The 53,315-nt window shown below is 40.6% G+C and carries 54 protein-coding genes; 22 read left to right on the forward strand and 32 right to left on the reverse strand.

The genetic code is table 11. From position 1 onward, the window contains the following. Positions 1-324: transposase (locus BLQ57_RS15740; RefSeq protein WP_139162762.1), on the forward strand; the 324-nt coding region annotated here is incomplete at its 5' end. Between the two features lie 217 nt (positions 325-541). Beyond that, positions 542-2,389, forward strand: a complete 1,848-nt coding sequence (locus BLQ57_RS15745) for a M1 family metallopeptidase (protein ID WP_394331275.1) — start codon at positions 542-544, stop codon at positions 2,387-2,389. A gap of 74 nt (positions 2,390-2,463) precedes the next feature. Here the strand turns inward: BLQ57_RS15745 and BLQ57_RS15750 are convergent, their stop codons facing one another. Next, positions 2,464-2,643 (reverse strand): histone H1, encoded by a 180-nt coding sequence (locus BLQ57_RS15750; RefSeq protein ID WP_087940567.1) that lies wholly within the window; start codon positions 2,641-2,643, stop codon positions 2,464-2,466. A 102-nt stretch (positions 2,644-2,745) separates the two neighbouring features. Next, a complete protein-coding gene (locus BLQ57_RS15755) occupies positions 2,746-3,996 on the reverse strand; it encodes an aminotransferase class I/II-fold pyridoxal phosphate-dependent enzyme (RefSeq protein WP_087940566.1) in 1,251 nt (416 codons plus the stop codon). Between the two features lie 178 nt (positions 3,997-4,174). Here BLQ57_RS15755 and accC point away from each other — a divergent pair, with 178 nt between their 5' ends. The 3 genes from accC to BLQ57_RS15770 are packed head-to-tail and all read left to right on the forward strand — an operon-like array spanning position 4,175 to position 7,544. Continuing rightward, positions 4,175-5,674, forward strand: a complete 1,500-nt coding sequence (gene accC / locus BLQ57_RS15760; protein ID WP_087940565.1) for an acetyl-CoA carboxylase biotin carboxylase subunit — start codon at positions 4,175-4,177, stop codon at positions 5,672-5,674. A gap of 3 nt (positions 5,675-5,677) precedes the next feature. Next, entirely contained in the window at positions 5,678-6,976 is a 1,299-nt protein-coding gene (locus BLQ57_RS15765; protein ID WP_087940564.1) for a DUF1015 domain-containing protein, read from the forward strand. Further along, positions 6,957-7,544, forward strand: a complete 588-nt coding sequence (locus BLQ57_RS15770; RefSeq protein ID WP_087940563.1) for a Maf family nucleotide pyrophosphatase — start codon at positions 6,957-6,959, stop codon at positions 7,542-7,544. The genes BLQ57_RS15765 and BLQ57_RS15770 overlap by 20 nt, the downstream gene beginning before the upstream one ends. A 2-nt stretch (positions 7,545-7,546) precedes the next feature. Here the strand turns inward: BLQ57_RS15770 and BLQ57_RS15775 are convergent, their stop codons facing one another. The 7 genes from BLQ57_RS15775 to BLQ57_RS15805 form a co-directional block, all read right to left on the reverse strand. Beyond that, positions 7,547-8,005, reverse strand: coding sequence for a response regulator (locus BLQ57_RS15775; RefSeq protein ID WP_087940562.1), 459 nt, complete (start codon positions 8,003-8,005; stop codon positions 7,547-7,549). A gap of 148 nt (positions 8,006-8,153) precedes the next feature. Then, positions 8,154-8,945, reverse strand: a complete 792-nt coding sequence (locus BLQ57_RS15780) for a cation efflux transmembrane domain-containing protein (protein ID WP_087940561.1) — start codon at positions 8,943-8,945, stop codon at positions 8,154-8,156. Positions 8,946-8,952: 7 nt separating this feature from the next. After that, positions 8,953-9,972: a hypothetical protein gene (locus tag BLQ57_RS15785; RefSeq protein ID WP_087940560.1), complete on the reverse strand. Its 1,020-nt coding sequence runs from the start codon at positions 9,970-9,972 to the stop codon at positions 8,953-8,955. After that, positions 9,973-10,290 carry a DUF3817 domain-containing protein gene (locus BLQ57_RS15790; RefSeq protein WP_087940559.1) on the reverse strand — a complete coding sequence of 106 codons (318 nt, stop codon included), beginning with the start codon at positions 10,288-10,290 and terminating at the stop codon, positions 9,973-9,975. It abuts the gene before it with no gap. A gap of 9 nt (positions 10,291-10,299) precedes the next feature. After that, positions 10,300-10,869: a hypothetical protein gene (locus tag BLQ57_RS15795; protein ID WP_087940558.1), complete on the reverse strand. Its 570-nt coding sequence runs from the start codon at positions 10,867-10,869 to the stop codon at positions 10,300-10,302. 68 nt (positions 10,870-10,937) lie between these two features. After that, a complete protein-coding gene (locus BLQ57_RS15800; protein ID WP_087940557.1) occupies positions 10,938-11,465 on the reverse strand; it encodes an acyl-CoA thioesterase in 528 nt (175 codons plus the stop codon). 90 nt (positions 11,466-11,555) lie between these two features. After that, positions 11,556-12,218, reverse strand: coding sequence for a protein-L-isoaspartate(D-aspartate) O-methyltransferase (locus tag BLQ57_RS15805; RefSeq protein WP_087940556.1), 663 nt, complete (start codon positions 12,216-12,218; stop codon positions 11,556-11,558). 104 nt (positions 12,219-12,322) lie between these two features. Between BLQ57_RS15805 and BLQ57_RS15810 the strand changes: the two genes are divergently transcribed. Then, positions 12,323-12,913 (forward strand): riboflavin synthase, encoded by a 591-nt coding sequence (locus tag BLQ57_RS15810; protein ID WP_087940555.1) that lies wholly within the window; start codon positions 12,323-12,325, stop codon positions 12,911-12,913. Positions 12,914-12,942: 29 nt separating this feature from the next. Here the strand turns inward: BLQ57_RS15810 and BLQ57_RS15815 are convergent, their stop codons facing one another. Together BLQ57_RS15815 and BLQ57_RS15820 are read right to left on the reverse strand one after the other, a co-directional pair. Further along, entirely contained in the window at positions 12,943-14,055 is a 1,113-nt protein-coding gene (locus BLQ57_RS15815) for a formylglycine-generating enzyme family protein (protein WP_087940554.1), read from the reverse strand. 145 nt (positions 14,056-14,200) lie between these two features. Then, on the reverse strand, positions 14,201-14,749 hold the full coding sequence (locus tag BLQ57_RS15820; protein ID WP_087940553.1) for a ferritin: 549 nt from the start codon (positions 14,747-14,749) through the stop codon (positions 14,201-14,203). A 322-nt stretch (positions 14,750-15,071) separates the two neighbouring features. Between BLQ57_RS15820 and BLQ57_RS15830 the strand changes: the two genes are divergently transcribed. From BLQ57_RS15830 to BLQ57_RS15845, 4 genes are all read left to right on the forward strand, one after another. Further along, the gene (locus tag BLQ57_RS15830) at positions 15,072-15,587 is read left to right on the forward strand and encodes a DinB family protein (protein WP_087940551.1); all 516 of its coding nucleotides are present in this window, start codon (positions 15,072-15,074) and stop codon (positions 15,585-15,587) included. Positions 15,588-15,590: 3 nt separating this feature from the next. Beyond that, positions 15,591-16,382: a PhzF family phenazine biosynthesis protein gene (locus BLQ57_RS15835; RefSeq protein ID WP_087940550.1), complete on the forward strand. Its 792-nt coding sequence runs from the start codon at positions 15,591-15,593 to the stop codon at positions 16,380-16,382. Continuing rightward, a complete protein-coding gene (locus BLQ57_RS15840; RefSeq protein ID WP_087940549.1) occupies positions 16,379-17,092 on the forward strand; it encodes a potassium channel family protein in 714 nt (237 codons plus the stop codon). Before BLQ57_RS15835 ends, BLQ57_RS15840 begins: the two co-directional genes overlap by 4 nt. 67 nt (positions 17,093-17,159) lie before the next feature. Further along, positions 17,160-18,641, forward strand: a complete 1,482-nt coding sequence (locus BLQ57_RS15845; RefSeq protein ID WP_087940548.1) for a S10 family peptidase — start codon at positions 17,160-17,162, stop codon at positions 18,639-18,641. Between the two features lie 36 nt (positions 18,642-18,677). Here BLQ57_RS15845 and BLQ57_RS15850 read toward each other — a convergent pair whose 3' ends face one another. Further along, the gene (locus BLQ57_RS15850) at positions 18,678-19,556 is read right to left on the reverse strand and encodes a glutamate--tRNA ligase family protein (protein WP_087940547.1); all 879 of its coding nucleotides are present in this window, start codon (positions 19,554-19,556) and stop codon (positions 18,678-18,680) included. Between the two features lie 32 nt (positions 19,557-19,588). Between BLQ57_RS15850 and BLQ57_RS15855 the strand changes: the two genes are divergently transcribed. After that, positions 19,589-20,263, forward strand: coding sequence for a DUF6503 family protein (locus BLQ57_RS15855; protein WP_087940546.1), 675 nt, complete (start codon positions 19,589-19,591; stop codon positions 20,261-20,263). Positions 20,264-20,318: 55 nt separating this feature from the next. Beyond that, entirely contained in the window at positions 20,319-21,062 is a 744-nt protein-coding gene (locus BLQ57_RS15860; RefSeq protein ID WP_087940545.1) for a carboxypeptidase-like regulatory domain-containing protein, read from the forward strand. Here BLQ57_RS15860 and BLQ57_RS15865 read toward each other — a convergent pair. Beyond that, the gene (locus tag BLQ57_RS15865) at positions 21,059-21,544 is read right to left on the reverse strand and encodes a DUF4442 domain-containing protein (protein ID WP_087940544.1); all 486 of its coding nucleotides are present in this window, start codon (positions 21,542-21,544) and stop codon (positions 21,059-21,061) included. The two genes, BLQ57_RS15860 and BLQ57_RS15865, sit on opposite strands and share 4 nt — an antisense overlap. Positions 21,545-21,685: 141 nt before the next feature. Here BLQ57_RS15865 and BLQ57_RS15870 point away from each other — a divergent pair, with 141 nt between their 5' ends. Beyond that, positions 21,686-22,483, forward strand: a complete 798-nt coding sequence (locus BLQ57_RS15870) for a M48 family metallopeptidase (protein WP_449353811.1) — start codon at positions 21,686-21,688, stop codon at positions 22,481-22,483. 44 nt (positions 22,484-22,527) lie between these two features. Here BLQ57_RS15870 and BLQ57_RS15875 read toward each other — a convergent pair whose 3' ends face one another. Next, the gene (locus BLQ57_RS15875; RefSeq protein ID WP_087940542.1) at positions 22,528-23,334 is read right to left on the reverse strand and encodes a 3'-5' exonuclease; all 807 of its coding nucleotides are present in this window, start codon (positions 23,332-23,334) and stop codon (positions 22,528-22,530) included. A gap of 1 nt (position 23,335) precedes the next feature. Further along, a complete protein-coding gene (locus tag BLQ57_RS15880) occupies positions 23,336-24,691 on the reverse strand; it encodes a UDP-N-acetylmuramate--L-alanine ligase (protein ID WP_087940541.1) in 1,356 nt (451 codons plus the stop codon). Positions 24,692-24,875: 184 nt separating this feature from the next. Here BLQ57_RS15880 and BLQ57_RS15885 point away from each other — a divergent pair, with 184 nt between their 5' ends. The 3 genes from BLQ57_RS15885 to BLQ57_RS15895 all read left to right on the forward strand — a co-directional run bounded on the left by BLQ57_RS15885 (position 24,876) and on the right by BLQ57_RS15895 (position 28,230). Then, positions 24,876-25,568, forward strand: coding sequence for a lycopene cyclase domain-containing protein (locus BLQ57_RS15885; RefSeq protein ID WP_087940540.1), 693 nt, complete (start codon positions 24,876-24,878; stop codon positions 25,566-25,568). 81 nt (positions 25,569-25,649) lie between these two features. Beyond that, positions 25,650-27,227 carry a replicative DNA helicase gene (gene dnaB / locus BLQ57_RS15890; RefSeq protein ID WP_087940539.1) on the forward strand — a complete coding sequence of 526 codons (1,578 nt, stop codon included), beginning with the start codon at positions 25,650-25,652 and terminating at the stop codon, positions 27,225-27,227. 4 nt (positions 27,228-27,231) lie between these two features. After that, positions 27,232-28,230, forward strand: a complete 999-nt coding sequence (locus BLQ57_RS15895) for a quinone oxidoreductase family protein (protein ID WP_087940538.1) — start codon at positions 27,232-27,234, stop codon at positions 28,228-28,230. On the opposite strand, the gene BLQ57_RS15900 is transcribed toward BLQ57_RS15895, so the two are convergent. Next, complete coding sequence (locus tag BLQ57_RS15900; protein ID WP_087940537.1) at positions 28,227-28,715, reverse strand: hypothetical protein; 489 nt, start codon at positions 28,713-28,715, stop codon at positions 28,227-28,229. The genes BLQ57_RS15895 and BLQ57_RS15900 overlap by 4 nt on opposite strands. A gap of 411 nt (positions 28,716-29,126) precedes the next feature. Next, complete coding sequence (locus BLQ57_RS15905) at positions 29,127-29,462, reverse strand: tetratricopeptide repeat protein (protein ID WP_087940536.1); 336 nt, start codon at positions 29,460-29,462, stop codon at positions 29,127-29,129. A gap of 74 nt (positions 29,463-29,536) precedes the next feature. Here BLQ57_RS15905 and BLQ57_RS15910 point away from each other — a divergent pair, with 74 nt between their 5' ends. The 4 genes from BLQ57_RS15910 (at position 29,537) to BLQ57_RS15925 (ending at position 33,251) form a co-directional block, all read left to right on the forward strand. Further along, positions 29,537-30,274, forward strand: coding sequence for an electron transfer flavoprotein subunit beta/FixA family protein (locus tag BLQ57_RS15910; protein ID WP_087940535.1), 738 nt, complete (start codon positions 29,537-29,539; stop codon positions 30,272-30,274). 35 nt (positions 30,275-30,309) lie between these two features. Continuing rightward, a complete protein-coding gene (locus BLQ57_RS15915) occupies positions 30,310-31,278 on the forward strand; it encodes an electron transfer flavoprotein subunit alpha/FixB family protein (RefSeq protein ID WP_087940534.1) in 969 nt (322 codons plus the stop codon). Between the two features lie 6 nt (positions 31,279-31,284). Next, positions 31,285-31,881, forward strand: a complete 597-nt coding sequence (locus tag BLQ57_RS15920) for a bifunctional nuclease family protein (protein WP_087940533.1) — start codon at positions 31,285-31,287, stop codon at positions 31,879-31,881. Positions 31,882-31,967: 86 nt separating this feature from the next. After that, positions 31,968-33,251, forward strand: a complete 1,284-nt coding sequence (locus tag BLQ57_RS15925) for a NupC/NupG family nucleoside CNT transporter (RefSeq protein ID WP_087940532.1) — start codon at positions 31,968-31,970, stop codon at positions 33,249-33,251. Positions 33,252-33,333: 82 nt separating this feature from the next. On the opposite strand, the gene BLQ57_RS15930 is transcribed toward BLQ57_RS15925, so the two are convergent. From BLQ57_RS15930 to mnmA, 3 genes are all read right to left on the reverse strand, one after another. Further along, on the reverse strand, positions 33,334-34,809 hold the full coding sequence (locus BLQ57_RS15930; RefSeq protein ID WP_087940531.1) for a M28 family peptidase: 1,476 nt from the start codon (positions 34,807-34,809) through the stop codon (positions 33,334-33,336). A gap of 160 nt (positions 34,810-34,969) precedes the next feature. Continuing rightward, complete coding sequence (locus BLQ57_RS15935) at positions 34,970-35,677, reverse strand: pseudouridine synthase (RefSeq protein ID WP_087940530.1); 708 nt, start codon at positions 35,675-35,677, stop codon at positions 34,970-34,972. 29 nt (positions 35,678-35,706) lie between these two features. Further along, positions 35,707-36,918, reverse strand: coding sequence for a tRNA 2-thiouridine(34) synthase MnmA (gene mnmA / locus BLQ57_RS15940; protein WP_087940529.1), 1,212 nt, complete (start codon positions 36,916-36,918; stop codon positions 35,707-35,709). A 195-nt stretch (positions 36,919-37,113) separates the two neighbouring features. Here mnmA and BLQ57_RS15945 point away from each other — a divergent pair, with 195 nt between their 5' ends. After that, positions 37,114-38,493, forward strand: a complete 1,380-nt coding sequence (locus BLQ57_RS15945) for an MATE family efflux transporter (RefSeq protein ID WP_087940569.1) — start codon at positions 37,114-37,116, stop codon at positions 38,491-38,493. A 12-nt stretch (positions 38,494-38,505) separates the two neighbouring features. Here the strand turns inward: BLQ57_RS15945 and BLQ57_RS15950 are convergent, their stop codons facing one another. The 12 genes from BLQ57_RS15950 to BLQ57_RS16010 form a co-directional block, all read right to left on the reverse strand. After that, positions 38,506-39,573, reverse strand: a complete 1,068-nt coding sequence (locus BLQ57_RS15950; protein ID WP_087940568.1) for an MBL fold metallo-hydrolase — start codon at positions 39,571-39,573, stop codon at positions 38,506-38,508. Positions 39,574-39,902: 329 nt separating this feature from the next. Then, the gene (locus BLQ57_RS15955) at positions 39,903-40,658 is read right to left on the reverse strand and encodes a hypothetical protein (protein ID WP_087940528.1); all 756 of its coding nucleotides are present in this window, start codon (positions 40,656-40,658) and stop codon (positions 39,903-39,905) included. An 87-nt stretch (positions 40,659-40,745) separates the two neighbouring features. Beyond that, positions 40,746-41,426 (reverse strand): CAP domain-containing protein, encoded by a 681-nt coding sequence (locus BLQ57_RS15960; RefSeq protein WP_087940527.1) that lies wholly within the window; start codon positions 41,424-41,426, stop codon positions 40,746-40,748. Positions 41,427-41,488: 62 nt separating this feature from the next. Further along, entirely contained in the window at positions 41,489-41,737 is a 249-nt protein-coding gene (locus BLQ57_RS15965) for an acyl carrier protein (protein ID WP_087940526.1), read from the reverse strand. 175 nt (positions 41,738-41,912) lie between these two features. Beyond that, positions 41,913-43,058 (reverse strand): glycoside hydrolase family 26 protein, encoded by a 1,146-nt coding sequence (locus tag BLQ57_RS15970; protein WP_087940525.1) that lies wholly within the window; start codon positions 43,056-43,058, stop codon positions 41,913-41,915. A gap of 11 nt (positions 43,059-43,069) precedes the next feature. Then, the gene (locus BLQ57_RS15975) at positions 43,070-44,653 is read right to left on the reverse strand and encodes a glycosyltransferase family 2 protein (RefSeq protein WP_087940524.1); all 1,584 of its coding nucleotides are present in this window, start codon (positions 44,651-44,653) and stop codon (positions 43,070-43,072) included. 2 nt (positions 44,654-44,655) lie between these two features. Then, the gene (locus BLQ57_RS15980) at positions 44,656-46,197 is read right to left on the reverse strand and encodes a tetratricopeptide repeat protein (protein WP_087940523.1); all 1,542 of its coding nucleotides are present in this window, start codon (positions 46,195-46,197) and stop codon (positions 44,656-44,658) included. Between the two features lie 108 nt (positions 46,198-46,305). Next, on the reverse strand, positions 46,306-48,180 hold the full coding sequence (locus tag BLQ57_RS15985) for a monovalent cation:proton antiporter-2 (CPA2) family protein (RefSeq protein WP_087940522.1): 1,875 nt from the start codon (positions 48,178-48,180) through the stop codon (positions 46,306-46,308). Further along, positions 48,177-48,782 carry a glutathione-regulated potassium-efflux system oxidoreductase KefF gene (kefF, locus tag BLQ57_RS15990; protein ID WP_240507848.1) on the reverse strand — a complete coding sequence of 202 codons (606 nt, stop codon included), beginning with the start codon at positions 48,780-48,782 and terminating at the stop codon, positions 48,177-48,179. Before kefF ends, BLQ57_RS15985 begins: the two co-directional genes overlap by 4 nt. Then, positions 48,748-49,170 carry a (4Fe-4S)-binding protein gene (locus BLQ57_RS15995; RefSeq protein WP_087940520.1) on the reverse strand — a complete coding sequence of 141 codons (423 nt, stop codon included), beginning with the start codon at positions 49,168-49,170 and terminating at the stop codon, positions 48,748-48,750. The genes kefF and BLQ57_RS15995 overlap by 35 nt, the downstream gene beginning before the upstream one ends. Positions 49,171-49,348: 178 nt before the next feature. After that, a complete protein-coding gene (locus BLQ57_RS16000; protein WP_087940519.1) occupies positions 49,349-49,840 on the reverse strand; it encodes a hypothetical protein in 492 nt (163 codons plus the stop codon). Positions 49,841-50,315: 475 nt separating this feature from the next. Then, positions 50,316-51,794, reverse strand: a complete 1,479-nt coding sequence (locus BLQ57_RS16010) for a glycoside hydrolase family 32 protein (RefSeq protein WP_087940517.1) — start codon at positions 51,792-51,794, stop codon at positions 50,316-50,318. A gap of 190 nt (positions 51,795-51,984) precedes the next feature. Between BLQ57_RS16010 and rfbA the strand changes: the two genes are divergently transcribed. Beyond that, positions 51,985-52,845 carry a glucose-1-phosphate thymidylyltransferase RfbA gene (rfbA, locus tag BLQ57_RS16015; protein ID WP_087940516.1) on the forward strand — a complete coding sequence of 287 codons (861 nt, stop codon included), beginning with the start codon at positions 51,985-51,987 and terminating at the stop codon, positions 52,843-52,845. Positions 52,846-53,315 lie beyond the last annotated feature (470 nt).

The raw sequence follows: 53,315 nt of genomic DNA on the forward strand, positions 1-53,315 counted from the left end.
CATTTAATCAAGGATTACATTGATTCAAACGCTGTGCTTCAAACAGATAAAAGTACCACCTTCTCAGACCTGAGTGATTGTATTGATGTTCATGTCAGAGAAATCTCTGGTACACAAGAAGGCAATTTTAACCTCAAATGGGTTCATATTGCCATCAGTAACTTAAAGAAACACCTGCAGACATACCATATGATCAGCGAACGAATGATGCAGAACTATCTGGATGAGTTTTGTTACAAGCTAAACAGAAGATACTTCGGTCAAAAACTCTTTGACAGACTCATTATTGCTTCAATTTACCCATACTGGCATGATTGCGGATAATCATAATAAATAAAAAGAGATTGATACTTCAGCATCTTTTACGTCAGTGGAAATTTATAAACTTGAGTGTAATAATGATACCCAAAATTTGATTGGTGGTTTGGGCTATGTTTCCTTTTTCATTTTCTTTATCAAAAAATTTAAGTCGAGCGAATTTGAGCTAGTGTATCGGCCAAATTAGATTTCAAAAATCAATTGAAAAACAAATTATAATCATATGAAATATAAGTTTCCGAAGCCTTTAGCGGGGCTTCTTCTTTGTTTAGTGGGCAGTTGGCAGGTGATGGGGCAGACGGGCCGGTTTCAGCAAGCGGTGGATTACAAAATGGAGGTTTCCATGGATGTAGAGACCAATCAATACACTGGAACCCAAGAATTACTGTATACCAATAATTCCCCGGACACCCTTACGCACGTTTTTTATCATTTGTATTACAATGCTTTCCAGCCGGGTAGTATGATGGACGTTAGATCTAGGACCATCGCTGACCCCGATCGTAGAGTGGGAGATAGAATTTCCAAATTGAGTCCGGAAGAAATTGGCTATCTCCATATTAAAAATCTAAAAGTTAATGGAAAGGAAGCCCAATCCGAAGAGGTAGGAACCATCTTAGAAGTTAAGCTTCCCGAACCTATTTTGCCTAATTCTCAGGTCACGTTGACACTAGAATTTGATGGTCAGGTACCTGTACAGATCCGAAGATCCGGAAGAGATTCTGATGAAGGTGTACGCTACTCCATGTCTCAGTGGTATCCTAAATTGGCCAATTATGATGAGCAAGGATGGCATGCCAACCCCTACATAGGCAGAGAGTTTTATGGTATATGGGGTGATTTTGATGTGAAAATCACAATTGATAAAAATTATACCATCGGGGGTACAGGTTACCTTCAGAATCCCAATGAGATTGGACATGGCTATGAAGATGCTGGTGTGACGGTTCCAAATCCTGTAGGTGAAACATTAACATGGCACTTCAAAGCACCTATGGTTCACGACTTTATGTGGGGCGCAGATGACAAGTATCAGCATGATAGGGTAGAAATGGAAAATGGAATCACTGTTCACCACTTCTTTATTCCAGGTGAAAAGACCTCTGAAAACTGGGAGAAATTAAAAGAATATACTCCTAAAGCCATTGCCTATATGTCAGAGCATTTTGGTCAGTATCCATACAAGCAGTACTCTGTAGTACAAGGTGGAGATGGAGGAATGGAATATGCTATGTCTACTTTAATTACCGGTGAAAGAAGCCTTCCGAGTTTGGTGGGAGTGATGGTGCATGAATTAGCTCATAGCTGGTATCATGGTGTCTTGGCGACCAATGAATCACTTTACCCATGGATGGATGAAGGATTTACAAGCTATGCTTCTAATCTAACAATGAGTGCTATCATGGGAAGAGGAAACGGGAATAATGTTCACGCTGGATCTTATAGAGGATATTATAGCTTGGCTAAATCAGGTGTGGAAGAGCCCATGACTACACATTCGGATCATTATCATACTAATCGTGCCTATGGCTCCGCTGCTTATTCTAAAGGCGCTGTATTTATGGAGCAGTTGGGTTATGTAATAGGGGCCGAAGTGAGGGATAGGGGTTTGCTCCGGTATTTTAATACTTGGAAATTCAAGCATCCTAATGTCAATGATCTCATTCGCATCATGGAGAAGGAGAGTGGTTTAGAGTTGGATTGGTATAAGGAATATTTCGTAAACTCAACCAAAACGATTGATTACGGAATTAAAGAAGTGAAAGCTGATGGATCGGGTACATCCATTACTTTAGAGCGTATAGGATTAATGCCTATGCCTCTCGATGTGGTGGTGACTTATAAGGATGGTAGTCAGGAGCAAATTTATTTGCCTTTGGTGATTATGAGAGGGGAAAAGAACAATGAAAGTGGAATGCCTGAACGATTGCTTACAGAAGATTGGCCTTGGACCAATTTGAGCAAAACCTTCACTGTTTCTAAAAGTTTTGACACGATTAAGTCTGTGGAAATAGATCCTAGTGGACGTATGGCAGACCTTGAGCGTGAAAATAATAAAGTGGAGTTTTAGACTCCACTTTATTTCCTTGATTGATATTCAAATAAAAAAGGTGGCTTTTGGCCACCTTTTATTTTTGTGATAGATCAACCGGCTGCATTTTTCATGTCCTGAACTTCCTTACGGATGTCCTGCGCCATGTTTTTCAAGTCTTGCATTCCTTTTCTTACTCGGGTACCTGCAGCTTGATTGCCTTTTTCGTAGAATTTTTCGAAATCGGCCTCTAAGCCCATTACAAGATCTTTGACTTCACTAAATTTGCTCATAGTAAAAGTGTGTTTTTAAGGTTGATGATAAGTTTATTTGAATCCAATATAGCCTAAATACTTGCTAATTCAATCCTGAGGGCCTTTTTTTTGAAAAATTTTTTATTCTCCAAAAGAAACAGCGATCTCAGAATTTCTATACTCTCCATTTGTTAACTTCTCTTTGATAGCAGCAAAAGCGTCCAAAGTTTCTTTGACATCTTCTAGCGTATGTACTGCTGTAGGTATTAACCTCAAGATAATCATGCCTTTAGGGACTACAGGATAGATGACCACTGAGCAGAAAATATTATAATTCTCTCTCAAATCATAAGAAAGTGCTGCTGCTTCTCCTACGGTTCCATTTAAAACTACTGGGGTCACCGGTGAATTTGATTGTCCGGTGCTAAATCCATTTTCATGTAGGCCATTTCGAAGCGCATTGACGATTTTCCAGAGATTTGCCTTCAATTCAGGTTGTGTTTTCAGAAGCTCCAATCGCTTCCTAGCTCCTTCTACCAGTAGCATTGGAAGTGACTTGGCAAAAATCTGAGAACGCATGTTGAATCGGAGATAATGAATTACTTTTTCTTCTCCTGCTACAAATGCTCCGATGGAAGCCATGGATTTGGCAAAAGTGGAGAAGTAAAGATCCACTTCTTCGATGACGTTTTGCTCTTCATGTGTACCGGCACCGGTTTTACCTAAGGTTCCAAAGCCATGCGCATCGTCTACTAAAAGCCTGAATTCGAATTTTTTCTTGAGTTCGGAGATTTCTTTGAGCTTTCCTTGGTCTCCGGTCATTCCGAATACTCCTTCGGTAATCACCAAAATACCACCTCCAGTTTCAGCTGCAAGTTTGGTTGCTCGTTCTAATTGTTTCTCGCAGTTTTCGATATCATTGTGGGGAAACACATAGCGCTTACCTATGTGCATGCGAAGTGCATCTATAATACACGCATGGCATTCTGAGTCATAGACGACTACATCCTTTCTGTCAAGTAATGCATCGATGACCGACATGATGCCCTGATACCCGTAGTTGAGGAGATAAGCTTTCTCTTTGCCTACAAATTCAGCAAGTTCGTCTTCCAACTGCTCGTGAAGACTTGTTTGTCCTGACATCATTCTGGCACCCATAGGATATGCTGCACCCCATTTGGCAGCAGCTTCAGCGTCTGTTTTTCGGACTTCGGGATGATTGGCTAGTCCCAAATAATTATTGAGAGACCAAGTAAGTACTTCTCTACCCTGAAACTTCATCCGTGGGGCGATTTCACCTTCGAGTTTCGGGAACATGTAATAGCCATCAGAAAACTGAGAATGTTTTCCGAGTGGGCCCATGTTGGTTTTTAATTTTGCAAATAGATCCAAAGCGTATCGATTTAAGTTTAATTTCTAATGAATTAACCATTAAAATTCGCCAAAAATAAAACTAATATACCTACCAAGCAAAAATCCCAGCCTGAGAGGGCCTTTTCTTAACATTCCTCAAAATATTTTCCTTACTTCGCTACTGTCTTTATAAAAGCCCAAATAATAAGAGGAGAATATGCCTAAAATTAAAAAACTTTTGGTCGCTAATCGAGGAGAAATAGCTCTTAGAATTATGCGTTCAGCCCGGGAAATGGGCATCAAGACCGTAGCGGTTTATTCGGAAGCAGATCGTTTATCTCCACATGTCAAGTATGCGGATGAAGCAGTTTGCCTTGGACCACCTCCATCAAATCAATCCTATTTATTGGGAGAAAAAATTATTCAGACTTGCAAGGATTTGGCAGTAGATGCTATCCATCCCGGCTATGGATTTTTGTCTGAAAATGCGGATTTTGCTAGAAAGGTCTCTGATGCAGGAATTATATTTGTAGGGCCTTCACCTGAGTCTATTGAAGTCATGGGGAGTAAGCTTGCTGCCAAGCAGGCAGTTTCCAAATACGATATTCCTATGGTGCCGGGTATGGAAAAAGCCATCACAGACATTGCCTTTGCAAAGGAAAAGGCTGCAGAAATCGGATATCCCATATTGATCAAGGCCAGTGCAGGGGGAGGAGGAAAAGGGATGCGAATAGTAGAATCAGAAGTGGATTTTGAAGAGCAAATGCAGCGTGCTGTTAGTGAAGCAGAATCTGCCTTCGGAGATGGAGCAGTTTTTATTGAAAAATTTATTACATCCCCACGCCATATTGAGATTCAGATTTTAGGAGATCAGCAAGGCAATACTGTTTATTTATTTGAGCGAGAATGTTCTATTCAGAGAAGGCATCAAAAAGTTATTGAAGAAGCGCCGTCTGCTGTAGTTACTCCCGAACTTAGAGAAGCAATGGGAAATGCTGCGGTGGGGGTAGCTAAGGCCTGCAATTATTATGGGGCTGGTACAGTGGAGTTTATTGTTGACGAGAAGCTCAATTTTTACTTTCTCGAAATGAACACTAGACTTCAGGTAGAACATCCGGTTACAGAGATGATCACGGGTAAAGATCTGGTAAAAGAGCAAATTAGGGTAGCTGAGGGACAATCTCTTGATTTCAAGCAGGAGGACTTAAAGATTCAAGGTCACTCGGTGGAAGTTCGGGTCTATGCAGAAGATCCTCGTAACAACTTTCTTCCAGATATCGGTAAGTTAAGCACCTATGTCAGACCACAGGGTCCGGGAATTAGGGTAGATGACGGATTTGAGGAAGGTATGGATATCCCGATCTATTATGATCCCATGATCTCCAAACTGATCACTTATGCCGAAACTCGCCAAGAAGCTATCGATAGAATGATCCGGGCAATAGATGAATATAAAATCACTGGTATTCAGACTACATTGGGATTCTGCAAGTTTGCTTTAGGCCATGAAGCCTTTAAATCAGGGCAGTTTGACACTAAATTTGTAGAGCGATATTTTAAGCCCGAACTCTTAGATGATGGACTCTCTGAAGAAGAAGAGCAATTGATGGTGGCTTTGGCTGTTGAGTTTTTCCAAAAAGATACTGCTGTGTCAGTCAAGGAAAACATTCAGCCTGAAATCACCACAAAAGGAAATTGGAGAAGTCGGTTAAAATAGGATATGGCTGAGATTTTACCTTTGAAAGCATGGAGGTATGCGGATAATTATAAAGAAAATATAGAGGCACTTACCGCTCCTTTATTTGATGTGGTTTCCTCCCAGCAGCGGGAAGAGCTTTACAAAAACTCGCTCAATGCCATTCATCTATCCGTTCCCAAAGGCCCTGATCCCATTGAAAATGCAAAAAATACACTGATCGAATGGAAGGGAAAGGGAATTATAAAGCAAGACTTGATACCGGGTATTTATGTTTATTACCAATATTTCCGACTTCCCGGAGAGGAGAAAGAACGCTGTAGAAAAGGATTTATAGCACAAATTAAAGCCTACAATTGGGAGGAAGGAGAAATTTTGAGGCATGAAAATACCATTGTATCGGCGGTAACCGATCGGGTAGATTTATTAGCTGCTACTAAAATTCAAGCAAGCCCAACTCATGGTCTATATGAAGATGAAGATTTTCAATTGGAGCAGTATATGGATGCTTCAATGGCTTCTCCAATCTATGAAGTAGAAGATTATCAGGGAGTAAGAGAAGTACTTTCTGTGATACACGATGCCAAGGTCATTCGAAAATTTCTGATGGTGATCGCTCGAAAGCAAATAATTTTGGCAGATGGTCATCATAGGATCGAAGGTGCCATAGCCTACCGTAAGCGTATGCGAGGGCAGTTTGAAGATAAAAGATGGAAAGCACATGAATATCATTTAATGTATTTGACTAATGCAGCTTCAGATGATTTAAAAATTCTCCCTACGCATCGCTTATTTTATGGACTTCAGCTGAGTCAAGCCCAGCTTTTTGAAAAATTAAGGCAGTGGTTTGAAATTAAGCCTTTTTCGGACCCAGAAGAATTGGGAACTTATACTTTTAGAAGAGTGCGAAAATTTGGTTTATTAATAGGAGAGGAGGGATATTTGATCGAGCTGAAGCAGGAATTGTATGACTCTATCAATAGAGACATGCCAGAAGCATTGCGAAAGCTCGATTTGGTGCTTTTACATGAAGTGCTCTTTCACCAAATTTTAGAAATTCCTATCAAAGAGCAGCGAAGCAAAGAGAATTTGGTGTATGAACGAAATTTCTCTAAATGTCTCAGAGAGGTCCAATCAGGGAAAGCGAGTTTCGCCATTATCACTCGAGAACTTGAAATGTCTCAAGTTTTGGATGTTTGTAAATCCGGCCTACTTATGCCTCAAAAATCAACTTATTTCTATCCCAAAGCACTCAGCGGACTAGTTTTTGCAAGTATTGATCAAGAGGAATTTGAATATAATTATGACGCATTTTTTGAATAAACTAAAATCAAAAAAAATTATTTTAGCATCTAATTCACCCAGGAGAAGGGAATTGCTTAAAGGTCTTGAGATTGATTTTGAGGTTCGCGTGCATTCTATTGATGAAGCTTTTCCAAGTGACTTACAGGTAGAATACATAGCCGCTTATCTCTCTAAACTAAAAGCAGAATCTTTCCCAGACCCCTTGGCAGACGATGAGATTTTGATCACTTCCGATACGGTAGTAATTCAAAATGGACATGCATTGGGCAAGCCTAATTCTGAACAGGAGGCCTTTGACATGATCAAGAGCCTCTCAGGAACTACACACAAAGTGATGACTGCTGTCACGCTGATGAGTAATGACAAGAGAACTACCTTGGAGGATGAAGTAGAGGTAACCTTTCGCTTTTTAGAAGAGGATGAAATCTGGCATTACATCAAAAAATATCAACCTTTTGATAAAGCTGGTGCTTACGGGGTACAAGAATGGATTGGATACATAGGTGTCTCAAAAATAGAAGGTTCTTACTTTACCGTGATGGGACTTCCGCTGCACCTCGTTTATCAAGAATTGAAAAAATGGTAGTATCAGTCTTCCACTAATCCATGCTCTTTGAGAAAATCAGACATGTATTTAGGAGAGATAGGCTTTTGAATGTAATCCTTTACATCTGAATAGGAGAGTGCTTGATCCTTGTCTTGTGGGCTTATGGAACTCGTGATAATTGCAATGAAAAATTTCTCTCGAACTTCCTCGGGGAGCTGACTGAATTCCTCCAGAAATCCCCAGGAATCCATTACGGGCATGTTAATGTCCAACAAAAGAAGGATGGGTTGATCAATTGATTTGATATCCATAGCTTCAGTTCTTTCACGGATTTCATCCAAAGCTTCTTTTCCATTTCCAAATTGTGAAATGGGGCCATCGTAACCAATATTTTTCAGAATTTTTACACCTACCATTTTTACAATGGCATCATCATCTACAAATACGATCTCGCTGAGTTTATACACGGTTAAGGTTTCTTTAAAGAATTGCTTTTGCAAAAATATATGTTTTAAACTATTTAAAATTGGAATTTACCAATTTTTATTCGTCTCTGTATTTATTATTTTTTTCTAAATATTATCTCCTACTATTTGTATTTGAATGACATTATTATAGTGACAAAAGTAAAATATAGAAATATCAAATTTATTTGGACAGCCTTAGTATCCTTATTGCTCCCTGAAGGACTAGTCCAAATACAATTGCACCGATAATAAGGTCGGGTAATGAGGAGTCTAGCCATAAGACCAAAAGTCCAGCCAAGATTACTCCACAGTTGATAATGATGTCATTTGAAGTAAAAATCATACTTGCCTTCATGTGCGCAGCTTGACTTTTGGATTTTTGGAGAAGGTATAGGCAAAGGGCATTGGCAAGAAGAGCAAAAATAGAAACTGTAATCATGAGCTGATAATCTGGTGATTCATCCATTTCTATAAAACGTCTGACTACTTCAAAAAAGCCCAGTATAGCCAATGTTAATTGGAAAATCCCTGCTATTCCCGCTACTTTTTTTTGCCTGCTGACCGCTGCCCCGACGGCAAGTAGGCTGATTCCATACACAAAGGAATCGGCCAGCATGTCCAAGCTATCCGCTATGAGCCCCATAGACCCAGATATCCAGCCAAAAATCATTTCTATGACAAAGAATAAAAAGTTGATAAACAAAACAGTCCATAATAATTTCCTTTGGAGGCCTTGTTCTTCTTCAGGGGCATGTGAAACAGCCTCCGTTTTGACGTGTTGACTACCAAGCTGCAATGATTGGAGTACTTTTTCTATTTCTGGATTTAGTTGTTCTTGGTAAACATGGAGTTCTCTTTTATCCAGATCAAAATCCAAGCCTTTAATATCAGTATACCCCTGAAGCTTCACTCTGATCAGATTTTCCTCTGAGGGACAATCCATTTTTGAGATATGAAAGGTTGACTTTTTCATTTTAATATTACCGTAGCACCTGCTCTAAACTTACCCTCAAAATATTCCCCATATTTTGACAATGCTGAAATTTGTTTAGACCATAATGTTTGGAAAGCTCCTCTCTAAGGCTGATGATATTTGACATTGGAGCGATCTCGTCCTTTTCCATTGCCTGAAGGACGTCCTCTATTTCTGTATGTGAGGATTTGACCCTAGTGGCTATCAAAGCTCGCTCCTCATGTTGATATTGTTTCATGGATTCAGGAGTGATGTATTTCATCCCCAAATGGATCAAAACATTGTTTTCCTTGAAATACTGAGGCAAATAAATTGATTTTTTTCCTTCGTAAGACTGCTGATCAAAATCTATGGCTCTGATTCTATAGTGTGTCTCTTCAAAATCCGGAGTCACATCTATGACAAAGTTTGAAGAATGCATATCACCCAATAGCCTTACAAAACAGCGCTCATTAAATTTGACAAACTCCTTGGCCAATCGGATGGGGTTAATATGAGGATCCTCCATGTGTAGCCGCATGAATTTATCCCCCGGTATGCCCGCAATATGCTCTTCGATCAGGGTGTTTTGATGGACTAGGTAGCTGATTCGGTTAGGAGAGAGCAAGTGCTCTAGTTCCAAGCCGTAGACGCGGGAAGCATCAGCATTTTTGATGTAGAAGTAATCGAAATTATCATTGATTCGGTTTACAATTCTGACTCTGAATGGCTGAGTATTGCCATAGATGCAAAGGTCTATTCTATCCACGTAGAGATGGTCCATGACAGACATATCACCCCCAGCTTTTAGCAAAGCATAAATTTTTTTGACATTGAGATGGATTTCCTCTCTATCAGATTGCTCATAAAAAACAGTCTCCCAAAGGGTGTCTTGTTCTTTGGAGTCATACAAAGCAATAGAGCTCGAATACCGCAACAACTCATGATAATGAATAGGAATATCCACTTCTCTGGAATAATGGATAAGATATTCTCTGAGAACATTACTGATGGGATAGACGCGCTTCTTTTTGCTGATGAGTGCCATTTAGAAATCCACTTTCTGGCTTTTTTTGAGATTGCGGTGAAAGATAAACGGCCCAAATGGAAGTACTGAGGCTATTAGGGCAAATAGGGTTCGGCTAAAGTTCCACTTCAGTGTAGAAGCCGTCGGAAAGACTACATAAATGTAAATGACAAAGAGTAAACCATGGGCCCATCCTACATAAGTCACCGCAAGAGGCAGGTCATACATATATTTTAAGGGCATCGCAATAAATAGTAATATCAAGAAGGAGAGCCCTTCGATCAAACTGATCCACTTGAATCGTTGTGCCCAGGTAATTTGTTCTGAGGTAAGTGACATAAAGCAGGGTTAAGCTATATTAAATAGCGTTTTTAGATTGGTCCAGAGTTTTACTTTGAGTTCTTTATCTTCTGCGATGATGCTCAGTGCATCTGCAAAAAGATATTCAGTTTCTTCCTCCGTGTGGATCTGATAATTATGAATAGGAAGTGAATTGATAGGATGTTTAATTCTTCCAAATTTCAAGACGGTATGAGCATTGATGGTTTTAAAATCCTCCAGGCTTTTTCCGTCTAATTCAACACTGGAAAGCATGCCTACAGAAGTCATTGAGTGACCTACGGCTTGCAGGATTTTGACCAGCATTTCCATTACTTCCTCGCTTAGGGTTTCTTCTTCATGCAAGATAAGGATTCCCTTTTCGAATTGTCCGCGAACTTTGATAGGATCGGGTAGAATAACCTCTTCTACTTCTGCCGATAGTTTGTCGTTATCTTTCTTTTGATTACTATCCTGTAATTCAGATAATTGTGGGCTATTGGATCGGGATTCATTAGCGAGCTGCGACAGGTCTTCCTCCAAAAGAAAGATTGTTTCGGGAAGTATATATTGAAGTTGACCTAGGGTACTTTTTTCCATAGCTGAAAATTGCTTAAAAATTTGCCTCAAGCCAAAAAAAGGGAAGATTTTATGTCTTCCCTTTTGGTTTATTTGGTGATTTCCAGATTGAAAATGGATTTGAGTTCTTTGGCGTCTTCTGGTTTCATTCGCTTAGCCAAAACAAGACGAAGTTGTCTTCTTCTTAAGGCTCCGTCAAACAGCTCAAGTTCTTCTTCAGTTTCTGGCACTACTTCGGGTACTTCTATAGGTTTGCCATTTTGGTCTACTGCCACAAAGGTGAAAAACGCACGGTGCGTTATGGTCTTCTTACTTGCTGGAATATCTTCTGCGGAAACCTCTATATATACCTCCATAGAGGAGTTAAAAGCGCGGGTTACCTTTGCGACAAGCGTCACCACATTTCCCAAACTAATGGGCTGCTTGAAAGAAATGCTATCTGCCGCCGCCGTAACCACGATTCTATTAGAATGCTTCTGAGCTGCAATCGCCGCCACAATATCCATCCAATGCATCAATCGCCCCCCCATCAAGTTATTGAGTGTATTGGTATCATTGGGGAGGACCATTTCGGTCATGATCGTAGCAGACTCTTTTGCAAATTTCTTTTTAGACATACGATTGTTTTTTTGCAAAAATAAGAATAAAATTTCTCTCTAGTGGCTTTAGGGAATTTATATCAAAATATAATTTTGATCAATTCGGCTCTACCTCCAGCCTTCTTTGCCTAAAAGAGGCACAAAAGCAAATCCGTCAAACTCCTCCCTAGAAGTAGAGCTAGTGGAAGTTTTGGTGATGCGCACCATGGACTGTCTGATTCTGTCACCTACCGGAATGACTAGAATGCCTCCAACTTTTAACTGTTTTATAAGAGCATCAGGCACTACAGGCGCACCTGCTGTGACGATGATTTTGTCATAGGGAGCATATTGGGCTAATCCCTCCGTACCATCGCCAAAGAATAGATTCATTTGAATTCCTAATCGATTCAGAAATTTCTGGGTAGTTTCAAAAAGCTTCTTTTGGTATTCGATGGTATAGACCTCTGCTCCTAGGAGGTGAAGGATACTTGCTTGATATCCTGAACCCGTGCCTATCTCCAAAACTTTATCATCGGGCTTGATATCCAACAGTTCGGTTTGAAAAGCCACTGTATAGGGCTGAGAAATCGTTTGACCTTCTCCGATCGGAAATGCCTTATCCTCATAAGCATGGGAAATCAAAGCAGAATCAAAGAAAAAATGCCTTGGAAGGGTATTGATGGCATGGAGTACCCGCTCGCTTTTTATTCCTTTATGTCTCAGTTCAGCGACTAGCGCTTTTCTTTTTCCTTTATGTAGATAGGTGTCTTCGAGTTTCAATAAGGGCATTTCATGTACAATTTCTGTCGAAGATAACCGATTATTTGACGTTATTTGAAACCTAAAGCGGCAATTTTTGCTTACTCATTGAAAGCCAGAATACAAGTAAAATCATGTTTACAGGAATCATAGAATCTTTTGCAAGTGTCAGTAAAATAAACCAAGAAGGCAGTAATGTTCACTTTACACTATCCTCTCGATTGGCCTCAGAGTTAAAGATAGATCAATCGCTTGCACACGATGGTGTCTGCCTGACTGTAGTGAAAACTACTCCCGAAGACTATGTAGTCACGGCGATTGATGAGACCATCAAAAAAACAAATCTTTCCCAGTGGAAAGTGGGAAAAAAGGTGAATTTAGAGCGTTGCATGTCTGCTAATGGCCGCTTTGATGGACATATCGTACAAGGGCACGTAGATCAGGTAGGCAAAGTAGTCGGGATTTCGGACGAGGACGGTTCTTGGGTTTTTGACATCGAATATGATCAAAAACAAGGTAATGTTACCGTAGAGAAAGGTTCCATCACCATCAATGGTACTAGCTTAACCTGTTTCAATTCCAAGCCAGGAGCTTTCTCTGTAGCCATCATTCCTTATACCTACGAGCATACCAATTTTCATCAACTCAAAGTAGGGGATTTGGTCAATTTAGAATTTGACATCGTAGGAAAGTATATTCAGCGGATTACCAAAGGCTATTTGTAGCCTACACCTTTTCCAATAGTTGTTTTTGTCTACTCAGAGTCGGCTAAACTTAAAGCCTTTGGACTTGGATCTTTAACGAGCCTAAACCCTACATTAGAAGTTCCAGAGTCGAAAGCTTGCCCTTGTCTGGCACTGGGCCTGTAGTTGACACAGTAATTTTCCGCACATAAATAAGAGCCGCCTTTAATCACACGCTCTCGGGCATAAGGATTTTCAGGATTGTAGCAGGGGTTCATACCTGCATCGAGTTTGGGTGCTTCCCCAGCTAGTCTAGCCAGTTTCAAAGCATCATACCAATCGCTAGTCAATTCCCATACATTGCCAATCATGTCGTATAATCCATACGTATTGGGTGGATAGGTCTTGACAGGGGAGGTTCCTTCAAAACCGTCAGAAACTTTGTTTTCGTGAGGAAAAGTTCCTTGAAAGGTATTTGCTAGATAGGTCCCATTCGGAGTCAATTCATCTCCCCAAGCGAAACGTTTACCCTTGACTCCACCTCGGGCAGCAAATTCCCATTCCAGTTCAGAAGGTAATCTTTTTCCAGCCCATTCTGCATAGGCTACTGCGTCTGCATAGGCAATGTGTACTACAGGATGATTTTCTCTACCTTCTATATTGCTCTCAGGGCCTTCAGGATGTTTCCATGAAGCACCCTCGACCCATGACCACCAGAGGGTGATATCTTGAGTGGGTACAGGAAATGAAGGAGGGGTGAAAACCATAGATCCGGGCACCAAGACGGAATCATCCGGTTTTGGAGTGCCTGGAGGCACCTGTTTTTTAAGGTCTTCCCAGTCGGGTTTTTGTTCAGCTATTGTGATATAGCCTGTTTCTTCGACAAATTTTTGAAATTCTGAATTGGTTACTTCATGCGTATCCATCCAAAAACCTGAAACTTGGACATTCACTGCTGGTTTTTCGGCAGGATAGGCGTCTTTTTCATCCGTTCCCATAATAAATTCTCCACCGGGAATCCAGACCATTCCTTCGGGAGATTCCTCTGTGGGCTGTGGTGTCGAAGATGATTTAAAAGTCGGTTCTTCTTTTAGAGATTGGGTTTTTTCTTGGCAACTCTGGGTGATGAATAATATTAATAGGGGGAGAAGATTATATAAAGAATTATTTCGTTGTTTTTTCATAGGTCTGGAAATTACGAATATTCTCTGAAATGGAGATATTATCCAAGTATTGGGATTTTAAAACTATGCGTATTTCTTTTTTTAAATGCAAAAGGCAACCCATATCATTGATTTGGGTTGCCTTTCTTCAGGTCCGGGAAACTACTTAAGCTCCATCAGCAGCGTGTGCGGCGGCATGAAGTTTACCTAATTCTTGATCTATTGTCCAAAGTCCAATTCCTTCTTCTCCAATGATATCAAAAAGCTCTAAAGCTCTTCTTGACATGGTTTCCTCCTCTCGCTGCTCGGTCACATACCATTGCATGAAGCTAAAGGTGGCAAAATCTTTTGCAGAAAATGCATGATCCACGATGCTATTGATGGATTTGGTGACTTTGATTTCATGCTCTAGAATCAGCTCAAATATTTCACGAAGTGAATTGAAGTGATTTCTGATGCCAGTGATCTCTGGTTGAATCGCGTGTCCACCAGCTTCATTTACGTATTGAAATATTTTCATCATATGCATCCGCTCTTCGTCCGCATGGGTGTAGAGGTATTTGGCTGCATTTTCATAACCCATCATGTGGCACCAAGAGGCCATGGATAAATAGTAAGCGGAAGATTTGCCTTCCATCTCGATTTGCTTGTTCAGTAGTGCTTCTGTGTCATGCAGTAAAGATCGCTGCAAAGTGACTATTTCTTTTTGTTTCATTTTTCAATCCGTTTAGAATACACAAGTTAACTACTATTACGCTTTATAGTCTCCTTTGATTCGAAGCAACTCAAAATTTAGAATTGATTTAATTAAGAAGCCATAACTAGAGGGAATGAAGAAAGGCTTTTGTGACCTACCCAACTTAAAAATAGGATAGTGAAGAAATGCTTTCTTTGGAGTATTGGAGATGTTTTGAGGAAGGCAAGCTTTGATCTGATGCAAAATAACACAACAAATTAAATTTTAAGCAGAATAAGGTTCGTTTGATGCTAAATCTTAAATTTATCCCTGTACTAATAAATTGCTTTAAGAGTTTTATATGATTGACTTCTACCCACCTCAGAAAGGTGAATATTCTCCATATTTCGATTCTTACCTTTCACTTAACCCAAATAAAAATTTCAGTGAACTTATTCAAAGTCAAGTAGAGGAGTTTCGACTTTTCTTTGAGCAAAAACCGGAAGCTTGGGCAGATACTCCTTATCAGCCGGGAAAGTGGACACCCAAAGAGGTGTTAGGACATATTATAGATACAGAACGGATCATGACTTTTCGAGCACTTTGCTTTTCTAGAGGTGATCAAAACTCTCTTCCCGGCTTTGATCAGGATCCTTATGTTTTAAATGCAAAATTTGGAGCCGTTTCTTTAGCGCTTCTATTAGAGGATTTTGAAGCTCAGAGAAAGGCTCTTTTGACCTTTATCCAAACGCTTCCTAAGGAGTCCTTAGACCACTTAGGAACTGCCAATGGCAGCAAGATTACTCCTCGGGCTCTCTTTTGGATCATTCCGGGTCACTTTATTCATCATTTTACTATTTTAAAAAACCGATATTAATCCATGGAATTACCTATTGCTATAGTAGACGCATTTACAGATCGACCTTTTGGTGGCAATCCCGCAGCCGTTTGTTTGTTAGAAAGCGAAATTGACTCCAAGTTGATGCAATCAATAGCCACGGAGATGAACTTAAGCGAAACGGCTTTTGTGCTCCCTAAGGAAAATCCTGGACATTTCCATTTGCGCTGGTTTACACCCACTTTAGAAATAGATCTTTGTGGTCACGCTACATTGGCGAGTTCGTATTGGATGCTAAAGAAAGGTTGGACTAAGGAGGGAGAAAAGATCCATTTTCATACGCTAAGTGGAGAATTGATTGTCACAGTGGGGAAAGAGCTGATCCAAATGGATTTTCCTTTGCTATCCACTGAGGAGGACCGGCATCCATTTTTCAAGGAGGAGCTTTTTGGAACAAAAATCGTGAGAGCTGCTAGATTGAAGCGCAATTGGATTTTTGAATTGGAAAGTGAAGAGGCGGTCAAAAATCTGATTCCGGATTTTATGGCGATAGCTAAGCATAGTGAGGAAGGATTCATTGTCACTGCAGCTGGGAAAGAATTTGATAGCGTATCTCGGTTTTTTGGTCCCAATGTGGGCGTTCCGGAGGATCCCGTGACAGGGTTTGCACACTGCGCATTGATGGATTACTGGAATCAGCGTAACGGAAAGTCCAAATTGAAAGCCTATCAAGCCAGTAAAAGAGGAGGTTCACTTGAGGTAGAAAAAATGGGTAATCGGGTCTTGCTTAAGGGTAAAGCAATAGGAGTAATGGAAGGATTGATCAGCATATGATGGAAGAGAAAAGTAAAAATCCTCAAAAAGCCTTGCGTCTGATTAGACACTTTAGAAACTACTGGCTAACTGATATCAGTTTTAGCCTTCTTTTGATTGTCTTGCTATTTACTGTTTTTGTTTTGCCCATTTTGATTGACTACGGGCACGTGGATATGATCTTTTCCAATTTGGTTTTTTTGTTTCTGTATTTTACTGGAATTTGGTCATCTAGAAATCGTATTCTGATTTTTATCACCACAGGTTTATTTTTTACCCAGTTGGGCTTAAGAATTTTGAGATTTAGTGAGCTTCCTATTGAGTTTTATCTTTTGGAGCGTATTGTGGGTATAGTCAATATGTCAGTGTTTATCCTGCTTAACTTTAGGCTTCTATTTAGAGATAGAGAGGTGAATTTTTATAGAGTAATCGGAGCGGTCAATGTGTATCTATCACTTGCGATTCTAGGTGCTTTCGTATTTGAGATCATCAATCTTACCATTGGAAGCAGTATAGGGGGAGATGTAGAGCTTGAGGGGATTGATGATGATTATGCCAATTACATTTATTTCAGTTTGGTCTCTCTGACTACAGTCGGTTTTGGCGACTTATTTCCTGTCAATGTAATGTCCAAAATGCTTTCTACCTTTCTTTCTACGATAGGCATTTTGTATCCGGCGGTAGTCATTGCCAAACTGGTGAGTGAAAGTAAGAGTGGAAGCAATTATTGATTCCGTTAGTATAAAATCGGGTTGAAATTTAAATTTGACCAGTTAGTTTTCATCAAATTCAAAACCTATGCGAAAAATAACATTACCCTTTCTATTGTTTTTCTGTTTCTCTATGGCTTGGGCCCAAGAAATTAGAAAACTACCTGTGGAAACAAAGGTGGAAAAAAATCATGAAGTAAGTATCAAAGGAAAGCGTGTTCCTTACAAATCTACAGCAGGTACTCAACCGGTTTGGGATGACAAAGGTGATCCCATTGCTTCACTTTTTTATACGTATTATGAGCGAACTGATGTGAGCGATAAAAGCAAGCGACCTTTGGTGATCTCCTTTAATGGAGGACCGGGTTCAGCTTCGATTTGGATGCACTTAGCATATACAGGGCCAGTGATTTTGAAAATAGATGATGAAGGTTACCCTTTGCAACCTTATGGCACCAGCTCCAATCCTCATTCTATATTGGATGTGGCGGACATTGTCTATGTGGATCCTGTCAACACTGGGTACTCTCGAATTCTCGATGAAGAAACTCCACGATCTACTTTCTTTGGAATCAATGCTGATATCAAATATCTCGCTGACTGGGTCAATACATTTGTCACCCGTCAGAACCGATGGGCTTCGCCAAAATATTTGATCGGTGAAAGCTATGGTACTACACGTGTAGCGGGCTTGGTTTCCCAACTTCAAAATGCGCATTGGATGTATTTCAATGGAGTGATTTTGGTGTCTCCTACAGATATGGGAATCGAACGAGGTGGGCCAGTGAAAATGGCCAATTACTTCCCTTATTACGCCGCTACCGCGTGGTATCATGGTCAACTTCCTTCAGATTTGCAGGGCAAAGATTTGGATGAAATAATCCCTGAGGTGGAGAAATTCGCTGTGGAAGAAGCTCTTCCTGCCATGGTAAAAGGTGGAAGTCTAAGTGCAACTGAAATGGAGGCTATGGCAACAAAGATGGCGCGCTACTCAGGCTTGGACAAAGAAGTATTCCTTTCGAATAACTTAATGGTCGGTACCAGTTTGTTTTGGAAGGAACTGCTTCGTGATGAAGGAATGACAGTTGGTAGATTGGATAGTCGCTATAAAGGATTTGATCGCATGGAAGCAGGAGAGCGCTATGACTTTGATCCTGCTTTGACCAGTTGGAACCATGCCTTCGCGCCTGCTTTCAATCACTATGTTAAAAATGTACTAGGCTTTGAAACTGATTTAACTTATAATCTATTCGGTCCAGTACATCCTTGGGACCGTTCTAATGAAACGACGGGCTATGACTTAGGACAAGCGATGCGCCAGAATCCTTACTTGCATTTGATGGTACAATCAGGCTATTATGACGGAGGCACAGATTTCTTCAACGCCAAGTACAGCATGTGGCATATTGATCCCAATAGCAAGATGCAAGATAGGATGAGCTTTAAGGGCTATCGCTCCGGACACATGATGTATCTAAGAGCGGAAGATTTGGCTACTTCTAATGAAGATATTAGACAATTCATCCAAAACTCAATGGTGGAGGAAGGTATACCCGCCAAATACGACTAATTTGACCAAGCCTGGGATGTTTATCTCAGGCTTTTTTTAACTCGTCAAATAGGTTTTGAACTCTTCAAAATTAGAAATGGGCACTGGACTTTTTATAAGTTGGCCTAGAATAACAAAGATGTTGTTTAGGTTTTTCCCGCTCTTTCTTAAAGATTGGATCGAGGAGACGCCTTCACTTTTGGAAAGCTTTTTTCCGTCTAGGCCTTTGAGTAGCTGATGGTGATAGAATGCAGTTTTTAAAAACGAATGAACTCCCAGTTTTTCGGCCATTTGAAGCTGAGCAAGACTAGAACTGTATAAATCACTACCTCGCACTATCATGTCTACGCCAAAGCCTAAGTCGTCGATCAAAGAGCTAAGCTGATAGGAGGGTAGCCCGTCTTTTTTCCTTACTATTGAAAATGCCACATCCTCTGGGAGAACTTCCTCTTTTTTCTTTCCCCAAATATCAAAGATGCTAATCAGGTCATCGGAAAAGGAATCAAATCTCCATGAAGTGTCTTTTCGGGTTTTAGGAATGTTTCGGTTTTGACAGTGGCCAAGATAGTATCCTGAAGAATTCAATTCTGATATTTTTCTTCTTGAGCAGGTACAGGCAAAAAGTGCCTTAGCCTCCCAAAGTTTCTCAATAGCTTCTTTGTAGGCCTCCAATCGATTAAGCTGTGACCAATTGACCAAAAAGTCTTCTGGATTTTTAGGGCCAAGATCATAGTTGATTTCCAAAAAGTCCAAAGTTTCGAAAATATCTTCCAGGTATTCCATCCTAAATCTTTCCCTATCCAAATCATCAATTCGAAGAAGGATTTTAGCACCAGTTTTTTCAGCGAGAGCTTTGGTGAGCAGAAAGGAATAGGCATTACCGAGGTGTAAAAAACCGCTGGGTGTGGGAGCGATTCTAGTCAGGTTAAATTTCATTTCGTCAAATTAGGTAAATTGAGAAAAAAACGATGCGCAAGATATTTCTGATTTTCTTCATTTTAAGTTTTTCTTCATGTCAACTGGAAGAAAAAGAAGTGGATTCCGCCTCGGAATTGATCGAAAAATCCATCCGCTTCCATGATTCTAATGGTGTTTGGGCTGAATTCTCAGGTACGTTTTTGATTGTAGATAGTTTGCCTGCACCTAGAGAGAACAGGTCATATCAGGTTTCCTTCCAAAATACCTTGAATAAAGTCCATTATAGCATAGAAGATCTTGAATTTATCGTTTGGAGGGATTCAGTACAGGTATTTAAGGGGGAAATCGAAAAAGATCGGGCCTTAATGCTTCGTAATTATTACAGCTATTTGTGGGGGCTTCCGATGAAGCTCAAGGATCCCGGCACCCAAGTAGACGAGAAAATCTTAAGAAAAGAGCTTAATGGAAAGTCCTTTATGGTAGTGCGAGTACCCTATGAAAAAGACACTTGGTATTTTTACTTTGATCCTGAAACAGCCCAACTGGAAGCCTATAAGTTTTATCAGGATGAGCTAGCCCAGAAGGGTGAAATCATTTATTTGGATGGATTGGTAGATTTTGAGGAATTGTTGATTCCCAAAAGCCGAAGTTGGTATAGAACTGAAAATGGAGAGTTTTTAGGAAGGGATGAGTTGGTCTCTATAACTGCTGCCCAGTCTAATTAAGCATCTTTAACGCTCCAAAGAAAAGAATTAGCCTTTGTCTCTGTAAATTTCAACAATGAAACGGGGTTTTTATCTTCTTTTTTTGTTGAGCTTTGGGATCGCTTTGACCACCCATGGGCAATCTGCCTATTCTGGAAATATCTTAGACGCGAGTGACAGGCAGTTTCTCGAAGGGGTAAGTGTCAGTGTAATTGGCCGTGAGTCAAGAGATACTACCAATCAAAGGGGCTACTTTTCAGTCAAAGCCTTCCAAGGAGATACCTTGTTAGTAGAATTTGAAGGCTTTATTTCCCGTAAAATTTCTTTGGAGAAGGATCGGTTTCTGATGATTGAGATTCAGGATAATGCTCGTTTTTTACCCACTTTCGAAGTAAAATCACCAGGCTATTCCTATCGATTTAAAGATGGCAGATTAGTTTTAAGAGAAGAAGATGAGGAGGTGAAACCATCGAGAAAGGGTGAAGTGATAGCAGCGCCGCTGAGTAATGCGGACGGTACCGGAGAAATAGCCATCAGCGGGATGATTTCTTACTTTACCAAAAAAGCCCGATATGCAAGGGAATACGAAAAGAAAAAAGAATGGCACCAAAGAAGAAGCGGCTATTATGCTATCGTGCAGTCTGATTCCATACGGACCGAGCTCAAAAGAAAATTTGAATTGGATTCAGCAAATTGGGATGAGTTGATCATTCGCTTCAATCAGTTTCATGCAGCGCATGAATTTTTGGACTGGCCCGAATCTAGAGTTTTAAATCAACTGAAAGAGTTTTTGAGGATAGAAACCAGCTTTTTGGATTAAGCCTTACGCTTAAAGGACCAAGTGACATGGAAGCGGGCGACTAAGTCTCCACTTTGGTTTTTCCCCTCAGAGATCATGGTCAGTTGATTATTTTCGCCTACTTGAAGCTGATCAATGAGTTGAAAAAGCTCCGCTCCCTGATCGCAGGTGAAGGTGATTTTTTGGTTTGCTTTTTTGAAGTACTCTGCGCGAAAATCCACCACAAGCATGCTGAAAGAGCCCTTACCTGCCAAGGCTAGCTGACAAAGGGCACCTGTACTCAGTTCGGCGGCACCTGCTAGTGCAGCAAAATAGATGGATTTGAAAGGATTTTGACTTCTCCAAAAAAACGGAATACTCACCTCACATTTCTTAGCGTCCAGACTTTTTATTTTCAACCTCCAAAAGACAGCTGAAGGAAGTTTGAAAAGCATGGCAAACCAAAAAATGACCGGGCTGGACATTTTCTTTTGATAGGAAAGGGCTTCAGAATTTAAATTCATAGGATTTCTTAAATATAAGCTGCTCTGAAAGTAATAATAATTCGCTTAGGGAAGCTACTTGGAATACATTTTGAATTATGTTAGCTGCAATACTATTAACTTGCAGCGTAATTGTTTAAAATAATCAAATAGCTAGTTGAAATTATGAAAAAAATCTTAGCAATCCTTTTAGTGGTAATGGTTTTGGACGCTTGCTCCAAAGTGCCTATCACAGGTAGAAGACAACTATCGGCTGTTTCTCATGAAGAAATCATGCCTCTAGTAAATGAACAGTACGATTCAGTAATAAGTGAAGGAAAAGTACTCACGAATACTGCCGACGGCCGGAAAGTGGCAGAAGTGGGTAGACGAGTTTCTGAAGCGGTAGAGGCTTTTTTGATACAAGAAGGGTATTCTGAACTGGTCAGTGAATTTGAATGGGAGTTTAATCTACTGGAGTCTGATCAAATAAATGCCTGGTGTATGCCTGGAGGAAAGGTGGCATTTTACACCGGTATTCTTCCTGTCACGCAGGACGAAACTGGAATAGCAGTCGTCATGGGTCATGAAGTGGCCCATGCAGTAGCTTCACACTCTCGTGAAAGAATGTCCAACGGAATGATCGCTAATCTGGGGCTGAGTGTTCTATCTGCGGCCATGGGACAAAATCCAACCATGACACAACAGATATTTCTACAGTCTGTAGGTATGGGTAGCCAACTCGGTATGCTGAGTTTTTCTCGTAAACATGAATTGGAGGCCGACGAACTCGGATTGTTATTTATGGCGATGGCTGGGTATGACCCTCGTGAAGCACCTGTATTTTGGCAGCGAATGTCAGCTGCAGGGGGAGAGGCACCACCGGAGTTTTTATCTACTCACCCTGGCCCAGATCGGCGTATAGATCGTCTGAATGCCAACATGAACAAAGCTTTAGAATATTATAACAAAGCCAACTAATTCAAAAGAGCCCAAGCATTTTATAGTTTGGGCTCTTTTGATTTTTATCGCTGAGTAAGAGATCTAAGCCTTACTTGAGTCAGTTTTCGCTTGGTATCCAATGGGAAGTCCCCACGCATCATCCAGTCATAGTAGCCGGGCTCTTCTTTCAAAACCTGCTCTATGGTTTTGCCTTTATGCTTTCCAAAGTTGAAAACTTCAACGCCTTCGGAGTTAAAAATAAATCGTCCTGCTAAATCGACCATCTTCTCATTGATCAATTCATGCAGTTTTTTCATATCGTTTTCAAAAACGCCCAATTTATTCCCCTGCAAGTCTTCTACTTCTTCTCCTGCGTAGCGCTCTACCTGAGCTCTAAAAACGTCAAGAGTAGCTAAAGTATCTGCCTCTGCACTGTGGGCATTTTCCAAGGTCTTGTTACAATAAAACTTATAGGCCGCAGTAAGATTTCTTTTTTCCATCATGAAGAAAATCTTCTGAGCATCGAGAAGATTTCTCTTGTCCAAGTCAAAATCTATCCCTGCACGCAAGAATTCTTCTACCAAAAGAGGAATATCGTATTTCAGAACATTAAATCCGGCTAAATCAGCTGATCCGATGAATTGATGAATATCTTTCGCCAAATCTTTGAAGGCGGGGGCATTTTTGACATCCTTATCATAGATTCCATGGATCAAAGAAGCCTCTAGCGGGATCGGAATTCCAGGGTTGATCTGCTTGGTGTATATCGTTTGTCCACCATCTGGCTTTACTTTCACAATCGAGATCTCTACGATTCGATCTGTACTGACATTGGTGCCGGTAGCTTCCAGGTCAAAAAATGCTACTTCGTTTCTTAAATTTAAATTCATTTTAGTCAAATTTTGCTTTGATCTCTTCAAGATCCATGTTGTCATAATTACCCGAACTCATCAAAAGCAGGTTGCTATTTGAGTAATTCAGGCTATTAAGGTACGATTTTAATGCGTGACTATCAGTGAATAATTTCAAATCAGGTCTTTCAAAACCATTTCTTAAGGTTTCCTCATCCATGAGCTCGAGTTTCTTAAGTGCCACTGCGTGAGGGTTTAAATAAATTATGGCCACATCTGCGGAGTCCATAGTGCCGGCGTAATTAGGCAAAAACTCTTTGTTCAAGGAGGAATAGGTATGAAGCTCTTGAACGGCAATCAATTTCCTATCTGGAAATTGCTCTTTCACCGCTTTAGCAGTAGCTTTTAATTTGGAAGGGGCATGTGCAAAATCTCGGTATAAGGCACGATCATTTTTGGACTTGATAAGCTCCAATCGCTTGGCTGCACCTTTGAAGGATCGAATAGAATCATAGAATTGGTCTTCTGTGAGTCCGATTGATTCACAGATTTGTTTTGCGCCTTGAAGGTTTTGAAGGTTGTGCTGTCCAAATAGGAAAATAGGGATTTCCCCTTTGGGGCTTAAGAGTTTTGTTTTTCCCTCTTCAATTCGCGCAAGATGAGCCTTATATGGGCTCTTTTTCCCTACCAAATTACTTTTTTCCACAGCCTCTAGGACCAAAGGGTCTGCTTCACAATAAATCAACTCACCGCTCTCAGGGGTTAGCTCTATGAGCTGTCTAAACTGATCTTTGTACTCGTCAAAATCAGGAAATACATTAAAATGATCCCAAGCGATGCCGGATAATAACGCTATGTCATGCTTGTAATGAAAGAATTTAGGTCTTCGATCTAAAGGAGAAGTTAGGTATTCGTCTCCTTCGATAATGATTATTGGGGCATCCGAAAGCCTGACCATAAGGTCAAAACCTTCGATTTGAGCTCCTACCAAATAATCAAAATCTACCTCTTGATCTTTAAGTACATGCAAAATGATGGAGGTGATGGAGGTTTTTCCATGAGAGCCTGCAATCACTACTCGTTTTTTATCTCTGCTTTGATTGTAGATGAACTCAGGGAATGAAAATACCGGAATCCCAAGTCCCCTAGCTTTAATGAGTTCTGGATTGTCTATCCGAGCATGCATTCCGAGTATGATTCCGTCAAGGTCTTTGGTGATTTTTTCGGGAAACCACCCATAGCCTTCGGGTAGTATGCCTTTATCCTTCAGTCGGGTACGAGAGGGTTCATAGATTTCATCATCTGACCCAGTCACTTGATAGCCTTTGGCCAATAGCGCGAGGGCCAAATTATGCATCACAGCCCCTCCGATAGCAATAAAATGGTATTTCTTCATGTTTTGGTTTAGTCTCAGTATCCAAACTTAAATATATTTTTGACCGATAGGAACGGATTTAAAAATTTTATAATCTGAGCTTTTTTGAATTAATTTTTGACCAAAGAATATTTGCAGTAATTGTCCTAAACTAGTAGAGGAAAAGTTTTAAAATTTTATTTTTGCATCAAATTATTTTTGAGAAATGCTAGACGATAAGTTTGCTTATCTATCACTCGCTTTACTTTACATGCTTGCCTGGCTAGGAGTGTATAGGTATACGCCCTGGAAATCCGGTATGGTAAAGGTCGGGTTTATCGGAGGAATTATGGGAGTAATCGCTGAGGTATGGTACTTCAGGGACTACTGGCGGCCTCCCACTTTATTTTCAGAAGGAGGTGTGGTAGGGATAGAAGATTTTATTATAGGTTTTGCGCTTTTTGGAGTTTCAGGCTATATCCACTCGGCCTACACTAAAAAAAAGATCGACTATGAAAAAGAAGCACCTGCTCGAAATCTTCATTTCTTTATCCTGTTTTTGTTGGGAAGTGGCAGCTTGACTTTGTTTAGTATAGGATTGGGTTTTCATTCCGGTTATGTCACTTTCATTACCTTTTTTCTCCTTTCAGTCTATATTTGGATTCAAAGGCCCGATCTGATCAGTATTTCTATTCAGTCCGCATTTTTGACTTTGGGGATTTCCTTCCTGATTTATTACATCAATTTTAATTTGCTCTTTCCGCATTTTTGGGATGAATATGGAATGCTCGAAAGGCCTCTTTTGGGCTACAGGATTTTGAATATCCCTCTTTCGGAGATGCTATGGCATTTTACTTGGGCGATGCTTTGTAGTATGTTTCGCGGTTACAGAAATGGGGTGTATTATAAAGAAGTATGAGCCTGAGATGGATTGATTTTTGTTGATAAGTTCTTGAAAAATTGTTTAAAACTCTTGACTTAAAGCCAATACATTTGCTAAATGACTGATAAGCCGACCAACCCACGCATCACCCGTAAAAAACCCACTTTTGATAATCCTAATCAGCTCGGGAAACTCCCTCCTCAAGCCATTGATTTAGAAGAAGCTGTGTTGGGAGCTTTGATGCTGGAAAAAGACGCGTTGACCAATGTCATCGATATTCTTAAGGTAGAATCGTTTTATAAGGATGCTCATCAGGCCATATTCCAAGCGATCTTGGACCTATTTACAGATTCTCAACCCATAGATCTGCTGACGGTCACAGCACAGCTCCGTAAAAATGGAGCTTTGGAAGTGGCAGGTGGCGCTTATTACATCACAGAGTTGACTTCCAAAGTCTCCTCAGCAGCCAATATTGAGTACCATGCCCGAATTATCACGGAACAGTCTATCAAGCGGGAGATGATTAAAATCGCCTCCGAAATCCAAAGGGATGCATTTGAAGAGACTACTGATGTCTTTGAGCTTTTGGATAAAATGGAGCAATCTCTTTTCGAGATTTCTGAGAAAAATATTCGAAAGAACTACTCTGACATGAAGTCTATCATGCGAGAGGCGATTGCGGAGATGGAAGCAAAGAAAGATCAGAAAGATGGACTTACCGGTGTTCCTTCAGGATTTACGGCTTTGGATAGAGTGACTTCGGGTTGGCAAAAGTCTGATTTGGTCATTATCGCCGCTAGACCTGCGATGGGAAAGACTGCATTTGTTCTGACAGTGTTGAGAAATGCCGCGGTGGATCATAATAAGCCAGTTGCTATTTTCTCATTGGAGATGTCCTCCGTGCAGTTGGTCAATCGTCTGATTGCGTCAGAGGCAGAGTTAGATTCAGAAAAAATCAAAAAAGGATCTCTTGCCGAGCATGAATGGGCACAGCTTGTTCACAAAACGGCTAAATTGTCCAAAGCACCGCTTTTTGTTGACGATACTCCGGCACTATCTATTCTCGAGCTGAGAGCAAAGTGTAGAAAACTTAAAGCGCAGCACGATATTCAAATGGTAGTGGTTGATTACCTTCAGTTGATGTCCGGTGACTCTGGCAAGGGAGGTTCAGGAAACCGTGAACAGGAAATTGCCAGTATTTCCAGAGCACTTAAAAAAATCGCCAAAGAATTGAGTATTCCTGTGATCGCACTTTCTCAGCTTTCCAGAGCAGTAGAAACCCGTGGTGGAGATAAAAGACCACAGCTTTCTGATCTTAGGGAATCAGGCTCTATCGAGCAGGATGCCGATATGGTTATGTTCCTTTACCGTCCTGAATATTATGGTATTACCGAGGATGAAGACCATAATTCAACCCAAGGACTGGGAGAGGTGATTATCGCAAAGCACAGGAATGGATCACTAGAAAATGTGAAGCTGAGGTTTATCGGTAAATATACCAAGTTTACAGATTTGGATAATTTCTCCAATTATTCAAATGATGCCAAGCAGGAAGTAGGTTATACCACTAAGTTTGCTTCTCAATCCAGTGGAACGTCCTCTTTTGACCAGCCCAATACCATAAAAATGTCTAGTCGTGCCAATGATGACATGGATGATTTGATGAATACGAATACCAACCCAACAGATTTTTAAAACCATGCTTGGAATTACCCTGAATAGAAAGTTATCAAGTCAACTTGAGGAATTGAAATTTGAGCCTTTTTCAGTGGGTGAAAATCAAGTGAAGATTAAAATAAAGGCAGCGGCATTGAATCATCGTGATGAATGGTGTCGACAAGGACTCTATCCCAACCTGAAAGATGGTGTGATATTGGGTTCTGATGGTTCGGGGACCATTTCTGAACTTGGTTCAAATGTAACTTCTCTTCAAGTAAACCAAGAGGTAATAGTAAATCCAGCCATGAACTGGGGGCAAAACCAAAAAGTTCAAGGAAAGGATTTTCAAATCCTTGGTATGCCTAGTCATGGGACATTGGCAGAAGAGATCGTTGTAGATGCAGACCGCGTTCATACTAAACCGACGCATCTAAGTTGGGAGGAAGCCGCAGCATTGCCTCTTGCAGGGCTGACAGCTTATAGAGCCTTGGTCTACCAAGGTCAAATTCAAACCCGAGAGAAAGTATTGGTCACAGGGTTTGGTGGTGGGGTTGCCCAGTTTGCGACTCAATTTGCCCTAGCACTAGGAGGAGAGGTTTACGTCAGCAGTAGTTCTCCAGAAAAAATAAATAAGGCCTTAGCTTTGGGAGTTAAAGATGGTTTTAATTATAAAAATCAAAATTGGACATCAGAGGCTCTAGAAAAGACAGCGGGCTTTGATTTGATCGTAGACGGTGCTGTCGGTGATACTTTGAATGATTTAATCAAAGTAGCTTCTCCGGGAGGAAGAATTGTTTTTTATGGTGCTACGCTAGGTAATCCTGGAAAAATAGAAGCCCGGAAGATTTTTTGGAATCAACTCAAACTCATGGGAAGCACTATGGGCTCTGATCGAGATTTCAAGGACATGCTTGATTTGGTGACCCAAAAACAAATCAAACCCATTGTAGATCAAGTGTTTTCTTTCAGTCATGCTGCAAAGGCTTTTGATCGAATGAAAGCTGGAGATCAAATGGGTAAAATTGTATTGATACCTTAGATTTCTTGATAAGTCTCCTCAAATTCCTTTTTGGCTATTCGGTAGATTTCATCTTTTTCTGGAGGAAGTACTAAATAATCAAATGCTTTAGCAATGATAAGTTCGTCCCAAGGTGCCATAAAGTCTAAAATATCAGTTTGCCCAAAATGGGTAAGGTCACCTGATGAAAGCTGAACAGCCCAGATAAAATCTTTTGGTGCGTAGACAGCCCAGCCTTCGGAGAGCGCCTGCTTAATCTCATACTTACGTTCAAACATTTTTTTTCTGACAAGATACTTTTCGCCTGTACTCGTTTGGTTTTCAACCAAATAATCTCCCTCTTCTGAGACATTTTTTGATTCGATTCCATCTGAGGTTTTGGTGACTATCTCCAAACCGGCTTGGGTACTTTTGGCTTTGATCAATGTCTTTTTCTTAAATTTCTTTCCCTCACGCTCCACCTTGGGAAGGAAATAATCAAGCATGTTTTTTTGACTGATTTTCATGGCTATATTATTTTAATTGACAACCTCGACAGTTGAATTTAGGAGAAGCCCTGTTGAGTAAAAACCCCTAGGATCAATCTTTCTTCAAGAATCTCAAAAATTTGATTATCCGTAATTCAGCTGCTTTCTGGAACTAGAATTTTTCTATACATCCAGGAAATTTGGTGTATTTGAAAATACGAATATCTAAGTACTTTTCCTTTTGATTTAATTCAAAAAAGTAACAATAACCTAAGGAAATCATTGATTTTCTTTCATTTGACTTTCAGATTATCCTTATACACTGGCAAAAATCAACATTTATTTGCCTCTCATATCGAAAGGCTCAACTTTACCTAAGAATGTATAGACAGCGAAACCCTTACCTAGAAAAAATGGATGTATCCATGTCGTCCCAGAGAAAAGAAAATCTCAATCCTCTAGGTCATTTTCAAAAAGAAAGTTTTGATAACTGTTTTGAAGCTCTCGGAGGGCTTTGGTTTCAGAAGATTGCTGTGCCAGCTTAATTCCCTCTTTAAAAAAGAGTTGCGCTTGATCCCATTCCTCTATTTCCGAAAAGAACTGAGCTGCGGTGTAGTATTGGGGCAGGTATTTTGGGAATTTTTGATGAATATCAAGAAAGAGGGTTTTGGCCTGAATCGGATCTGATTTTTCATATTCAAGCGCTAGGGCGTACCAATTGAAAGGATTTTCAGGTTCATCCTTAATAAATTCTTTTAAGAGTTTTATTCGGGGTAAATTGGGCATAAATAGTTTTTTTAATTACCTTCTGACTGTTAATTTCACGCGAAATAAATCTTAAATAATCTAATCCTAAACCAATGAAGATTCTTGTTTGTATCACACACGTACCAGATACGACTTCCAAGATTCAATTTACTGCCGATAATACAAAATTTGATACCACTGGAGTTCAATTTATCATCGGGCCCTATGACGATTATGCATTGGCGCGAGCGGTTGAACTGAGAGATCAAACCGGTGGGAAGTTGACAGTCTTGAATGTAGGTGAAGCCGAAACAGAGCCCACACTTCGTAAAGCTTTGGCTATCGGTGCCGACGAAGCCATTCGGGTCAATGCATCTCCCAAAGATTCCTATTTTGTATCTCAACAGATTGCCCACTATGCTAAGGAAGGTAATTATGACCTGATTTTGATGGGTAGAGAATCAATTGATTTTAATGGTGGAATGGTGCACGGCATGGTCGGCGAAATCCTAGATATGCCTTCTTTTTCACCGGTGATGAAGTTAGACTTGGAGGGTTCTACCGTCAAAATGTCAAGAGAGATTGAAGGAGGTAAGGAGATCTTAGAAGCTCAACTTCCACTAATTGCAGGTTGTCAGGAGCCTATTGCCGAATGGAAAATCCCAAACATGAGAGGGATCATGTCAGCTAGGACCAAACCACTTAATGTCGTAGATGCTGTAGATACCGAAACTCAAGCTGAAGCCAGCAAGTACGAGCTTCCACCTGCTAAAGGTGCAGTAAAGCTTATCGACAAAGATCAAGTTTCAGATTTGGTCAAATTGCTAAAAAATGAAGCTAAAGTGCTTTAAGTTAAGTTATTTAAAATAATAAAAATCAGATTGATATGTCTATATTAGTATATATTGAGCATGCAGAAGGAAAAGTAAAGAAGACCAGCTTAGAGGCGGTTTCTTTTGCACATGCACTTGCTGCTCAGACAGGAGAAGGAGATGTAACAGCAGTAGCATTGGGAAGTATTGAAGCAGGAGAATTAGCAGCTGTAGGAAGTGCAGGAGCGGCTAAAGTATTGCATGCTTCTGATGAAAGACTAAGCGACGGTGTGATTCAGGCTCATGCCTCGGCAGTTGCCCAAGCTTTCGAAATATTAAACGCAAGCACTTTAGTTTTAGCTAAATCCTCTCTTGGGGATGCTGTAGCGGCTCGTCTGGCGATCAAATTGAAGGCTGGTCTTGTCTCCAATGTGGTGGAGCTACCGGACACAGGTGCTGGCTATGCGGTGAAGCGAAGTATTTATACCGGAAAAGCTTTTGCAGTGACTTCTTTGACTACCGAGAAGAAAATATTGGCCGTTAAGAAAAATGCCATTGACTTAAAAACAGATGGGGGCGATGCAGTAGTGGAGACACTGGATGTGTCTGTTGCCGATTCTGATTTTGCTTCAAAAATAATCAGCACCGAACGAGCTACAGGAGATATTCTACTTCCTGAAGCTGATATTGTGGTCTCTGGTGGTAGAGGAATGAAAGGGCCGGAAAACTGGGGAATGATAGAAGACCTGGCAAAAACACTAGGGGCTGCGACAGGCTGCTCCAAGCCTGTTTCTGATATCGGATGGAGACCTCATCATGAGCACGTAGGGCAGACAGGTGTAAAAGTCGCGCCATCTTTGTACGTTGCAATAGGAATTTCAGGCGCTATTCAACATCTTGCAGGTGTAAACTCCTCAAAGTGTATTGTTGTCATCAACAAAGACCCTGAGGCGCCATTTTTCAAGGCAGCCGATTATGGCATAGTAGGTGATGCATTTGAGGTAGTTCCGAAACTGAATGAAGCACTAAAAGCTGAACTATAAAATTTTGTGGAAAAACTCATAGAACTTGAGATTTTAGGTCTTTCATCCAATCATTCTCAATCCGGGTCATTTACCTTGGTATTGGGAGAGGTAGGAGGTATCAGAAGGTTGCCTATTGTAATCGGGATGTTTGAAGCTCAGGCGATTGCCCTAGAGATCGAAAAAATCGTTCCCAATAGGCCTATGACTCATGATTTATTTAAATCCTTCGCTACAGGTTTTAATTATGACTTGGAGCGTATAGTCATTACTGATATGAAGGAAGGTGTATTTTATGCTAAAATCCAGTGCAAAAGTGAGCGTCTTGAGACTGAAATAGATGCGAGGCCATCAGATGCGATAGCCATAGCGATTCGTTTTGGCTGTCCTATCTTTTGCAGTGACAAGGCTATGGCTGAAGGAGCAGTGGAACACTTCGAAGTGGAAGGGGAAGAGACCAAACAAACTCAGTCTGCGCCTGCACAAAAGTTCTCCGCAAAAAAAGAACCCTCATTGAAGGATTTTAGCTTAGATAAGCTCAATCAAATGCTCGACAAAGCGATATCCAATGAGGATTATGAAAAAGCTGCCCGCATTAGGGATGAAATAAATAAGAGAAACTAATTGATTCTAAAAGTCCTGAGAAATCAGGACTTTTTTCTTGTGTAGGACTTGCCTATTTTTAGCGCTTGATTTGAATAAAAAATTGCATGGATTATATAAGAGGAGTCTTCGGACTAGTAGTCATAGTTCTGGTGGCTTTTATTTTTTCTAACAATAAACGTCATATTGACTGGAGATTAGTGGGGATTGGCATTACCCTTCAACTGGTTTTTGGATTTCTCATCACCAAAGTTCCAATTGTAGCTAGTGGATTTGCCTTCATGAGTGAAGGGTTTGTAAAGTTTTTAAGTTTTAGTGAAGATGGAGCTCGATTTATATTTGGCGATCTAGCAGGGGATAGTTTTGGGTTTATTTTTGCCTTTAAAGTATTGCCTACCATTATCTTTTTCTCCACAGTTTCTGCGGGCTTATATTATTTAGGAGTTCTCCAGAAGATAGTATTTGGCATTGCTTGGGTTATGGCGAGGACGATGAGGCTTTCTGGTCCAGAAAGTCTTTCAGCAGCCGGAAATATATTCTTGGGTCAGACAGAAGCTCCTTTGCTGGTCAGACCATTCATTCCGCAGATGAGTAAGTCTGAGCTGATGTGCTTGATGACAGGTGGAATGGCAACTATAGCTGGTGGAGTTTTGGCTGGATATGTGGCTTTTTTGGGTGGTGATAGTCTAGAGGAGCAAAGTCGCTTTGCTGCCTATCTTCTGGGAGCGAGTATTATGAATGCTCCTGCTGCGATCGTTCTTTCCAAGATTTTCATTCCCGAGGTAGAAAAAGAACGTGTTCAGGAAAAGCTTGAAGTCAATGAAGAGGCAATGGGAGTCAATCTCATCGATGCGATGTCTATAGGTGCTTCTGAAGGATTAAAATTAGCATTGAACGTAGGTGCGATGCTTTTGGCATTTATCGCAGTGATTGCAGCTGTCAATTATATTTTGTCAGGGATAATCGGTGAGGCCACTGGCTTAAATGCATTTGTTGTCAATTCTACTAATGGCCAATTTGCCGGATTTTCTTTAGAATATATTTTTGGACAAATCTTTAGGATGTTTGCCTGGGTGATCGGAGTCGAATGGGCTGATACCTTGCAAATTGGTAGCTTGCTTGGCCAAAAAACGGTCATCAATGAATTTGTAGCCTATTTGAGCCTTTCGGAAATGAAGGAAGCTGGTACGCTCTCAAGCAAGTCTATTGTGATCGCCACTTATGCACTTTGTGGTTTTTCTAATTTTAGTTCTATCGCCATTCAGCTTGGAGGCATTTCTATCATCGCTCCAAACCAGCAAGGAAACTTAAGTCGACTAGGATTAAAATCATTAGCAGCGGCTTCATTGGCCTGTTTAATGACTGCAACTATTGCTGGTATGCTTTTCTAAGAAGAAACCGACCACAAAAATTCGAAAACTAAAAAGCCTGATTTCAATTAAGAAATCAGGCTTTTTTAATAGACCGCAACTATTACTGATCTCCGTAGAGTTCTTTACTTGCTTTCTCATATTTATCTCCTGCAGTCCAAATTGGCTTTTGGTCCCAATTGGCGATTCTTTCTGCAGACAGGATGTAAGATTTCCAATATTTCACTGCATAGTCTAAATCAAAATTATCAACTTGATCTCCAGGCCTGTGGTAATACTTCTGGATCTCATCATCAAATGCTTGGAATCCAAGACTAAAGGTAGGTGCCGGGATCCCTTTTTTTGCAAAATTGACATTGTCTGATCGATCGTAGAGCCCTTGTTCAGGAGCTGGATCTGGAATAGCTTCCAAGCCAAATTCTGACACAGCAGAAATAATCTCATCATCGGCGGAGGTCCTTCCCAATCCTATGACGGTAATGACCGAGGTGTCATTGTAGCCCCCATTATCAATATTGAGATTGTAAATGATTTTATTTAGGGGGACCAATGGATTTTCTGAAAAATAAGCAGAACCTAGTAGTCCCTTTTCTTCAGCAGTCCATAAAGCTAATAGGATGGATCGCTTTGGCGGATTTTTTGCAAAATACTTCGCAGCATTGATAACGGCTACAGTACCTACCGCATTGTCTCTAGCGCCATTATAGATGGAGTCTCCCGTTTCGTCCGGAGTACCAACACCTACGTGATCATAGTGGGCGGAGAGCATCAAGTATTCGTTTTTCAATTCCGGATCAGTTCCTTCTATCCAAGCAACGACATTTTTACCAGTTACTTTTCGAATATTTTTGCCCTTAATTTCCATTTTGGCAGAAGTGAGATTGCCTTCGGTAATTGCCTCACGTATTGAATTATCCAAGTCCTTAACCCAAATGTAAGGTAGGTCTGAACTTGCTCCCTGGTCAAGTCCAAGCGTAGTTCGGTTTAAGAAATTTGATACCAATTGCCATGGCACAGCGGGTATATTAAATCGCTCTATTAAACCTATAGCGCCAGCTTTTTGTGCTCTGGCTACTTTTTCTCTTCCCAAAGAAAAAAGGTCGGCAGGGCTCATTCTATCAGGCGCACCGACATTTGATATAAGTAATTTTCCTTTTAAGTCTTTTCCTTCAAAGTCCTCTTCCAGACCAAAGCCGATTTCGGCTAACTCATAGCTGCCTTCAACTGATTTCCCATCAAGAACCAGCAGGTCTGTTCCTTGAGTGTAAACTTTTTCTCCAAGAGAAACTGTACCAGTACTAGGGGGGGATGAAACCTGGAAGGGGATATTTTGGAAATACCCATCTGCCTGAGAAAAGGGTTTTGCACCGTATTTTTCAAGCTGTTCTGCAATGTAATTGGCTGCTAGCTCGATCTCTGGTCTGATTGGATCTCTACCCATCAATTCATCCGAAGCCAAGTAGGTAAAGTGGCCAATGGCCTCTTTTTGTTTAAAGTTTTTTTCAACTGCCTTTTTTTGTGCTAAAGCGGGAGTGGCTAAGAGACCTACCATTCCAAAGGCGATACATATTTTTTTCATAGGCTTTGTAATAATTTCGATGATAAAACCCGGTTTGAAGGCGGGTAGGGAATTTGGTTTTAATGGCAAATATTGATCCTTAGAAAGTCAGAAGATGCCTTTTTTCTAGAGATAATTGATGAAGGCAAAATAATGCAAATAGAGGAAAGGAAGATGCTACTTATATAAATTGATGGTAATTCATTCCGATTTTATGTAAAATAGTTCGAAAATGTACAGGAATTGGCGCTCTTAGCGCAATAGTCTCGTTCTGATAGGGTTGCTTCAGCTCCAGTTGGTAAGCATGTAGGAGCAGGTTTTCCAATCCAAATTCCTCAAAGAAAAAGTGATTTTGCTTATTATTTCCATGCTTTTTATCACCAAGGATATAATGCCGGAGATGTGCTAAATGCCTTCTTATTTGGTGGGTTCTGCCTGTTTTTGGGCTCATCATGATCAGAGAATAGCGAGAAGTGGGATACCTGCCGGTCGTATCGTATGGAATTTCGATTTCCTCTACTACCGAAAAATCCGTGACGGCCTCTTGAAGCTTTTTGGATCTCTCATTTTCCAATGGATAATCAATAGTTCCTTTCTTTTCTGAAAGATGTCCACGGACGAGTGCCAAATAGTTTTTATGCACCATTCGCTCTGCAAATTGAGCTTTAAGCAGTGGAAGGGATTCTTTCGTTTTAGAAAAGAGTAAAATGCCACTAGTTGGGCGGTCTATCCGATGAGCTGGGTGCACGTGGCAGCCGATTTGATCTCTAAGCTTTTGAATGGCAAATTCCGCTTGCTCATCGGCTGCGATGGAAGTTCGGTGGACCAATAGACCTGAAGGTTTATTAATCGCTATTAATTGCTCGTCTTCATAAATTATTTCGAGCATAGAGCTATTCGGTTCAAAGTGGGAGATGTTTAAAAGATAGTACCTGAACCTATACACTCATTTTGAGCATACCAAGCGACAAATTGACCTGATGCAATGCCCTTTTGAGCTTCTTCAAAAATCACATAAAGACCATTTTCTCGCTGAATAAGTTGCACGGGTGAAAGAGGCTGTCTGTATCTGATTCGGGCATAATAGCTTGCTTTTTGACCTGTGGTCAATTTTAAATCTTCCCTGATCCAGTGGATTTGATCATTTTTCACAAAAAGAGCATTGCGGAGTAACCCTGGGTGATCTTCACCTAATCCTGTGTAGATGATGTTTTCTTTGGTATCCGTAGCGATCACAAAGAGGGGTTTACCTGTTCCTCCGACATTCAAACCCTTACGCTGTCCAACGGTGAAATAATGTGCACCATTGTGCTCACCTACTACTTTACCTTGGTTTTGTTGGTAGTGAATGGGATGGGACAGCTGTATGAGCTCAGACTCTGAGAAATCCTCATACTCAAGGTCAGTAGGTACTTTAAACCGCTCCAAAACCTTCAATTCAGCTGGTATTTGAATGATTTTCCCCTTTTTTGGTTTTAGCTGCTGCTGCAAAAACTCAGGCAACCTCACTTTACCAATAAAGCAAAGTCCTTGTGAGTCTTTTTTTTCTGCGGTTATCAGATCCAAATCCTTGGCGATTTTTCGGACTTCTGATTTTTGGAGATGACCTATTGGGAAAAGCGCTTTGGCTAATTGGTCTTGCGCTAATTGACAGAGAAAATAGGATTGATCTTTGTTGGGGTCGGCACCCGCAAGCAGTTGATAGACGGTTTTCCCATTGACCTCGATTTCACCTTTTTGACAATAGTGTCCGGTAGCTACAAAGTCCGCTTTTAATTTTTGCGCAGCTTTTAAAAAAATATCAAACTTGATTTCTCTATTGCACAGAATATCAGGGTTGGGAGTCCTTCCCGCTTCATATTCGGAAAACATGTAGTCCACTATTCGCTCCTGATAGTCTTCGCTCAAGTCGATAGCTTGAAATGGAATCCCCAGCTTTTCTGCTACAAGCATTGCATCGGTAGAATCTTCCATCCATGGACATTCGTTGGAAATGGTGACGGATTCATCATGCCAGTTTTTCATAAACATCCCAATGACTTCGTAGCCTTGCTCGATGAGGAGATGTGCTGCGACAGAACTGTCAACTCCACCAGATAATCCGACGACCACTCTTGCTTTCTTTTTCATATTCAAATCAATTTATGGATTCAAGGTCCATACGATTAGATGCACGTAAAACTGAGACCTTTCTTATTCAGTTCAAAATTCTCTACGAAAATCCTTTCATTTAATTGATTTAAGCTTGACCAATCCCAAAAATAGGAGTATGGATAAGTAGTAATCCTGTATTTTTGCGGGCTAATTACTTTTAACGAAATGGCAATGACTGTTCAACTCATCAAGGATGCGATTTTAGGGAAGGAGCAGGATTTTACCACGCTCAGTCTTAAGACTGCTATTTTGGTCCTTTCCATTCCAATGATTTTGGAAATGATGATGGAGTCTGCTTTTGCTGTAGTGGACATATTTTTTGTAGCCAAACTGGGTGAGCATGCCATTGCCACTGTGGGACTGACGGAGTCGGTGGTCGTTTTGGTTTATGCGGTGGGTTTTGGGATCAGTATGGCTGCGACGGCTTTGATATCTAGGAGGTTTGGGGAAAAAGACTATCATAAAGCCGGGGAGGTGGCATTTCAGTTATTGGTAGTAGGAGGTACAATTTCAATTGTTTTGGGAATCTTGGGATGGTTTTTTGCTGGAGAAATACTCAAATTGATGGGAGCCGAAGAGGAGGTTTTAAGGACTGGTGTATCCTACACTCGAATTATTTTTGCCGGGAATACGGCTATCATGCTACTATTTCTCATCAATGGAGCCTTTCGTGGTGCAGGTCAGGCGCATCATGCCATGCGCTCTTTATGGATTGCCAATGGATTTAATATTCTGCTTGACCCTTTGTTGATATTTGGAATTGCTTCCTGGGAGGGCTTTGGATTAGAAGGAGCAGCGATAGCAACCACCGTAGGAAGAGGATTGGGTGTGGTCTATCAGTTTTATCATTTGTTTAATGGAAAGCACAGACTACGCATCGCATTGGAGCACATGCAGGTCAAGTGGCAAACGGTCCGTAAGATCATGAATATTGCAGCGGGAGGAATGGGACAGTTTTTGATTGACTCTGTTTCTTGGATTGCCTTGACTAGAATGAATGCAGAGTTTGGCTCTGCTGCCTTGGCTGGCTACACCATAGCTATGAGAGTACTGATATTTACACTTTTGCCAGCTTGGGGTATATCGGGTGCAGCAGCTACACTAGTTGGTCAAAATTTAGGAGCAAATGAAATTGACCGAGCAGAGAAGGCCGTCTGGTTGACAACGCGCTATTGTGTGATTTTCATGGCTTCTGTTACAGGGATTTACCTTCTTTTTTCCAGTGAGTTGGCAGGGTTTTTTACCGATATTCCCGAAGTTAAAGCTATTGCATCACAGGGACTTTGGGTCATTGTTTTGGGCTATGTTTTCTTCGCAGTTGGAATGGTTTTGACCCAAGCCTTCAATGGTGCAGGAGATACCAAGACACCAGCTTATATCAATATAGGAGTATTATGGTTTATGGAAATTCCACTGGCTTGGTTTTTGGCTTTTCCCATGGGACTGGAATACTTGGGTATTTTTATAGCCATTGCTTTCTCTCATTCATTTCACGCGCTGGTGGCATTGTATTTCTTTCGTCGTGGTAAATGGAAAAAAGTCACGGTATAGTTGAAATTTTCTTTAGTATTGAAAAAGGTTTTTACCAATTACAGGGTCGATCATACGGTTATCTACTAGTTCGGGACTGCTCTTGAGAATATCTAAAGGCTCCAATAGAGGCTCGTCTGACAAGTCAAATGTCCCAAAATGCATAGGAATAAAATGCTTTCCATTCATTTCCAGAAAAGCCTGACCTGCATCCGAAGGACTCGTATGTGCAGGATGCATAAACCAAATAGGTCGAAAAGCCCCCACACCCATCAGCGCATAATCGGGCGAACCTAGTGTTTCCTCGATCAGTTTGAAATGTGGGCCATAGCCGGAGTCTCCCATAAAATAAAGTCGCTTTCCTTCTGTTTGAATATAAAAACCTCCCCAAAGCCGCTTATTGGTATCCATTAGACCTCTTCTAGACCAGTGCCTAGCAGGGACAAAAGTGATGTCAAGCCCTATCTCCGTAGAGAATTTTTGGAACCAGCCTGCTTCTTCGATTTCTATTTTATTTTTGGTCCAAGATGCGATCAAAGGTTTCATATTTAAACCTGCTAGGATTTTTACTTGGGGATTTATAGAAGTAATTAATTTTATCGTCTCTTCATCACAATGATCCCTATGATCGTGTGAGATCAAAATGTAATCAATGTTTTTAAATTCCTCAGGATCGAGAGGAAGTGTACTTTGTCGCTTTAGCACCCAGTTGTCCAGCCAAACTGGATCTGTGATGATGGTTTTCCCGTTGACTCGAATCAGAAACGAGGCATGACCTAGCCAGATTAATTGATCCTCACTGCTATTATCGAGACTAGTTATTTTTACTAAAGGCAGCTTTCGCGTATCATTTTCTTTGATTTCTGCTTGTGGATTGGAAGAGGTTTTCCACTTAAAAACGTCCAAAAGACTGGACTCGAAAGGATGAAATAGATTTTGATATGTTCCGTCGCTCAATTGCGGTGTTCCTTTCCAGTTGGAGGGCTTGGCATTGTAGCTAAGTTCCGGATTTTCCGTGTAAGTCAATGTAGGGCTTGTTGAAGGAATTATAAAAAAGGAAAAAAGTAATCCAGAAACCATTAAGATTATCAGGGCTACCATAGTTTTTTTGTTCTTTGAAGGTTTCAAGTGATTTGGATTTAGGATTAAAACTCCTTCACCTCGGAAGTGGTTCACAAAAATAAAAGCCGAACCCTGATAGGGCCCGGCTAATTCTGAAAATGAGTGTAATTATTTTATGGATATACGGAATTCTGTCTGTACCCAAGTTTTTTAATATCCATCTCGACTTGGTTCGACTTCGCTCACCAACCGTCGACCGGTGTCCGTTTGTTTCGTTTTTCCGAAAGGGGTAGCCGGTCTCGATCCCGATAAATTGGGACGGGATGAGGCCTTTTCCACTTACTGACAAAGAAGCGGATATGCAAAAATTATTTTAATGAAACGAATTTACTGTCAACGGTTTCGTTAATAAAATATATTTTTTTTCCACCAAAAGTTTGGCTTTCGCTGTTGTAGGCAGCTACCTGCACCAGGGCAGTGCTAGAAGCAGAAAGGCTATTTAATTCACTAGCTGAGAAAGTGATAGAGGTTGACCTTGCTTCTTTGGTGACCACATTTCTGCCATCAGATACTACCCACAGCAAATTATCCACTGCAGCCGGAATTGACTGCACACTTAAAGCAACCCCTGCACTGATTGTGAATTCTTCCGGCACACTAGTTTGAAAGCGGACGACTCCTGGCATGGGTTTGCTGGTGCTGTGCTCAAAACCCGAGAAACCATTTGCTCCTGCAACTGACCAGCTATTGGTCTGTCCTGAGTTGAGTTCTAGTGTGATGTCTGTGAAATTGTTGATATATGCATTTCCACCTACGTTTTGTAGAGCAAAATCATTCAGACTGACAGTGCCTACATTGACCAGATTGCCTCCACTTGATGAAGAATAAAAGTTGGCATTGGCAACATCAATGAGAATGTCGGGCATACCCGGAACGCTAGGAGTGCCTGATGGCAGATTCGATTTGGCCTTGATCGCTGCTAGCACTCCATCTGCATCACCAAAATCAGGAAGAGGATTGGTGCTTTGTTGATCTTGTGGATTTTCGTCTGAGTCATTACAGGCGGTAAATAGCAGACCTACAAGGCTAAAAATTAAGAGAAAAGAGGATGTTTTAAGTTTCATAGAAGAATGGATTTATTTTTTCAAATGTCATCCATACTCTAACCCATTTCAATAAGGCAAATGGCGTATATGTTGTTCTTTACGTTGTTAGATGTTACTGCTGAAACATTGTACATTGATAAAATAGGGCATATTATACAATTTTTTCTCAGGGTATACCGCGCAACCCGCGCTCATAAATTTGAAATGAGGGTTCAATATATTTTCCCGATGTCCGGGAGATTCCATCCAGAGTGCTACAATTTCTTTTGCATAGCTTAGGTAGGTATGTGACTCGACAGGGCGGGTTTCATTAGTACTGCGATAATAAAAATCACCTGGCGATGGGGATGGACCTATTGGCTTGCCGTACTCGTAGTCGAGGCCGGCGGTGCTACTGATATTTTCAGCGATCTGACTTGGGTTTAAACCGACAATCTGAAATCGATCTCGCAGGAGTCTTTTATTTCTGATGGTACTGTAGTGGCCATAAAAATTATACTTAACCATATCAGCGGCATGATCTGCTGAAAGCTGTTCTATTCGAAAAGAATATTTGAATTCTACTAAATCATGTAAACTGCGGTGCTCGTTGGTGGCATAAAAAATAGCGGCATGAAGCAGTGCATAATCGATGGATCTAAAATCAATGGTTTGGTTGGCTTCCGGAAGCTGGTAAAAATCACTCCATGTGACTTTGTTGTACCTTTCCGTATTCCAGACCTGGGCCCAACTTAGTCTAGGCCCTAAAGTGCCAAAGAGGACAATCAAGTAGAAACCAATTCTCATCTGCGATGTCTTTTTTAAAATCAGACGAAACAGATTGGGATTTAGTGTATTGATTAGAAAATTTAATTGTCGTGGGGAAGATCAAGAAGAAGGTTAATAAGTGCCTTTGGCGTTCCAGCATTTTTAAGTTTTTCTTCCTGCAGGTTGACCTGAAGCTGATACTCTAGCTCAAAAATCAACCCATTGACAAAAACTGGATCCATATTCATTTTTTGGATGAAATGATCGTTTTTGCGAGGTCCATGAAGGTAAATTCCGTACATATGAAATACCTCAACTGCTTTTTTGATTTTAGAAAAATGCTGTCTCATGGTAGTAAAATTGTGGTAGTAAGTTAAATCAAGTTGGTTTTGAACGAATTCACAAAGAATTCATTGTGGGTTAAACTTGAATTAATTTGAAATAGTTGCACCGAGACTAAAAAATCATTCTGATTTTAAAATTTTTTAATGAAATCCATAGTACTTTAATTTTCACCGATAAAAATCACCAAGTATGAAATTGAGTTTTGATTGCGTCGAGAATGGCTGTATCATCAATGAAGTACCAATTCAAGGCCTGATAGGTAGTGGTAGCGTCATTTTTATTATGGAAAAAGATAAGAGCCCTGACTTGAGGATAGCGTTTCGGGAATTCTTTTAATGCATTGGAATACCATTCGGCCCGGTTTCCTCCCACGGCCAATGAACCAAACTCAGCCAATAAAATTGGCTTCTCGTAGGTAGCCAATTCCTCATAGTACCGAGCAAAAATCTCATCAAAACTCCACCATTGACTCCAAGGAGCCACTGTGCCGTAGTTTAATGTGCCGGTACCTATCCAGTCTACATAATCCTTCCCTGGATAATAGTCCTCAAAATAGCCATAGGCCAAATGAGGAGTCCAGACCCATAGTACATTGGAAGCACCCTCAAGCCTAAATAAATCTACTACATGTCTCCAGGCAGCAATAAAATCGTTTGCTTGATTATTTTGTGGTCCCCATGGATACCTGTAGGGATCGTTCATTTCATGACCTAATCTTAGCAAAATTGTAGTATTGGCATCTCGTGCTTCTTGAGCCCAACGAATTAAATAAGTATCATACAAGCCTTCTGAAACATCTTTGAGCCCATTTTTATCACGGTCTTCTTTATTTTTTAAAAATGGGATTTCATCTTCTGAAAAATCATTTAACCAAGGTTCCCAGGTAACCATAGGAATAGAACCCAAGGTAGAGATGGCCCGGATGGCTTCTATGGGGAAACGCTGCTCTCGCTTACTCCCCCAAGCGGAATAAAAATGAATAATAGGGAAGGTCGTGTCTAGACTATCCTCCAAATTGATAATAGGCTGGAAAGAAGGAATGGCTTGGTTGTCATAGGTGCCAAGAAGTAATTGAGAGGGTTTTTTTAGTAAGCTTGCATCTTGTTTGATTGGGGCTAACCATTCTAACTTTTTTGCTCTACTTTCACTTCTTTTGCTTAAGATATAATCTTCTTCTAGCCTAGAAACGGAGCCACTGATTCCTCTAAAAAAGTCTTCCAAAGGTCCAGAAGACTTATCTCCTAAGTAGACAATGCTTAAAACCAGGAGAACTGCTATACTGAGGACTGCTAATGTGGTGGCGATTCGGTGTAAAGGAGAGTTCATGCTTATGAGGTCTAAAGTTGCTTGGGAATCTCCTGCCAAGGGCTCTCTGCTTCCAATTGACTTGATTCCCAGACGGCATACAAACTGATAAGTGCTAAAACAAATGGAATACTAGCAAAAGCCAACATCCCGTAGGTGATTTCGGCTGATTCAATGATTTCTACTTCATTCATTTCAAACTTTCTGGAGTAAAATACATATACCAAAGTGACAAGATAAAGGAATATCTGGACGACAAGAGGCTTGGCAAAAGGGGATAATTTACCTTGAACTGCCTGTTTAGCAGTAGGAATATAGGGGATCTTTTTATTGACTAATGAAAGTAAAAAACCCATCAAATAAACAGGCCAACAGGCAAATTTCATAACCATCCCTCTCCAATGAAGGCCGGATTCTCCCGAGGGAAAGCTGAGCCACTGCTGTACATAAAAATAGATAATCGTCGAGAAGAAAAGCACCGGAAAGCCAAACTCCACAAACTCTACAAAGTACATTTTGGCCGGAAGTAGGTCAAACCAAAAGAACAGAAAGGGGATTAATAGGTAAATCAAAGATACAAGCCCCTCTAGATAGTAGGTGCCAATAGTCATATAGGAGAGTTTTTGCCAGAAGCTTAGCTTACTAAAAAGTCGCGGAACCTCCTCAAACAAGACTTCATGAACTCCTCTTGCCCATTTTAACTGTTGCTTGCAAAAGGACCCAAAATCCTCCGGAACCAATCCTCTTGCCACGATAACCGGATGATAAATAGATTTCCATCCTGCAGCATGTATTCGAATAGAGGTGACCAAATCTTCTGCCAAACCAATACCATGACCTCCGATGGATTCTAGGGCTTCTCTTCTGAATGTACAGTTTGCCCCTATGGCGACTGCACAGTTATAGCCATTCATCCCCATTTGGGTAGGACCATAGAAGGTGTAAGTTTGCTCTGCGGCTGCCTTAGCTGTAAAGGAGCGAAACTGATTATAATAACCTTGAGATACTTGTACAAACCCAACTTTCGGGTCGGAGAAAAAGCCCAAAGTTTGATCCAAAAACTCAGGAAATGGGACGTGGTCCGGATCCAAGACGAGGATAAAATCCTCATTTGTCATTTTCAAGGCGGCATTAATTTTACCTGCCTTGGCACCTGGAACTCCTACGAGCTCTAGCCATACAGCACCATATTTTTCTGCCACTTCCCGAAATCGTGAATCTTTGGTATCGTCTAATAGGTAAGTGGTATGAGGATAGTCTATTTTTGAGCAGGCTTCAAGTGTTTTTTCAAACATAGAAAGCGGCTCACCTGGGGAACTTGTGGTGAAAATTGCTACTGATAGTCCTTCGGGTGCTTCTTGGAAGTTCGGTCTCGAGACCCCCAAGTAATTAATCCAAATGATAATTAAGCGAAGCATGCCGTACCATAGGGTCGCTGATAAAACAATGAACAAGAATAAATTGCCAAGGTGCTCTTCCCTAAACCACCAATCTCCAAATCTGATAATCGAAATCAATCCAGAAATCACCAAACTGATCAGGACTAATTTGCGAAAAGTATTCACAGGTCTTGCCGAGCTGATTTTCCAAAAATTTTCAGAAAACACCTTCTTCATCTTCAAAACTTTTGGATCAAATTGACCTTCAAGAAGTGGCTATCAAAGAAGATCGTTTTTTGATACTGATAAGAGATCGATAAGGCTGTCTTTTGCGAAAACTCATTGACATAGTCAATTTTCAGATCGACTGGCTGATACCGTTCAGTATTGAAGATCAGAAAAAGATCAGAGGGATCTATTGGGCTCGGGACAATAAACTCGGGTCCAAAATAATAGATATTGGGGTTTTCTATTTCTGCGAAAACTCCATAATTCCCTGTAATATTGAAAGATTGAGTCCTAGTCAAATTCCATGATGCTTTTCCTAAAATCCCATGGATGGTCTGGTCGATAGGGGAAAAATATGGAGCATAAACGCCAGGAACCAAGGCTCCAAATTCGGGTGGGGAGATGGGGAAAAGAGAAGAGGATTTAGGCTCAAACTGGACAGTGTCAGTATCTGACAAAATACCTGCGTAGCCTAGTTGAAACTCAAATTTGGGGCTCTTAAAAACTCTAGCCAAAAACCAAAGACTGACAGTTTGTAGTTTATTGGATGGGTTAAATGTTCTTTGATCCAATTGTAAATTTCCTGACCAAAGTTTGCCTGGTTCACGAAAAAGTCTGAAACTGGCCAATTGGGGATTTATCGCTTGATTTAAGCTGGCTAAGGTATACAGGTAGGCTTCTTTTGCATATTCACCACTGATCGAGAAATTATTCCCTAGGCTTTGCTCAAGCATTCCACTGTAGATGAGGACGGGATTATCCCAAGCAGGATTTAGTACGGTTCCCATGGAAAGGGTGAAGGATGTTTGGGTAGAAAAAAAGCCAAATTTATTTTTAACCGAAAGGCTAGAAATAGGATCATAATCTTGGTAAAAGCGGCTTTCCAAACTAAGAGTAGGTTGGAATTTGGAAGATTGATACCAATTAAACGTTGCTCCGAGTAAACCATAATTCATAGGCTGGGAATCTGAATAATAGCCTGAATGAATACTCAAGACAGAAGCAGTTTCTCGCTCTATTTCATTTTTGAATTGGATCGCAGAGGGATTATCGGGGTAGTCTCTTAGAATGGCCTCCAAATACCTGATAGAGATGTTTTTATTTCCTCCTAGCCAGTAATTAATTTCAGCAAGTTTTTGGTTGATTTCAGGATCTTTAGGTAAATCCTTATGGAGTGAATCCAATAAAAGCACGGACTCTTGCCATTCTTGCAGCTCATAGAGAATTCTGGCGTAATCAAGTTTCACCTGAAGAAAACTGGGGTTTTCGTCTATTCGCTGTTTAAAATAATCCTTTGTTTGCTCAAAATCCTTAGACCAGTAATAAGCCTTGCCCAAAGTTCGGATCAAGTTTTCATTGGCCCGATACTGAGATTCAAGCCGGCTCAAGATTTGAATCGCCGGTTGAATTTGACCGAGATTTAAAAGGCTGTCAGCTTTTCCCAGTTGAGCATAAAAATCCTGCTCTTGTCCCTTTGCTGAGCCAATGAAAACAAGTGTTAGTATAAAGGGAATAAACACTTTAACTAATTTAAAGCAGATCGATTCCTTCATGAATTAAACAAAAGCATGAAATGCTCAAATTTGTGAGCAGTAGGAGGTAGGGGATAATAGTGGGTAATAAGTTTCGAAAATAAGGTAAATTTTGAAATAAAATTTTGTTTAAGAATTTTCTTTTAAAGAATCAGAATCCCATGCATGGTCATTTAAAGAAAACTTTTTCATGAGCTCACCTGAAAGCAGGTTTTCTTGCTGCTCGATGTGTTTTTTGGCGTTGTGGATGTACTCATTTTCGTCATTTTTGAAATTGACCAAAATCTTCAAAGCCTCCTCATCATATTTCATGAACTGCGCGGCAAGGCGATGTACCGTGTGGGCACGAAACCCTATTTTTTTCAGAACATCTTCTCCCATTCTGATGGAGGTGTCAATGTGCTCTCTGTAAATATTTCTTACCCCACTTTCCATGAGTTCATAGGCATCGTATCTATTTTTTGCACGTACCAATACCTCTAGATGAGGAAAATGTTCTTTGCAAATCTCTACGACTTGGAGGTTTTGAGCGGGAGTATCAATAGCAGAGATCAAGATTTTGGCTTCATCGGCTCCTGCCGTTTTGAGTACACTCACTTGGGTACCATCTCCGAAATAGACTTTGAAACCCATCTTTCTCAAAAAATCGATTCGCTCAGGATCATAATCTAGAATAGTACTCTCTACACCATTTGCTCTTAAAAATCGACCTATGGTAGATCCAAAATTCCCAAAGCCTAAGAGGATAACCTCATTTTTCTCATGAATAGAATCAAAATTTTCTTCGGTTTCATTAGTATTTTCCACCATTCTAGGGATAATTCCCTTTTCTGCGACCACTGCGACCAATGGAGTAAAGGTCATTGTGAGCGCAGTGATAGCCATCAATTGATCTGAGAGTTCAGGGCCAATTACTTCAAACTGAAGTGCAAAGGCATAGGTGACAAAAGAGAATTCTGAAACCTGAGAGAGTCCTATGGCAAAGCTTATGTTTTGACTGAGATTTAATTTTCTGATTTTTCCAATTCCAAATAAGACTAAAAACTTGAGCAACATCACTCCAAGCGTCACAGAGATAATGGGGATGGGGTCTCCGAGTATTAAATCGAAATTTATAGTAGCACCTACTGCCATGAAAAAGAGGCCAAGCAATAAACCTTTAAAAGGCTCCAAATCAGACTCTAATGCATGCCTGTAGGGGGAGTTGGCCAAGATCACGCCAGCTATAAAAGCTCCAAGGGCCGGACTAAGTCCGACTACTTGCATTAACCAGCTGATGCCAAAAACAATTAAAAGTGCAGAGGCCGTAAATAATTCACGAAGTCGAGTTTTGGATACCCATTTTAATAAGGGTCCAAAACCAAACCGGCCCATGAGTACGACTAAACCAATTGCTCCAAAAATCGAAAGCGTCTGTGCCCAAGTCGGAAGGCTGTTGATAAAGCCTGTACCGGAATGTGAATTTCCTGCTATCTCCCCGGCTGTACTCGCCAAAAGCGGAATAATCGCCAAAATAGGGATTACGGCAATATCCTGCATCAACAACACCCCAAAAGACATTTTGCCTACAGGACTGCCCATTTGATTTTTTTCTTTCAATGAAGATAGGACTATCGCCGTAGAGGAAAGCGCCATGGAAAGTGAAATGGCTAAGCTGATTTTCCAGTCCATTCCAAGATATACAGCAAGTCCAAAAATTAAAGCTGCCGTAGTTAAGACCTGAAGCAAGCCCACCCGGATGATCAAATCTCTCATTTTCCAGAGATTGTCAGGGTCCAGCTCCAAACCAATCAAAAACAGCATGATGACCACACCAAACTCTGTGGTATGCATGATGTCTTGGCCTTGATTTCCACTTTCTATGAAACCCAGCAAATAAGGGCCAATGACTATTCCTGCTATGAGGTAGCCTAATACAGATCCCATTCCGAGTTTTTTGGCGATTGGCACAAAAAGAATGGCAGCTAAAATGAATACGATAGCGGTGAGTAAAAATCCTGTCATTTCAGCTGAATATAAGGTGATGTTATCTCTTCATCTCTGAGCTTTACCAGTAAATCCCTGTATTCTTGGGCTTTTGCCTTCAGGGTCAAGGCATCTATGTTGTGTGTGCCTGCTACATGAAAAGTTGGCAAATAGCGCATATTGCAGAGATAAGCTGTTTGTTCGAAAGGTCTCAGGTATTCCTCAAGGCTGTAGCGATTCCGGCCTGCAGAGGAATAAACTGTAGAGCTACCTCCCGAACTGACTGCATTAAGGATGTACTTGTTTTTAAGATAAATCCCACTTTTCCCATATGCCCACCCGTGCTCCAATACTAAGTCAATCCACTGTTTCAACAGGGGAGGGCAGGAATACCAATAAATCGGATGCTGCCAAATAATTACATCGGCGTCAAAAAGGGCCTCTTGTTCTTGCTGTATTTCCACCTGAAAATCAGGGTATAACTCATAGAGATCCCTGATCTGTACATTTTCAAGTCCAGAAACAGCAGCTAATAATTGGGCATGTACATCTGAATGCTCAAATTTTGGATGAGCAAAAAGTATTAAAACTTTCCGCATGTCATAACTATCCTTTAAAATCGATTTTTTTATGTGTTCCATCACAGAAGGGCTTATTCTCACTTCTTCCGCAACGGCAAAAAGCCGAAACTTTAAACTGGTCTTTTGTACTTCCGTCTGTCATTTTGACCTTGAGCTTTCCATAGACCATCAGCGGACCATTGGGCATGACTTCTACCAAAAGTTCTGAATTTACCTCACTTTCTTGACTCTGCTTTTCATCTTCAAAATAATAGCCCAAAGCACCTGAGGGACATTTTTTTATCTGTTCTACGATTTTATCAGAGGCTGCTCCTTCTGCATTGATCCAAGGCTTTTGATCCAAATTAAAAACGGAAGGAAGACCTTTGACACAGTTTTCCGAGTGAATGCATTTATGCGGTTCCCAGGTGATGACTACTTCACCATTGGAGTATTCTTTTTTTTCCATAAGACAATAATTTCAATCCTCATATTACCAAAAAATTCTGGATTTTGATGAGCTTTTTCTAATTGGTATTCACCAATGCATGAAGAGACTCATAGTGTAAGGGAATCGATTTGATTAGAGAAATAAATGAGGGCAGTGAAGATTTTTATTAGGTAAAAACTCTCACCGCCCTCAAAAATTATTGGATGTTTTGATTGATGAGCTGAGTCCAGTTCTGAAGCATGACTTTCTCACCTATCAAATCGGGAAATTGATCCGAATCATAGAATTCCAAATTTTTGTTTGGCTGATCAGGGTTGATATAATGTAGGGTGAGCGCTAAGTAATCGATCACTTGATGTGTCTCTTTTCCGATTTTTACTTTTCGGATCTTTTGATCCTGAGAGCAGGACTTAATCGTCTTGAGATCAATAAACTCCTGACATGGAAAGTCCCCAAATCGAATATAGATTAGCTTTTGGGCTGCTTCATCTAGTCCAATTTGGTAGTGATTTCTCCATTTTTCGGTTTTGCTCAGCTTGAGATTCATTTTTTCAGCAAATTCCAAGAAACTGATGGCTTGATGCTTTTCAAGTTTATTTTGTTTTTGTTTTTGAATTACAAATGGGGCAAAGAATGCCATAAGAAAGAAGGCAGACACCATAAGGGTCGCCAAATCAATGTCGATCATAAATTTATTAAGAGGTTAGTTTATTTGCAATGAAAAAGCCATAAGGCACCAAAGGAATTGCAAATCCTACCAAGGATAGAAAAAATGGAGAAAAAGAAGCTTACTGTCAAAAAGTGACAGCGATCGGTCCAAAAAGTAGTTTGAGTTAGATATTAATCGACTTGAAATCGATTCAGAGGACCATTCTGCATTATTTTTAGAAGCTAAAGTCCAATCTATTTTGAAGAGGGGTGTACTCGGACTTGGGCCGGACTCGGCTACTAGGTCATGATTAAAGTCGCTGAATTTTCCTTCGGAAATACTATATTCTTTAGGGGAGTTCGAATAGTCTTTCTGATGGTCTGTAATTGGAATTACAACCTGAACCAAGGCCAGGAGAAGGCTTAAAAGCAAAAAAGAAAGCTGTTTTTTCAAAGGGTATTTAGCGGAAATAATTGTCAAAGATAAGAGTTCAACGGATAATTTTTAAAAAAGATTAATCTTCATAATTAAGTTCGTAAACCACTATATCTGAGAGATTTTCTGAAAATCTAGCAGTTTTCCAGGGAGAGTTTGGAAAAAGGGTAGAGGTTAAAACTAGCTCACCATCATTGATGAAAACTTCAATAGAACTCGCATCCAAAAAGATCCGGATGGATTCAGATTCCCAACTCATCGGTGCTGAGTGGACGGCCGGAAAATCAGGATGAAAATCTACCTGACCTGCTATGCTACGATCCACACTGACCAAACCGTTGGCACGTGTGATCAGTACTTTTTCACCCAATTCATTTTCCAATAAAATAGAAAACTCTTCTTCATTTTTAATTTGAGCCTCTAGCTCTACGCCTTCCGAGGGCAAGGTCGTTTGTAATTGGGATAGTGGATAAGTTTTTCTTCTCAACTCCTTCATTTCAGCGGCAGGGCTGGATTGTAGGAGTAAAGTCCCATTCACTTCAAATAATGAAAGTTCTCTTGGGATTGTCATTGCGGAGCGCCATTTCTCAGTGGGTACCTCTTGAGCATAAAGCCAATTACTCATCCAACCGATAAAGAGGTGTCGATCCTCGACATTGGACCAAGTGACTCCAGCATAATTATCTGGCCCATAATCCAGCCATCGGATCAGTTGATCATCAGGAGTAAACTTTCCCTCTTCAAAATCTCCAATAAAATATTGAGTAGCCGATCCTTTTTGGGGTCCTCCTGGGTTGATGCTGACCAGAAGTACCCATTTTTGGGATCCGTCCGGGGCGGTCATCGGAATCAAATCCGGGCATTCCCAAACGCCTCCATGAGCTCCTTGATTTTGACCAAATTCGCTTTCCATCTTCCAATCCAGTAGATTCTCCGAACTGAAAAATTGGATTCTGTCCATCACGGCTAAGGTCATAAGCCAACCCGGATTCCCGTTTTCTAATGTCCATGGCATTACTTTTGGATCCCTAAAGTCTTTTATTCCTTGGTTGGGCAGTACAGGATTATTCTGATACTTATCCCAAGAGATACCTTGGTCTATAGAGTAAGCGATGGCTTGGTATTGATAGTCAGTTGCCCCGGATTGCTCGGCCTCCATATCGTGATACGTGTAGATAGCCACAAGGGGAGGGTTTTCTATACTTCCTAAACCTGAGCTATTTTCCCGATCAAAAACAGCACTCCCTGAAAAAATGTAGCCCAAAGAGTCAGGGTAAATTGCAATAGGTTTTCGGTCCCATGAAACTAAATCTGAGGAGATGGCATGCCCCCAGTGCATCGGTCCCCAAACTGTGGAATCTGGGTAGTATTGATAGAAAAGATGGTATACGCCTTCATGAAAAACCATGCCATTGGGATCATTCATCCATCCAAAATCTGGGGTGAAATGGTAAATAGGACGGTATTTTTCCGTTTCGGCAGACTTAAACTCGATTTCAATGGCCTCCTTACAGGAGAAACTACCTATGAAAAGAATGAGGAAGAAATAATTTTTCATAAAAGAGAAGTCGTTTTTTTCTTTAGACAAAAGTAAGGTTTTGGAATTGAATCTACTTCACACACTATGCATGAAGATGGATATTTGAGAGAGCGGAAATTTTAGAAATTAAAAGGCTATTTGTAGTTTTAGAGAATTGTTTATGTTTTTGTATAAATCAATAAGACAGTTCTCAACTAAGCTACATTAAATGAAAGGAATTATTTTGGCCGGAGGTTCCGGTACTCGACTGTATCCGCTGACCATTGCCGTGAGTAAGCAATTAATGCCTGTCTATGACAAGCCAATGATTTATTATCCGCTATCCGTTTTGATGATGGCAGGCATAAAAGAGATTTTGATCATCACCACGCCTGAGGATTCAGAGGCTTTTCAGAGGTTGTTGGGAGATGGTTCGCAGGTAGGGTGTCATTTCGAATATGCCGTACAGCCTTCTCCGGATGGTTTGGCTCAAGCCTTTATAATCGGAGAAAAGTTTATCGGAGACGATAAGGTCGCACTTATCTTGGGAGATAATATCTTTTATGGGTCAGGATTACATAAGACCCTTCGAGAGCATACCGACCCTACCGGAGGTGTAGTTTTTGCCTATCATGTCAATGATCCCGAGCGATATGGAGTAGTAGAGTTTGACGAAAATCAGAAAGCTATCAGCATAGAGGAAAAACCTACCGACCCAAAATCTAATTTTGCTGTTCCTGGATTATATTTTTATGATAATAGGGTGGTGGATATAGCCAAGCAAATCAAACCTAGTCCCCGGGGAGAGCTCGAAATTACAGATATCAACAATGCTTATCTAAAACTCGAGGAACTACAAGTGGCTATTCTCAATAGAGGTACCGCTTGGCTAGATACGGGTACTCATCAATCCTTGCTCCAAGCCGCCCAATTTGTAGAGGTCATCGAAGAGCGCCAAGGATTAAAAATCGGATGTATAGAAGAGATCGCCTACAGAAATGGATTTATTGATAAATCAGAGCTGCTCAAAGCTGCGGAGAAACTGGGTAAAAGTGGTTATGGAACCTATCTTAAACGATTGATTTCTTGATAACTATAGTTCTTAGATTAAAGTATACTTAAATCAGCAATGACATCTGTATCCAAAACTTCTTAATGTTCACTTAGAATTGGTTCGACTTCGCTCACCATTCGACTTAACTCATCAACAGTCGCTCATAGGCCATTTGTCTCATTTTGTAGGAAAATCGCATTAAAGAAATAAAAAAAGAGGCTGTCTCAAAACTGGTTAAAAAGTTTAAGGCAGCCTTTTTTAGAGTGTAGAGGCCGATTTACTGATTTTCGGCCTTTATTTTTTTGACCTCTGTTCAACTTCGGGTTTCGGTGTTGATTTTTGGTAAAGGAGTTACTATGCAGTATTTCCACGGCTTAATGGACAAAAACCGGGCTTTAAAATGGCTCATCGGACCATCTTGGCCAAGTTGTGTGCGATGACCAGCAGACCAGTTTCGATAGCTACTTTTTCCTTACCTCTGAGCATGAATCTGCCTCTGCCTTTGT

The organism is Algoriphagus faecimaris (assembly GCF_900101705.1).
Taxonomy (GTDB): Bacteria; Bacteroidota; Bacteroidia; order Cytophagales; family Cyclobacteriaceae; genus Algoriphagus; species Algoriphagus faecimaris.

What these genes read in the sequence shown, in the direction of transcription:
- BLQ57_RS15975 (WP_087940524.1), bottom strand. Translation starts at nt 44,653, where the DNA reads ATGAAGAAGGTGTTTTCTGAAAATTTTTGGAAAATCAGCTCGGCAAGA.
- BLQ57_RS15795 (WP_087940558.1), bottom strand. Translation starts at nt 10,869, where the DNA reads ATGGAAAAAAGTACCCTAGGTCAACTTCAATATATACTTCCCGAAACA.
- BLQ57_RS15835 (WP_087940550.1), top strand. Translation starts at nt 15,591, where the DNA reads ATGGAATTACCTATTGCTATAGTAGACGCATTTACAGATCGACCTTTT.
- BLQ57_RS15810 (WP_087940555.1), top strand. Translation starts at nt 12,323, where the DNA reads ATGTTTACAGGAATCATAGAATCTTTTGCAAGTGTCAGTAAAATAAAC.
- BLQ57_RS15855 (WP_087940546.1), top strand. Translation starts at nt 19,589, where the DNA reads ATGCGCAAGATATTTCTGATTTTCTTCATTTTAAGTTTTTCTTCATGT.
- BLQ57_RS15965 (WP_087940526.1), bottom strand. Translation starts at nt 41,737, where the DNA reads ATGAGACAGCATTTTTCTAAAATCAAAAAAGCAGTTGAGGTATTTCAT.
- BLQ57_RS15955 (WP_087940528.1), bottom strand. Translation starts at nt 40,658, where the DNA reads ATGAAACTTAAAACATCCTCTTTTCTCTTAATTTTTAGCCTTGTAGGT.
- BLQ57_RS15840 (WP_087940549.1), top strand. Translation starts at nt 16,379, where the DNA reads ATGATGGAAGAGAAAAGTAAAAATCCTCAAAAAGCCTTGCGTCTGATT.
- BLQ57_RS15985 (WP_087940522.1), bottom strand. Translation starts at nt 48,180, where the DNA reads ATGACAGGATTTTTACTCACCGCTATCGTATTCATTTTAGCTGCCATT.
- BLQ57_RS15875 (WP_087940542.1), bottom strand. Translation starts at nt 23,334, where the DNA reads ATGAATTTAAATTTAAGAAACGAAGTAGCATTTTTTGACCTGGAAGCT.
- BLQ57_RS15770 (WP_087940563.1), top strand. Translation starts at nt 6,957, where the DNA reads ATGACGCATTTTTTGAATAAACTAAAATCAAAAAAAATTATTTTAGCA.
- BLQ57_RS15905 (WP_087940536.1), bottom strand. Translation starts at nt 29,462, where the DNA reads ATGCCCAATTTACCCCGAATAAAACTCTTAAAAGAATTTATTAAGGAT.
- rfbA (WP_087940516.1), top strand. Translation starts at nt 51,985, where the DNA reads ATGAAAGGAATTATTTTGGCCGGAGGTTCCGGTACTCGACTGTATCCG.
- BLQ57_RS15930 (WP_087940531.1), bottom strand. Translation starts at nt 34,809, where the DNA reads ATGAAAAAAATATGTATCGCCTTTGGAATGGTAGGTCTCTTAGCCACT.
- BLQ57_RS15900 (WP_087940537.1), bottom strand. Translation starts at nt 28,715, where the DNA reads ATGAAAATCAGTCAAAAAAACATGCTTGATTATTTCCTTCCCAAGGTG.
- kefF (WP_240507848.1), bottom strand. Translation starts at nt 48,782, where the DNA reads ATGGAACACATAAAAAAATCGATTTTAAAGGATAGTTATGACATGCGG.
- BLQ57_RS15895 (WP_087940538.1), top strand. Translation starts at nt 27,232, where the DNA reads ATGCTTGGAATTACCCTGAATAGAAAGTTATCAAGTCAACTTGAGGAA.
- BLQ57_RS15805 (WP_087940556.1), bottom strand. Translation starts at nt 12,218, where the DNA reads ATGCCCTTATTGAAACTCGAAGACACCTATCTACATAAAGGAAAAAGA.
- BLQ57_RS15865 (WP_087940544.1), bottom strand. Translation starts at nt 21,544, where the DNA reads ATGAATTTAAATTCTGAAGCCCTTTCCTATCAAAAGAAAATGTCCAGC.
- BLQ57_RS15910 (WP_087940535.1), top strand. Translation starts at nt 29,537, where the DNA reads ATGAAGATTCTTGTTTGTATCACACACGTACCAGATACGACTTCCAAG.
- BLQ57_RS15915 (WP_087940534.1), top strand. Translation starts at nt 30,310, where the DNA reads ATGTCTATATTAGTATATATTGAGCATGCAGAAGGAAAAGTAAAGAAG.
- BLQ57_RS16000 (WP_087940519.1), bottom strand. Translation starts at nt 49,840, where the DNA reads ATGATCGACATTGATTTGGCGACCCTTATGGTGTCTGCCTTCTTTCTT.
- dnaB (WP_087940539.1), top strand. Translation starts at nt 25,650, where the DNA reads ATGACTGATAAGCCGACCAACCCACGCATCACCCGTAAAAAACCCACT.
- BLQ57_RS15745 (WP_394331275.1), top strand. Translation starts at nt 542, where the DNA reads ATGAAATATAAGTTTCCGAAGCCTTTAGCGGGGCTTCTTCTTTGTTTA.
- BLQ57_RS15970 (WP_087940525.1), bottom strand. Translation starts at nt 43,058, where the DNA reads ATGAACTCTCCTTTACACCGAATCGCCACCACATTAGCAGTCCTCAGT.
- BLQ57_RS15995 (WP_087940520.1), bottom strand. Translation starts at nt 49,170, where the DNA reads ATGGAAAAAAAAGAATACTCCAATGGTGAAGTAGTCATCACCTGGGAA.
- BLQ57_RS15925 (WP_087940532.1), top strand. Translation starts at nt 31,968, where the DNA reads ATGGATTATATAAGAGGAGTCTTCGGACTAGTAGTCATAGTTCTGGTG.
- BLQ57_RS15800 (WP_087940557.1), bottom strand. Translation starts at nt 11,465, where the DNA reads ATGTCTAAAAAGAAATTTGCAAAAGAGTCTGCTACGATCATGACCGAA.
- BLQ57_RS15845 (WP_087940548.1), top strand. Translation starts at nt 17,160, where the DNA reads ATGCGAAAAATAACATTACCCTTTCTATTGTTTTTCTGTTTCTCTATG.
- BLQ57_RS15815 (WP_087940554.1), bottom strand. Translation starts at nt 14,055, where the DNA reads ATGAAAAAACAACGAAATAATTCTTTATATAATCTTCTCCCCCTATTA.
- BLQ57_RS15885 (WP_087940540.1), top strand. Translation starts at nt 24,876, where the DNA reads ATGCTAGACGATAAGTTTGCTTATCTATCACTCGCTTTACTTTACATG.
- BLQ57_RS15820 (WP_087940553.1), bottom strand. Translation starts at nt 14,749, where the DNA reads ATGAAACAAAAAGAAATAGTCACTTTGCAGCGATCTTTACTGCATGAC.
- BLQ57_RS15850 (WP_087940547.1), bottom strand. Translation starts at nt 19,556, where the DNA reads ATGAAATTTAACCTGACTAGAATCGCTCCCACACCCAGCGGTTTTTTA.
- BLQ57_RS15790 (WP_087940559.1), bottom strand. Translation starts at nt 10,290, where the DNA reads ATGTCACTTACCTCAGAACAAATTACCTGGGCACAACGATTCAAGTGG.
- BLQ57_RS15785 (WP_087940560.1), bottom strand. Translation starts at nt 9,972, where the DNA reads ATGGCACTCATCAGCAAAAAGAAGCGCGTCTATCCCATCAGTAATGTT.
- BLQ57_RS15935 (WP_087940530.1), bottom strand. Translation starts at nt 35,677, where the DNA reads ATGCTCGAAATAATTTATGAAGACGAGCAATTAATAGCGATTAATAAA.
- accC (WP_087940565.1), top strand. Translation starts at nt 4,175, where the DNA reads ATGCCTAAAATTAAAAAACTTTTGGTCGCTAATCGAGGAGAAATAGCT.
- BLQ57_RS15765 (WP_087940564.1), top strand. Translation starts at nt 5,678, where the DNA reads ATGGCTGAGATTTTACCTTTGAAAGCATGGAGGTATGCGGATAATTAT.
- BLQ57_RS15880 (WP_087940541.1), bottom strand. Translation starts at nt 24,691, where the DNA reads ATGAAGAAATACCATTTTATTGCTATCGGAGGGGCTGTGATGCATAAT.
- BLQ57_RS15960 (WP_087940527.1), bottom strand. Translation starts at nt 41,426, where the DNA reads ATGAGAATTGGTTTCTACTTGATTGTCCTCTTTGGCACTTTAGGGCCT.
- BLQ57_RS16010 (WP_087940517.1), bottom strand. Translation starts at nt 51,794, where the DNA reads ATGAAAAATTATTTCTTCCTCATTCTTTTCATAGGTAGTTTCTCCTGT.
- BLQ57_RS15750 (WP_087940567.1), bottom strand. Translation starts at nt 2,643, where the DNA reads ATGAGCAAATTTAGTGAAGTCAAAGATCTTGTAATGGGCTTAGAGGCC.
- BLQ57_RS15860 (WP_087940545.1), top strand. Translation starts at nt 20,319, where the DNA reads ATGAAACGGGGTTTTTATCTTCTTTTTTTGTTGAGCTTTGGGATCGCT.
- BLQ57_RS15980 (WP_087940523.1), bottom strand. Translation starts at nt 46,197, where the DNA reads ATGAAGGAATCGATCTGCTTTAAATTAGTTAAAGTGTTTATTCCCTTT.
- BLQ57_RS15830 (WP_087940551.1), top strand. Translation starts at nt 15,072, where the DNA reads ATGATTGACTTCTACCCACCTCAGAAAGGTGAATATTCTCCATATTTC.
- BLQ57_RS15780 (WP_087940561.1), bottom strand. Translation starts at nt 8,945, where the DNA reads ATGAAAAAGTCAACCTTTCATATCTCAAAAATGGATTGTCCCTCAGAG.
- mnmA (WP_087940529.1), bottom strand. Translation starts at nt 36,918, where the DNA reads ATGAAAAAGAAAGCAAGAGTGGTCGTCGGATTATCTGGTGGAGTTGAC.
- BLQ57_RS15950 (WP_087940568.1), bottom strand. Translation starts at nt 39,573, where the DNA reads ATGGTAGCCCTGATAATCTTAATGGTTTCTGGATTACTTTTTTCCTTT.
- BLQ57_RS15945 (WP_087940569.1), top strand. Translation starts at nt 37,114, where the DNA reads ATGACTGTTCAACTCATCAAGGATGCGATTTTAGGGAAGGAGCAGGAT.